We start from the raw sequence: 57,671 nt of genomic DNA, 5'->3' as shown, positions 1-57,671 counted from the left end.
CACAGCCGCGGCCACCAACAAGCAATTCATTGATACTTATGGTGGTACTTATGCTTTGTTCCCCGACATTAACGCATTCTGGTGGGAGAAAAACGAGTATAACTCCGAGGTGATCTGGGACCGCCAGGTAGTAGCCGTGATCATGGGCTCCAACTACGAACAGTACGGTGGCCCGGTGTGGATCGACGGCGTATATTACACCTGGGGTAACTACTGTCCGACGCAGGAGCTTGTAGACCAGTTTGCGATGGCGAATGGCAAACCCATTGCTGACCCGACTTCCGGCTATGATCCGCAAAACCCGTATAAAAACCGGGAAAAGCGCTTTTACGACTTCATTGTTTACGACGGCGCGCCTTATAAGCAGGACTGGATGGCCAAAACCGATACCATCTACACCCGTATTGATAAGGTAAGGCCTTCCAAAAATCAGATCGATTTCGGTACCGACGACGTGGGTAATACCGGTTATTATTTCAAAAAGAAAATCAATCCATTGAAGCCACGCGGAGGCGCCGCCAGCGGGCAAAACTATGTGTATTACCGCTATGCAGAGGTTTTGTTGAACTACGCCGAAGCTCAAAACGAGGCTGCCGGCCCGGATGCTTCGGTATACTCGGCCATCAACGCGATCCGCAAACGTTCGAATCTGCCTGAATTACCTGCCGGTCTGACGAAGGAGACAATGCGCCAGGCAATCCGCCGCGAGCGCCGGGTGGAGCTGTGTTTTGAAGCCAAAAGGTTCTATGACATTGTCCGCTGGGTAATTGCCGAAGACGTCATGAACAAGGATTTTCACGGCATGAAAATTACGAACACCTCGCCCAATGATAACAAAGGCAAATGGGTGTACGAAGTCGTCGGCCTGAACCACCCGCACGTTTTCACGAAGAAAATGTACATGAACCCGGTGCCGCAACCGGTGGTGGACCAGAACAAAAAGATCGTTCAAAATCCCGGATATTAAAGTTTCAATTCAGCCCCGGCAGCCTTATCGCGCCGGGGCTTTTTACTGATCGCTTGCCTTCATCAATGCCGTTCACTAGGTGATTTCATCAAAACTCATTAGACAACCTAGGTACGATACTTTTTAACCCTGTCCGGTCTCCGGACATGATTTCATTGTAGTTTGAGTAAAGAGAGGGGCGGCATGTTCCTCTTTTTCTTTTTAACCTAATATTTCCGCTGCTTCCGGTGTTGGACTACCTGCTTGGCTATCCGTCCAAACTGCCGCTCGGTCCGCTTGCGTTCGATCGAATCGGTCTGATAATGTGCCTGTTCGCGACTGATTTTTAGATAACTATCATAAACCTCCTGCGGGAGCTCGCCTTTACGCACAGCCGCAACCACCGCACATCCGGGCTCATGCTGGTGCGTGCAATCGTGAAACCGGCATTCTGCCGAAAGCGAGGCCAGTAATGGGTGGTAGTTCAGGCTGTGATCGTCCGTTTCGAGCGTGACACCAAACTCGCGCATGCCCGGCGAATCGATCAGCATCGCGCCGGACGGCAGTAGTACCAGGTTCCGTGAAACAGTAGTATGCTTTCCTTTTTGGTTAAAATCGCTGACTGCGCCTTCTTCCTGCAAACGAAATCCCAGCAGCGCGTTGACGAGCGTGCTTTTACCCACACCCGAAGAACCGACCAGGACATAGGTATGGCCGGGCCGCAAATGTTCCGCAGCCCATTCTTGCAAGCCTTCCTGCCCGGTGGCGTTCAGCAACAGCACCGGGCAGTTGTAGCCCAATGCCATCACTTCGTCGCGGTAACGCTCCGGATGATCGACCAGGTCTTGTTTGTTCAGCAGCACCACGGGCCGGATATTGCACTGCATGATTTGAACGATGTACCGCTGCAAGCGCATCGGGTTAAAATCGCGATCAAGGCCCTGCACGATGAACGCCGTATCGATATTGGTCGCGATTACCTGTTTTTCGATGCTTCGCCCTGGCAATTTGCGGCTGAGCTCATTCACCCGCGGCAGCACGGCAATGATAATGCCCTCCTGGTCGTAGGCTTTGAAAGCCACCCAGTCGCCGACTTTGGGCAGGTCCCAATTGTCGGCGCCGTTCATCAAAGCGCCCGAAAGTGTAGCGTCGACGGGCCCGGTTTCGGTCGCTAATTTATGCCGGAAGCCTTCGATCGCCGTCACGCGTGCGGCTTCGAGTCCTTGTGCCTGGTAAGTATGGAAATATTGTTCAAAATGGGTATTCCACCCGAATGAAGTCAAAGATGTCATGGTTGTAAAAGTCTGAGCTATGGGCAGCACATCGCCTGTCCGCGCGCATAGCGTGGCGCGCATAGCGTGGAAAAATGTGATCAAAGCAGGGGAATTTCGCGGGTCCGGAAGTGAAAGTAATTCAGAGGACCAGCGTCAGGCTGCAATGTCAGCAGATGGGCGATATGTAGTTTCAGACCTTGACATATTGGGCACAAAGATAATGAAAAATCCGAACATCCGCCCCGCCGGAGCGCGGCTCGCTGTTTAGGGGAATCGCGCTCCGGTATTATACCAAATGCGCTCCGCCCCCCATTGTGGCCACAGCGCGGCCCCCTGTTTGTAGGACGTGGTATTTGGAAGACGATCAATGGCTCCGTAGGTGCCTCCTTGCATGAACAGGCGGCACCTACGGAGCCTGGATGCCAATTACATCATTTTTTTGCTACAAACAGGAGGCCCCGCCGGGGCCGGGATGTCGGTTACATCATTTTGCTACAAACAGGCGGCCCCGCCGGGGCCTAAATACCGGTGGAGCGTGGATAGGAGGAAGAGGGCCGGAAACGACGTTATACCAATACGCTCCGTTTCTCTCATTGTGGCCGCAGCGCGGCCCCCTGTTTGTAGGAGGTGGGCTCCGTAGGTGCCTCCTTGCATGAACAGGCGGCACCTACGGAGCCTGGATGCCAATTGCATCATTTTTTTGCTACAAACAGGAGGCCCCGCTGGGGCCGGGATGTCGGTTACATCATTTTGCTACAAACAGGCGGCCCCGCCGGGGCCGAAATACCGGTGGAGCGTGGATAGGAGGAAGAGGGCCGGAAACGACGTTATACCAATACGCTCCGTTTCTCTCATTGTGGCCGCAGCGCGGCCCCCTGTTTGTAGGACGTGGTATTTGGAAAACGATCGATGGCTCCGTAGGTGCCGCTTAGCATGAACAGGCGGCACCTACGGAGCCTGGATGCCAGTTGCATCATTCTTTTTTGCTACAAACAGAAGGCCCCGCCGGGGCCTAAATATCAGGGAAGCGTGGATAGGAGGAAGAGGATCGGAAACGGCTGAATTATCCTAAAAATTCCCAGCAAACTCTTTCCCCGTTTTTAAATCCCGCATTTGCACCGACCGCACGGTACCGATGCCCGCGAACATAATGTCCAGCCCGTAAATGTGCCGCAGCGGCTTATGGTAGGCGCCTGTAAATGCTTCCTTCCCATTGATCTGTAATGTCGCCCGGCGGTTCACGACTTTTATACGGATCGTGCCGCCGGTGGTGAGGTCTGCGCCCAGGAAGCTGAGGCCGTCCGAGCGGCCGTCTTTTTGTAAATTGGAAAATTGCAGTTTGCTCCAATGAATGCAGCCCGGCTTCATGATGTCGACCATGTGGCTGGAAGAGTCGCCGTATAGGGTTAGCCGTACCTGCGAACAGCGGACGCCCGGGCGTGGAAGAGAGGTTTTGACGTCGATCAACAGCTCAAAGTTATCGCCATCGATGCCGGTGGGATAGCTGTTTTTAAAATAAACAAAAAATGTACGGCTGGTATCGACGCCCGAGCGGGCTATTTCGCTGGAAGTAATGCTGTTATAACCATTTTTGAATAGTGACGGTGCGTCGATCGGGTATACCCGCGTGGTATCGTGCATCATGGTCGCGGTGGCGGTCCAGCCGTTGGTATGCAGGTACACGGGCACCGTGTCGAGGGTAATGCCGCGTCGCTGCAACGTGGCGTAATAGCGGCCCGGAATTTCGTAATAATGCGTGTAAACGCTGTCTTCATCGTTCAAATGCGCTTTGGATTCACCATCTCCGAAATCGAGTTCGTATCCGTCGGCAAGTTGTGCGGGATCGTCAAAGCCGCGGAGCACGAATATGGCGGAATGGGGATTATCACCTTCGGGATTTTTACAAAACAAGCTGATAACCGCCTTTTCACCTCGCCAATACACAACGCCCTGCCATGCCAGTAAGAGCGTGATCACCAATGCAAATGTGGCCGGAAGCACGCGGCGGAAACTATTTTTCCGCTGTGGCACCGCCGGACGTACCGCCGTTTCCGGTACTTCACGCACATCCGCGTGCACAGGCTGCGCGACCACCGGTTCCGGCCGGATCTGACCAAACGTATTCCAATCCACAAATCCCACATAACGCGCAAGTGCATCGCGCGTGGCCTTCTGCGGATAGTACCGTGCATCGGTTTTAATCTTCCCAAAAATCCTTTTCAGCGTATTCGGGCTGATCTGTACGTGCGTCTTTTTATAAAGGATGTTGCTAAGCCTGATGAAGTCGCCATTTGTCCATTCAGCACTGTCGGGTTTGCCGTAGGTGTCGGCAACCAGTTGGCAACAGCGATCGAGGAGGTCTAAAGAGCTCGCTTTGTCTTGTCCATTCTCCATGATATTCATGCAATAAGCTTCTGTATGTCAGCTTTTTAGGTTGTCCATAATTTTGGATAGCGAACTGGCTAAGCGTATTTGAAAATCACCGTAATGTCCAATTTTATATTTGCTAACTCAAATTTTAAACTGTGCCACTCAGGGCCCTGAACAGCACGAAACCCTAAATATTGGAAAAATATGCGACAAAAAATTCTACTTGGCTGCGTTCTGCTTTTTGGCTCGCTTGGCCCGTTGGCAGCGCAGGTACGCCAGCTCACGGGAAAGGTGACCGGAGAGGGCGCGAGTGAACTGCCGGGCGTCAGTATCGTGGTCAAAGGCACCCAGCGCGGGACGGTAACGGACGCGAATGGCGACTACTCAATTCCCTTGCCGGCTGGCGAAACCGTCACACTCACCTTTTCTTTTCTCGGTTATCAAAGCCAGGATATTGTACCAGGAGCGCAAACCAGGCTTGACGTTTCGCTCAAACTGAGCGATAACGCACTTTCCGAAGTGGTGGTAGTGGGCTACGGTACCCAGCGCAAAAAGGACCTCACCGGCGCCATTTCGTCCATAGGCGCACGGGATGTGGGCGGGCGGCAGACCTTACAGGTGTCCGACGCATTACAGGGCAGTGTGGCAGGCGTATCGGTAACCCGCAGCAGCGGCGCGCCGGGCTCGGGTTCCAGCATTCTCATCCGGGGCATTACCACCATCGGTACCAATAGTCCGTTGGTCATTGTCGACGGCGTGCCCGTGGCGAGCATTGATAATGTGAATCCGGGCGATGTGGAGAACATTACGGTGCTCAAAGACGCGGCCTCTGCGGCGATCTATGGCTCGCGCGGGGCGGCAGGCGTAATCCTGGTGACTACTAAACGCGCCAAAAGCGGGCAGGGGAGCCTTGAATATACCTACGAACACGGCGTGCAGCGCGCCACAGCCACACCGAAATATGTGGGCGTACAGGATTATATGCGGTATTTCAACGAGCAGGCTGTCAACGACGGTGCCACCGCCGGGCCATTTGCCGATGCGTACGTCGCTTCTTATCTCGATAGCAACCGGGTAAATCCCGACCGTTTCCCGAACACCGACTGGCAGAAAGCGATCCTCACCCGCAAGAGTGCCCCGCGCCAGCGCCACGACCTGGTTTTCACGATCGGAACGGGCAAGATCAAAACAAAGGCCTCGCTGGGCTACGCGAGTTCCGGTGCATTCTATGATAACCGTTCGTACGATCGCTACCTGTTCCGGGTGAATAACGATATGCAGGTGAACGACAAGATCAGCGTAAACCTCGATGTTTTTTACAAACGCACCGCCAACAAAGGCAGTGCCAACGAGCTTCCCAACAGCACGTACAACCCCATTTACGAAGCGCGGATCATGCCGTCGATTTATGATGATGTGTATGAAAACGGCAAGCTCGCAGTGGGTAAGGATGGCCGTAACCCGCTGGCGCAGCTTCGCGAGGGCGGCTTTACGAGACAGCTTTACAACCAGCTCGGCGGTAGGATGCAATTCAACTACAAACCCGTAAACGGCCTCACGCTCACGGCATTGGTAGCGCCGGTGTTTGATCTGGACAAAACCAAATACTTCTCCAAACAGATCCGCTTTACCAATCCCGACGGCACCGTGGGCACGGTCGTGAACCAGGCGCGGACGGTTCTCAACGAGGGCCGCTCGGAAGGTATGACGATCAATGGACAGTTTCTGGCCAATTACGCGCGGGAATTTAACTCCATGCATACTATTGATATTCTGGCGGGTTTTGAGGAAAACTACCGCTCACAGGAATCACTCGGCGCATCGCGCAGCGGGTTTGCATTGACGGGATTTCCCTACCTCAATTCGGGTTCGACGGAGCTGCGTGACAACTCCGGCAGTGCGAACGAATCGGGCCTGCATTCGTTTTTCGGCCGGTTGCAGTACAATTTTAAGAGCAAATATTTTATCCAGGGAAACCTGCGATCTGACCTTTCTTCGCGGTTCGCAGCTCAGTATAGGAAGGCTGTTTACCCGTCAGTCTCCGCAGGTTGGACGATTTCCGAAGAGCGGTTTCTCAAAAATAACCACTGGTTATCGTTCCTGAAACTCCGCGGTTCGTGGGGCGAGGCGGGCAATGAGCGCCTGCTCGATAAGGATGGTAACCCGGCCTATTATCCCTACATGGCCACCATCGATTTCTCAACGGCATTATTTTACCAAAATGGGGGCGTTGTACCGCTCACCGGCGGCGCGCAGCAGGTGTACGCGGTGGAGAATATCAGCTGGGAAACCAGCCGGACAGCCGACATTGGCCTCGACGCTTCGTTCCTGAACGACCGGCTCACGTTGGCAGCGGATTATTACAAAAAGACGACCACGAATATCCTCCTGCCGCTCGACATCCCGCTCTACCTCGGTTATGACAAACCCAACCAGAACGCCGGAACGCTTAATGTGAAGGGCTGGGAGCTGGAACTGGCCTGGCGCGACCGCATTAACAAGCTGAACTACTCCGTTTCGGCCAACCTGTCCGATGCCAAATCGACCGTTGGCGATTTGAAAGGGACCGAATTCCGCGGCGATCAGATCGTGCGCAACGGCAGCGAGTATAATGAGTGGTTTGGGTATGTTTCAAATGGGTTATTCCAAACGGTGGACGAAATCAAAGGAGCGCCGGTGCTGAATGTGACTACAAAACCGGGAGATGTGCGCTATGTGGATATCAGTCAGGACGGCAAGATCACGACTGACGATAAGGTGCTGCTTGGAGGCGCATTGCCGCGCTATCTCTACGGTGGCAATTTACGTGCTGATTATGAGGGGCTTGATGTGGTTATTACTTTCCAGGGCGTTGCCAAAAAGTTGGCGCGGCTCAGCTCGGAAGTGACACAGCCTTTTGCAGAAGCATTCGGTAATATGCCCGCCGAAATGGTCGGGAAATTTTGGAGTAACAACAATACGGCCGATCAGAACCTGAAAGCGGCCTATCCGAGGCTTTCCCGCACCTCGAATGCTGCCAATTATGCGCTCTCGGATTACTGGCTGCTGAGCGGGGCTTATTTCCGTTTGAAAAACATCACTTTGGGATACACCCTGAAACAGGATGCGCTGAAAAAGACGGGTGTACAGTCGCTGCGGCTGTACCTGTCGGCCAACGATGTATTCTCGCTCAGCAAGTTCCCCAAGTATCTCGACCCGGAATCGGGAAGCTATTCGTACCCGATCGTAGCCACCTTAATGGCCGGTGCCACCATCCGGTTTTAGAAACCCTTTTTTGACCGATAACACATGAAAAAGACCCTATTTATATTGATCCTGGCGGGCGCGACCAGCTGCCATACCCTCGATCTGAACCCGCTTTCCGAAGCCTCGACCGGCACATTTTATTCCAATCAGACCGAGCTCGAACTGGCTGTGAACGACCTGTACCGGCTCGCATTCTGGGGCAACGATAATGAGCTGTTCAGCGATAACGAATGGCACCGCGGGCAGCTTACCAACGCCGTGATAGGCGGCACGATGAACGCCGACGACGCCAACGTGCAAACCTTTTGGCTTAATTCCTACAAAGCTATAGCGCGCGTCAACTCGTTTCTGGCCAACAAGGAACGCGCCGCTGCCAATACCCCGGCAGCCGTTATGTTGCGCCTGGAAGCGGAAATGCGGCTGATCCGCGCCTACCAGTATTCGCGGCTGATCACGCATTTCGGCGACGTCCCGCTGCTTACCGAGCCCATTGCACTCGAAGAATCCTACGACGTGGCCCGTAAAAACCAGGCCGAGGTCCTGCAATTCGTCTTCGACGAACTCGATTTTGCCGCTGCTAACCTGCCCGTTTCTTACGGCGCTTCGGAAACAAAACGGCTGACGAAAGGTGCGGCGCTGGCGATCAAAGCCCGCACAGCCTTGTACACGGGCAAATGGGCGCTCGCCCGCGACGCTTCCAAAGCGGTGATGGATTTGGGCGTCTATGCATTGCACGCAAGCTATCCGCAACTATTTCTGAAAGCCGGGGAAACCAGTAAGGAAATTATCATTAGCGTGCCCAGGGATGAAAAGCAGCAGGTTTTCAATGGCGCGGGTTATGTGCAGGACAACATCTCGCGTAATGCGGGCGGGTTCGGTGCGCAGCTGCCCACGCGTGACATGATGGACGCCTACGAATGCACGGACGGGAAGCCGATCGACGAATCGGCATTGTATGATCCCAAAACGCCTTTCAAAAACCGTGACCCGCGGCTGACCGCGACGATTGTGGAGTTCAACACGCAATGGCTCGGCTATAATTACATGCCGCACCCGGATTCCCTAACGGTGTTCAGCTCGAAAGAAAATCGCCGTGTTCCCAACAAAGACACCCGCGCCGTGGCCGCATTTGCCAGCTTCACAGGCCTGCTTTGGAAAAAAGGGATCGACCAGACCTGGCCCGAACGCCTCGTGGAGGACAACGACGCCATTGTCATCCGTTACGCAGAAATGCTCATGACGTACGCAGAGGCCAAAATGGAGCTTGGGGAGATCGACGGAAGCGTTTTGAACGCTGTTAACCAGATCAGGGCGAGGGCGTATGGCTTGAGTGCTGAGCAAACGAATGCGTATCCGGCCATTACCACTACCAACGCCGCTGCATTCCGCAAAGCATTGCGCCGGGAGCGCCGCGTGGAGTTCCCGCGTGAGGGGTTGCGCTATATGGACCTCATTCGCTGGAAACTCGCCGAGAAAGTTTTATCGACACCGGTGATAGGCCTGCCAGACCCCGCCGCGCAAAACCGCGCAAAATGGCCCTTTCCCGGTGTGACGCCGCTGGATGAGGACGGGGTGGCAGATTACTCCGGGTTCGGCACCGATGTGAAAGTGCTTTCCCAGCGTAATTTCGACAAATCCCGGCAATATCTCTGGCCCATCCCGGCAGTGGAGCGGCGTGTGAACCCAAACATTACCCAGAATGCCGGATATTAATTTTCACTTTCCCGTGAGGCAGTTAATAATGCGGGATATAATCCTTTTGATTTTCAGAACAATGACTTTTTCGATGAACAAAAATCGTGTGTGGGCATTACTGGCCGCATCGGTGATGGGACTACACCAACCGAGTGCCGCCCAAAAGCCTAATTATCGTTCATATAGCGGCGTTTACCCGCATTTGGCCATGTATAACAATGAGGGGGAATGCGGTACCGGCGTGGTGGTGCCCTGGGCGGGGAAGCTCTGGGCGGTAACCTACGGCCCGCATTTGCCCTTCGGATCTTCGGATAAGCTGTATGAGGTTAGCGCCGACCTGAAACAGACCGTCCGCCCGGAAAGCATTGGCGGTACACCTGCCAACCGAATGGTCCACCGGGAAAGTAACCAGCTTTTTATCGGGCCATACGCGATCGATAGCGAAGGCAAGGTGCGCACGATTCCTTACAAAGCAATGCCGGGAAGGCATACAGGCAATGCGCGCCACTTGACCGATCCCGCCGGGAGAATCCTTTACGGTACCATGGAAGAGGGCTTTTATGAAGTGGACGTAAAAACGCTCGTCCCCAAAATGCTTTACGAAGATGGTAACGTCGACCACAACAAGGAGGCCAATAAGGCTATCTACCAGACGAAAGGGCTATTGCCGGGCACGCATGGAAAGGGCTTTTATTCGGGCCAGGGCGTGGCGGTGTATTCCAACAATGGAGAGCCGGGCCAGCAGGCCGAAAAACAGTTCGATATCGAGTCGGGTTCACTGTCCGAATGGGACGGGAAGAACTGGAAGGTTATCCGCCGCAACCAGTTTGTGGAGGTTACCGGGCCGGGCGGGATTTACGGCAACAAAAATCCGGCTACCGACCCGATCTGGGCTACCGGCTGGGATCACAAATCAGTTTTACTCGGCGTGCGCGACCATGGAAAATGGACTTTTTACCGCCTGCCCAAGACCAGCCACGCCTACGACGGTGCCCACGGCTGGAATACCGAATGGCCACGCATTCGTGACGTTGGTACGCCACAACAGGCCGATTACCTGATGACCATGCACGGCATGTTCTGGAAATTTCCGGGGCAGTTCAATTCGCAGAACAGTGCCGGACTCCGCCCGCGCTCGGCTTACCTGAAAGTGATCGGCGATTTTACCCGGTGGAACGAGCGCCTCGTTTTCGGCTGCGACGATTCGGCCCAGCGTGAGTTTTTGAACAAACGCAAAGCCAAGGGTGGGATAGAAGGTCCCGGACAATCCAATTCCAATCTTTGGTTTACACCCCTTAACCAGCCCGACCAGCTTGGCCCGAACTCCGCAGAAGGCTCCGTCTGGCTTAATGAGACCCTGAAAGCCGGTGAAAATTCGGAACCGTTCCTGTTCGCAGGTTGGGCATATCGCGCCGCGTGGGTATGCAATGAGGGAAACAGTGAAACGGGTTTTGTTTTTGAGGTAGATAAAAAAGGTGACGGCAAATGGGCAGTGCTGAAAACGGTGAAAGTAGGGGCAAATTCCTCGGAGAACGTGGCTTTTGGGGCCGCCGAATTGGGAGAATGGGTCCGCGTCCGCCCCGAAAAGGCTACCCGTGCTACGGTTCACTTTGCCTATGCTTCCGACGACAAACGGGAGAACGCCCCGAACGCGATTTTTAAAGGACTCAGCAATGCCCATGCGCCCGAGAGCCACGGCGGGCTGCTGTATGGCCTGGGCGAAAACCGGCGGGTGCTAGGCATTGCGGCGACGGATTTCAGCGGCGTAACACCCGCCGACCGGGGCTACTACGAGCTGGATGGTAATATGAAGCTCACCCGCCGCGACGACGCTAAAATGCACGCTTTCATTCAAAAGAAATTTGCCATACCCAGGCAGGTGGTGACCATAGAAGCCTCCTCCGTGCTCGTGGTCGACGATAAGGGCCGCCGCTGGCGCTTACCGTTGGGTAATGAAGCTTTCACCGGGCTCACCAACCAGGCGGCATTACGCATATGCCGCGAGGTGGCGACCGAGCGCGATCTTTTCAATTGCCACGGCACATTTTACGAGCTTCCCGCCGAGAATGCCGATGGTTATGCCAAAATCCGGCCTGTTTCGTCGCACAACCTGCGCATTCACGACTACGCCTCCTATCGCGGACTGCTGGTCATGACGGGTATCGACGCCCGATCGATGGTCAACAGCGACCACATCATTGTTTCCGACGATAAAAAGGCGGCAGTATGGGCCGGGGCGATCGATGACCTGTGGAAACTCGGCAAACCAACCGGCCATGGCGGCCCGTGGAAAGATACCCGGGCGAATGCAGGCGAAAGCTCGGACCCTTACCTGATTGGTTTTTACGACAAAAAGAACCTGAAATTGTCGCACGACGCCAAAGAGGCCGTAACCTTTACGCTCGAGGCGGATCCCGTCGGCAACGGACCCTGGATGACCTACAAAACGTTCACCGTCAGCCCGGGACAGACCGTTTCATTTGCATTCCCAACCGGGTTTTCAGCCCGCTGGATCAGGTTTAAAACCGATAAATCATGCAAAGCTACCACCTGGCTCGACTACCAATGACCTGGAATTTCGTGTAAACATTTATATTTCAGGATTGAAAAACATTCCCAATGGACGCCCGGCAAATCCTGAAAGACCATATTGGTAAAACCGTCGAACTGACCGATGCGCAGTTCGACGGTTTTTATGCTTGTTTTAAACCCGAAACCTTCCGGAAAGGTCAGGTACTGATCCGCGAAGGCGAGTTGGTGACACGGGAATATTTCGTCGTGAGCGGTTGTCTCAAAACCTATTTCCTGAATGACGAGCTGAAAATGACGATCCTGCAATTTGCGATGCCTACCTGGTGGGCGTCGGACTATGACGCATTGTATAATGGGCGCCGGGCGGTTGTAACGGTGGATTGCGTGGCCAATGCGGAGGTTCTGTCGCTGTCGGCTGAGGATAGGGAGCGAATGTGCCACGAAATTGAAGCGATAGGGCACTTTTTCCGCTGGCGGACCAACCGGGGCTACGTGGCCTCGCAACGACGACTTCTGTCGATCATGACCAACGATGCCAGAAAACGGTATGAAGATCTGCTCGCCCAATATCCGACGCTGTTTCAGCTCGTGCCCAAGCATCTCATTGCCTCGTACCTGGGCGTATCACGCGAGACTTTGAGCCGGCTTTACCACGGGTCGAGATGATGCAAAATGTGATGTAGGTCACGCAATGTCGAACAAATTCTCTGCTTAATTTGCGCAGCGGGTTTCACTTACCGCCCGCGACCTGGATTATGTGGAACCAAACCAATGTTTCCCGCACGCTGGGAATCGAATATCCGATACTGCAAGGCCCTTTTGGAGGTAATTTATCGTCTGTTAAGCTCGTTTCGACCGTTTCCAACCTGGGCGGAATGGGCGGCTACGGCGCATACATGCTCACGCCGGAGGAAATTATTACATTAGACAAAGAGCTGAAACAAGCTACCGACAAACCCTACAATATCAACCTCTGGATCAACGACAGCGACTTTTCGTCAGGAGAAATTTCCGATGAAGCATTCGACAAGGCTGCTGTGCTCGTCAAACCGTTTTTCGATGAACTGGGCGCCCCGCTACCGGCCAGGCCCAAAGCCTACCCTTCGCGCTTCGAAAACCAGGTAGAGGCACTACTGACCGCCAAACCGCCGGTTTTCAGCTTTATTTTTGGCGTGCCTTCCCAAACAATCCTGGAAGATTTCAGGAAAAAGGGCATTAAACTCATCGGCAATGCAACGACGCTCGACGAGGCGATCGCATTGGACAATGCTGGTGTGGACGTCATCATCGCCTCCGGTTTTGAAGCCGGCGGCCACCGGCCCTCGTTCCTCGAATCGCCGGAAGCATCGCTGACGGGTACATTCGTACTGGTGCAGCAAATCCGCGACAAGGTGAAAACCCCCGTGGTAGCAGCCGGTGGCATTGCCGATGCCCGCGGTGTGGCGGCCGCATTCACCCTCGGCGCGGAAGGCGTGCAGATCGGCACGGCGTTCCTGGCCACCGAAGAATCCGGCGCAACCGAATACCACCGTAACCTCCTGCATTCCGACGCTGCCCGCTACACGACGCTCACCAAAGTATCGACGGGCCGGCTCGGCCGAGGCATCCGCAGCCGCTATACCGAAACGCTGGCAGGCCATAACGATGAGCTGCTGCCATTTCCGTTGCAGAACCAGTTCATTGTACCGCTCCGGAAAGCAGCCACCGAAAAACAGCAATGGGAACTGATCATGTTCTGGGGCGGGCAGATCGCGCCGGTATTGAAGCATACCAGCGCGAAAAAGCTGTTTGAAACCATTGTAGAGGAAGTCCCCGGCCTACTCGCTCCACGGTGAATGTAAAATGCAGTCGCAGAAGTTCTTGCGCTCGAAATTGGGGATCATATAGGCGCATACATCGGCTTTGATATTGCCGAATGTAGTGTCGGTTTTGTGCGAAAAGCCTCCGAAGAATGTCGGTATGATCCCGTTTTTGAAATTGTTACGCGGGAATGCGGACACGATGGCCTCGCGGTCGGGCGTGCTGAGGTGCTCGTAGCCCTCGCCCATCACATCGAGCCCCACACCTGAATACAGCAATGCAACCTCCGCCTCCTTGTACTCGGCCACGCCGATTGTCGTGTGCAATGCAATGGCGTCCCACACGAGTTGCATCGACTCTTTGGGCAGGCCGTTGCTTCGCAGGAAATCGCGGGCGGCATTGGCGCCATCCACTTCGAAGCGTTTGTCGGGGCTACTGTAATGCGGTACCAGGCCCAGGTCGTGAAAAACGGCGCTGATGTACAGCAGCTCGGGGTCATACACCCGTTTTTCCCGGTTGCCGTTGAGCGAGGCGAAGAGAAAAACGCGCAATGAATGGTTATAAATGAACTCGGTACCGTGTTCGAGAAGCAGGTCGGTGGCGTCGTTGGCCAGCTTGCTATCGGGTATGCGGATGCCCGCAATGGTTTGCAATGCGTTGACAGACATAGTTTTGTGTTTTTTGTTTTTACAAAATTAAGCCTGCGTCCAGCGCTGGGGAATGTCAGATTCTGCGGATCACCTGCCAAAATTGACGAAGCGGACCCGGTAATCCTGGGGCGACATCATCGCATTCTTTTTGAAAAAATGGCTGAACTGCTCGGGCGTGCTGAAATGCAGCTGGTAAGCAATTTCCTTCACCGGCTGCGACGAGAACTGCAATGAACGTTTCGCTTCGGCGACGATTTGCCCGTTGATGATCTCCTTCGCGCCTTTGCCCGCGCACCGTTTGCAAATATCCGAAAGTCGCCTCGCCGGGATATTCAGTTCTTGCGCATATTCGGAAACCTCGTGCATTTCGCGGTATCTTCGGCTGACCAGCTCGATAAAGCGCCGGTAAAGCTGTTTTTCATGGTTATCAAAGCCCGCGCCTGCCTCCGCATTGATATTCGCGATCTTGATCATGATGATTTTCAGGTAGGCGGCCAGCGCATCGAGTTTGTTTACATAATCCTTTGCCTCAAACTCATTGAGTAATGATTGAAGCAAAAAAGTAAGCTCAGATATAGCCGCATTATTCAAAGAAAGTCGCTGGTTTTCAGATGCATTGTTGAAGAGTACGGCCTTGCAGTTACTAGCGCTATCCGGCGTTTTCTCCCAGAAACAATCCCCGAAACTCAGCTCATAGCCGGTGATTGTACTATTTCCCCGGTAACGGCAAAGCTGGCCTTTCGAGAGCAGGAAAAGTGTGTTTCCGGTCAGGTCAAACCTTACATCATCAATTTCGATCACACCGGAACCTTCCTGTACAAAGAGAATCCGGTGATAGGCCAGTCGCTGATAAGCCGGTTGTTGGGAGACGGGCGGCATGTTTTCGCTTCCTGTAAAATGGCTTACACGAAACGAGTCTTTAATGTCTTGTTCAAAAATGAGGTCCATGGGAATGCCGGGTACTAATAAAAGAGAAAGAAGAATACACTTTCCAAAGTTCCGTCAGGTCTCACTTTAATACCACTACATTATTGTGATCGCTCATATCAAGCATGCAGGATAATGGATCGAGCATCACCGTCACCGGACCGCACGGTACCACTACGCTGATTACCGACCGGCTTTTCGAAAAATGGTGCCTTTGCAGGTAAATCGGCCCGGCAGTGGCCTCGGCAGCTATTTCCCGATTGAAAACAGCGATATCGATATCGTCGTCGGGTTTCAGCGGCACTGGTTTACCTGATGTTTCATCCATTTTGCGGATATTGATTTCCAGGGTGAGCAGTTGTTGGTTGTTGGGTAATGATTTGTTTGACAGTATTTTAATGTCATTATCAAATACAATCACTTTCTTGAAAAGCTCGTCGATGAGCCGCATTTGCGTCGCATTCGCTCCGCGTTTTAACGTCTCGATAAGGTCAGAGGTGTTTGGTTTTTGCAAAGGGTAACCGTGGTGCCTAACCAGCTCACCCAACGCGCGGGCCAGATGCGCTTCGCCCAAAACTTCTTTCAAACGAAATAAGGCGAGCCCACCTTTCTGGTAGTGCACGAAGGGCTGTTCCGCAGTTTTCCAAAGCGGTATTTCTTTCTCGCCCATGGCGCTGCGGTAGGAGAAATAGAGCTGCGTATCCATCAAATGGTAGGGTCTCAGGTACATTTTGCCAAACCGCTTTTCGGTCACCATCGCCTCGGTGTACTTAGCCAGCGATTCGGTCAGCAGCGCGTAGCCGGGCCCTGCCGGGGCAGCCAGACGACCTGCCCACCACTGATGCGCCGTCTCATGGGCAGTGGTGGCATAGGTAAAGTTGAAACCGGTACCGAGATTACTCCTGAAATTGGTTCGCTCCTGACTGAATATGAGACCCGGATAGGCCGTCGCGGCGCCGGGGTAGTGCGGGATTTCAGCCAGCGTGAGCTCGCCGTGCTGATAGGGACCAAAATTGGTATTACCGTAATCCACGGCGTCTTTCATCGCCTGCATCATGGCCGGAACGTTTTGTGAATGTCCCGCGTGGTGATAGATCCGGAAAGTTGTTCCCTTGTGCCGCTCCGTTTTCACCGCGTAGTCGGCTGCACTCATGGCGAACATGTAAGGAATCGGTTCCCGGGATTGGTAGTGAAAATAGCTTCGGCCTGCATTCTCCCAGCTTTTTATCAATGTGCCGACGGTAACCGCCTGTTGTCCGGTTTCGGTAGAGATAATGTTTTGAAAGTGAATGAAATGGTAGTCGTGATCGATGGACAGGGTGGTCTTGCGGAGCGGCAGCCCATTTTGCCGTCGCTCTTCCGGATCTTCGATTTCGTAAGCGGGCCGATATCCGAAATGAGGCAGGTATTTTTCCAACTCGATGTAAGACCCGTTTCCGGCAAGCGCATGCTCGCTATTGAAAGTTTTAAACGCCGACCGGTCGGCGCGGATCTTGAAATGGATAGTCATTTCCTGGCCGGCGGCAAGTGGTCGGTTGGGGCGGTACCAATGCTGCCCGAAAGTTTTATCCGATGAAGCCGGTGAAGCGCCTTCGGGATGCAATTCTATTAGCTCCATGTCCGGGTCAATGCCGATCCATAAGTGGGTAATGGGTTTCGTCGATTTGTTTTTAACCTTTAAATAGCCCTTTACCGTGTAGTATTGCCTGGATGGATAAAGGTCGGTCCGGAGATTAACAGCAGTAATGACCGGCTGGGGAGTGTTTTCGAGCGGTTTGTATTTCCTTTCGTACCTCGCCTGCCATTCCATATCGGTCGCCCCGGTGCGGTTGAGAGCGGAATGCCCGGTTTTAAACTGAATATAAAATCCTGTACCCGTGGCCAAAAGGATGCAGAGCGATACAAATGCGGCTGTGCGGCCATAGGATATTACGCCCTTACGTATGCGCCCGGGCCGTTGCTCCCGTGCATTGCCCGGCCACATGCGCGCCGCGCTGGCCGCGAGTGCAAGCGCGATGAACGCCCAATAGAGCACATGCCAGTGAAACGACAGGCCACTGTGCCCGAATCCGTGAAAGTCCGAGTAATGCAGGCGTGGTGCGGTGGCGAAACGTACAAGATAGCTTTCAAGACCCAGTTTTCGGCCAAAAATGAAAACCCCGATCACCAGTCCGCTGACGAGCATTCCCAGGTATTTGTTGGCTGTGAGCGTTTGAATGAATAGGATCAGGATTGCATAGAGCACGAGGGGCAGGCCCGCATAATAGTAGAGCGAAAAGTAGGTGCCCCATTCAAAAACCTCAAATCCTGAAAACCGCTGGACTGCCACACCTATCGCGATGTGAACCGTAACGAGGGTTAGTATCCACCCGATCAATGTGAGGGATTTGGCGGTAGCGAACACCCGTGCCGAAACCGGCGTAGTAAAAATCAGCGGCTGGATTCCCGTTGCTTTTTCCCGGTGGATCAATTCAGAAGCATAAAAAATGATCAGCAGCAACGCCGGACGGACTGCTACGAGTTGCTCGGCAAGTATTCCAGTGGTGGCGTAACTCCGTACGCCATAGGGGCCGTTGGAAAGGTTTTCAAAGAGCTCGATGGCATTGAAAAACACCCATAGTGCAAAGATTAACGCGTTGAACACGGGGTTAAAAAGCGTCTTTGTTTCCAGAAAGAATATGCGTAGAAAGGTTTGCCAGTGATAATTGCGCTTTTTGATGTGTGCATTGATCGGACGGTAGGGCACCGAGACCAGCGGAAGAGCTTCATAGTCCGTCTTCTGATCTTTTTCAGATAAAACCCTGAATTTGAAACGGCCATAAGCCAATCCCAGGAGTCCCAGCGAAATGACAGTCCAGAAGAGGCGGTTAGCCATGAAAACCGGCGTCAGGGGGAACAGTTCGCCGTTGCGCCGCCAGGCGGGCCAGTTTATGGTTTCTCCAAAAAATGCAGTAAAACCGAATGGATCTATCAAAATAGAAAACCAGCCCGGGCCGCCGGGAGCGGGTACGGAGCCCGCCATCACCGGTGAATTACCCAGGATGGAAGCGGTGAAATAAACGATAAAAATCAAAACGCCCGCCGCATACACGAACCGCACATTTCGTGTCAACAATGCCGTTGCAAATACGATGCTGCAACAAAACACGACGCCCGGAAGGCCAAATGTCAACAATGGGACGAGGTAGTGGGAGAAATGAAATGGGCCGAGGCGGTCGGGTGGGGCAATGAAGCTTGCTACCGCCGTGCCCGTCGCGGCAAGGGATATGACCAGAAAGACGGCGCCGAGCAATCCGAAAAACCGGGCAAAGAAGTAGGACGGGCGTCGGATGCCGGTGGTGAAGATTAGCGGCTCCATGCCATGATGGGAGTCGCGCAGGACCACCGCGGCGCAAGCGAGCGTGCTCACGAAAATGGTAAACAACGTGAGCAGGCAAATGATGAAATTGATCACATACGGGGCGTTCCGGTGTATTTCCTCACCACCAAAGGTGCCAAATGGCATCAGAATGCCCAGGACGAGGAAAAGCAATGCGGCAATGCGAAAGGTAATCTGCCGGAAATGATCACCCATTTCAAAACGAAGCACGGCGGCTAGCATGAGGCCACCTCCCTTCTGCCGGATAGTGTGGCAAAGTAAACGTCTTCCAGCCCCGCGTCGAAAGCCTCGAAACCGGGGCCAGGCCGCTCTCCCGCGAGTACATGCACCTGAATGCGCCCCGCGACCCTGCGCGTGGCGATGACATGAACCACGTCTTGCAGTTCGGCGAGCTCCTCCGGCGTTACCGTCTTGCGCCATAGCTGTCCCCGCAGCGAGTGCGTCAACGTTTCCGGTTTACCTTCCAGTACGACCCTTCCGGCAACCAGTATGGCCATTTGCGGGCAGAGATCGTGCACATCTTCCACGATGTGGGTTGAGAGTATCACGACAATCTGTTCGCTGATTTCGCTCAGCAGATCATGAAACCGGTGCCGTTCGGCGGGATCAAGACCGGCAGTGGGTTCGTCGACGATCACCAGCTGCGGATTGCCCAGCAAAGCCTGTGCAATGCCGAAGCGTTGTCGCATTCCGCCCGAAAAAGTACTTACGGCTTGTCTGCGGTACTGGTAAAGGTTTGTTCGCTGTAATAGGGCGTTCACCTGTTCGCGTCGGTCGGGTTTGGAGGTCAAACCCTTCAACACAGCCAGATGGTCCAACAGCCGTTCCGCCGAAACGCCGGGATACACCCCAAAATCCTGCGGCAGATAACCGAGCCTGCTTCTTAGCCAGGTGGTTTCGCGCGTGATATCGTATCCTTCGAAGGTAAGCCGTCCGCTGTCGGGCTGGGCGAGGGTGGCCAGGATACGCATAAAAGTCGATTTGCCTGCGCCATTGGGCCCCAGTAAACCGAACATCCCGATCGGTATTTCGAGTGAAACGTTGTCCAGGGCGCGGGTACCGTTCGGATAGGTTTTGGAGAGTCCCTCAATTTTCAATCTTTGCATGACATGGCTTTTGAAGTTAGTCCTCAAAGATGAATGCGGTTCTGCGGGTATTCAATTAATAATGAGGAAGGTGGAGTGGTTAGTGACGAATGCGCTTACCGGCCGGTTTTCATGTTCGTTTTACCAATATCACCAAAATCGCGACGGTTGTCATTAATTTTTGAGGGCAAGCGTGCATTCCGGTTTATTTGCAGGATGGTGATACTGGACAAAATAGCTGAGGCACTGAGCCGGCGAAGAGATACCGGACTTTTTGCGGGCCTGTTCTGCTGGATTTCGATCGGATTTACGATCGGGCGGGACGATCCCTGGGGAACGTATTTTCAGGCATTACTGGCTTTGGCATTGTTGTGGTCGCCCGTGCTGGCGGTTACGTGGGTGCGCGAGCGGAACGGGCGTTTTGCGGGACGCAATCGCCGGATTTGGCTAGGCTGCTTTTTGGGATATTTGCCGGTGCTACTATTGCTGTCGGGGAGTCTGATGCAGGCGGACGGTCTGCTCTGGCCGGTGGTGTTCACCGGCGGCCTCTGCATTGCGGTACTGGAATGTGTGCTGGTGATCGAGAGCATGTATATCAGCCGGTTGCGTAAGGTGAAATGGGTGCGGAAGCTGAGCCTGGAAAAGGCGGTATTGATCAGCATTACGGGTCTTGCGCTGCTGCTTGGGGCGATGGCGGTGTCGAGCGTCGGCAATCCGTTGTATCATTCCGACAAACAGCTGCTGATCGGTTTTGAAATACATCTTTTTAAGATAGCGGCCCGGTTTCCACTCTTTGTCAGCTATTCCCTGCAATTACTTACGATGTACCTGGCCGGATATTTTTTCTTTTATATCAATAGCCAGTGGTTTGTTCCGCGCATTTTGAAGGAACGAGGGATATTGCATTACCTCCTTTGTTCCGCGGCGCTCATCGGTGTTTTTTATCCTTTCTGGGGCCAGTTGCTTGCCAGTTTGCCGCTAAGCAAAGCCCTGGGAGGCGTGTTTTCTGCAAATCCTTTTGTTGCGGAGAATGCATTTGGAGCGGTGCTGATATTTGCGATAAGCCTGCCGGTATTGCTCGCGATCCAGTGGACGAAGCAGAACAGCATGATCACAGCCCTTCTGCATGAAAAATCCCTTGCCGAACTCGATCTTTTAAAGCAACAGCTTAATCCGCACTTTTTCTTCAATACACTCAATAACCTGTATGCGTTGAGCCTGCAACGCTCCGAGCAGACTCCCGAAAGTATTTTGCAGCTTTCGGAGCTGATGCGGTATGTCATTTACAAGGCCAGGGAGCCGTTTGTTGGTATTCAGGACGAAGTCAAATACCTGAACGACTACCTGCAATTGCAGAAGATCCGGCTTAAAAGGAGCCTCGACCTGCAATTTGAGAAGGAGATCGCTGATTCTACGATTCAGGTTGCGCCGCTGCTGCTGATTGTTTTTGTCGAGAATGCATTCAAACACGGGGTTGAAAGTGCCGAGAATCCGGCCTTTCTGCATATCACCCTTCAAGCAGACCGGCGATCGGTGCGTTTTGTATGCAAAAATTCCTTCGAACCGGCAACGGATGCGCATACAGGCATCGGATTGACTAATTTGCGGAAACGGCTGGCATTGCTTTACCCGGGAAAGCACCGGCTGATTGCCGAAGCAGAGAATGGCGTGTTTGTCGCCAGCCTGGAAATTGATTTGCTATGAAATTACGCTGCCTGATTGTAGACGACGAACCCCTGGCCCATGATGTGATCCTGAGGTACCTGTACGATGTTCCGTTTCTCGAAAAGGCCGGGCAATGCTACCTGGCGACCGAGGCATTTTCTTTTCTTAATCATCATGCCGTCGACCTTATTTTCCTGGATATCCGCATGCCGAAGCTCAGTGGGCTCGACTTTCTGCGTACGCTCAATCAGCGGCCGCTGGTTGTCATAACGTCGGCCTATGAGGAGCATGCGCTGGAAAGTTTCGAACTCGAAGTGGTCGATTACCTGCTGAAACCTTTCCGTTTCGACCGTTTCCTGAAAGCCGCGAACCGTGCGTTGGAACAACATACTTTGCGTAAGCAGGTGGCGATAGTACCCGCTCCGGCCACGGCGCAGCACGAACAGGAGCCGCTGTATATTAAATCCGACAAGAAGCTGATCCAAATGCAGCTTGACGATGTGTATTACCTTGAAAGCCTGGGTAATTACGTGAAAGTCTGGGGACGGGATCACTTTCTGCTCACGCAGCGCACGCTGGCAAGTTTCGAAGCACAATTACCGGGCGATACGTTCATCAGGGTACATAAGTCGTTTGTCCTGAACAAAAAAATCGTGCACTATTTTGAAGGCAACATGATCCGCCTGCTCAACGGAAAGGTCCTGCCGCTTGGTAAAACGTTTAAGCACGTAATCAAACTGTTTCCGGGCTGATCCTTGAAATTTAGCCGTTGGCTGGATATATTTGTTTATACACGAATTGAAAGACACCACCCACGCACGATCATGAATTCACTCGATTACTTACGCGACCAGATCAAAACCTATTTCCCCGAATCGAAGGAATTACAACTTTCGGCGGCATTTGACGGTCAGCGCCGCTTTAATTTTTACTTTGAAATAGCCCCGGGCCAACGCCATCTGCTTTATCTCAACTGGGACGGTGATATCGATGGTTTTACTTTGAAATGCCTTGAATTTCAGGACGCCGCTTTGTTGGAAGAGCTTATCGGCGCCTATACCGAAAAAGGGTCCAAGATGTTTAATGTCGGCCAGCCGGTGGCAACGCTTTCATTTGTCTATCAGGGTAATGACAATCTCAGGGTACGCAACTACAAAGGCAAGACGCACATCGATTCCCACGAGATATCGGCGAGAAATCTGATGTACGCCGTCAATCCGTTTGAATGAAGGGCCGGACATCGATGTATCTGGACGTTCACACCCATTACCCGGCCAACGAGCCCGGCGTACTGGCCATTGAAAACCGGCATAGCGGGTTCGGGTCAGCTACCGCTTCCCGGCATGTGAGTGCGGGCCTGCACCCCTGGTATATCCGTTCGGAAACGCTTTCCGCTAATTTTGAACAATTGCGACAATATGCGGCGCAACCGCAGGTACTTGCCATAGGAGAATGCGGCCTCGACAAGCTCACCGTTACGGACTGGGACACCCAATACCGAGCATTCGAAGAGCAGATTGCACTGGCGGAAGAGTTGCAAAAGCCGCTGATAATCCATTGTGTGAAAGCATTTCAGGAATGTCTGGCACTTTTGAAACGTACCCGTGTATCCGTGATTTTTCATGGAATCAACAATCGCCTTTCGGTGCTCCGCCCGGTGATCGACGCGGGCTATTACCTGTCGTTCGGAAAATCATTGCTGCATCCCAACCCGGCCGTCGTTGAGGCGTTCAGGGCCGTTCCGATAGAGCAGATTTTGCTCGAAACCGACGATACCCGTGCCGACATCCGTGAAGTCTACAAAACCGCCGCCCGGCTGCGGAATATTCCGGAAAAAGAGATTGTTTTGCAGCTTGAACGGAATTTTGGTAAAGTATTTAAACAATGATGGAGGATTTTTCCTGGCTTTCCAGGACGGAATTACTGATCGGCAGGGAAAACCTGGTAAAGCTCAGCCAGGCGCATGTGCTCGTGATCGGACTGGGTGGAGTAGGCTCATTTGCCGCCGAATTTATATGCCGCGGCGGGGTAGGCACGATGACCATCGTCGATGGCGATGTGGTCGACCCGACCAACCGTAACCGGCAATTGCCGGCATTGGCAACGAACCATGGCCAGAGCAAGGCCGATATCATGGCCGAGCGCCTCAAAGCCATTAATCCGGAGCTTAATCTGAATGTAGTCAAGAGCTTTGTAACGCCGGATGCCGTGGAGCAAATCCTCTCAATCACCAACTACGATTACATTGTTGACGCGATCGACAGCGTCACCCCGAAGCTGACCTTCCTCACGCAGGCGTACAAGCGTGATATACGCATTGTAAGCTCTATGGGAGCGGGCGGGAAAATGGATCCTACAAAACTGAAAGTGGTCGATATTTCGAAGACCTACAATTGCCCTTTTGCGCAGCAGGTTAGGAAAAATCTTAAAAAGGCGGGTATTTACAAAGGGATCAAGGCAGTTTTCTCAACCGAAGAACAGATCCGCGAATCGCTCATCCTCACCGACGGCAGTAACTATAAGAAGTCGGCCTACGGAACAATGCCCTACCTCCCCGCCACCTTTGGCGCGACCTGCGCATCGGTAGTGCTGCGTGATCTGTGCGGTGCGGGTAGTTAGTGTGCGGTTTTTACAGCAGCGTCTTTCCTGGAAGATAGTTTCCGTGATTTGAGAAAGGCGCTGAATTCTTTTTCTTCCTTGTCGGTCAGCTTTCTGTCGATGAGCACAAGATCTTTTTCGTCTATTTTTTTGAAATCCGTCATGGGGCAGATTGCTTAAATGGTTTGTGTTAGATAGTGTTTTGCCAGCATCATTGCTTCCCGGGTATCGATAAACATCCGGTTTGGCCCGAACAGCTTGGCGCCAAAAGTTTTCTGGTAATGCTCAACGAGTTGCGTCTTGGGAACGAAGGAAACCACACCGTCATATTTCAGGTCAAAAGACAACTTGCAGGCAGCTGCGAACAGGTTCCCTGCCACACCACAATATAGCTTATTTTTTCCTTTATTCCAGCTTACATTCTCAATTAAATGCGCATAAATATGGTTGCCTTTGTCCGCAAGGCTGATCAGCCCCTGGATCGTCGAGGGTTCATGCAATAGCTCGATTTTGAGCACCTGCCTGTCCTTTCGGCACAACTCGGAATGCCAATCAAATAACCAGTCAGCGGCTCTGACTTGTGAGCGTTTGGTACTTTCGGCACAACTAATGGACGTCGCGAACACCTCGCCGGTGAGAGAATGCTGAACAGTGCCGGTAAAATTGAGCGAATTACAGGCAATGCGATGCTGTTGGCTTGAATGCATTGCCGAATTTATTCGGCAGGTAAAAGCGTAACGAATCCGATGTGCAAGCAACACCGGCGGATGATCAAATGGTGGTAAGCCTGTTTTATTAACTCACAATTTCCGAAGTGATTGTTAACATTTGTTAAGGACCGGGCGGGCGGTCTTTAACAGGGTGTCATTCGGGGAATTCCATCTCGGTTTCGGAGAAGTGGCAGAGGCCGTCGAGCAGCTCGCTGAGCTTGGAACCGGTTTCGGACAGCGTGTATTCGACACGGCTCGGCACTTCGCGGAAATTGTCGTTGCGTATGATCAGCTTATGCTGTTCGAGCAGTTTCAGGCGATCGGCTAAGATGTTGTCGCTAATGTGTTTAAGGTCCTCTTTCAGGGTCGAAAACCGGTTGTTGCCTTCTTCAATGCTGAACATCACCTCTGTCAGCCACCGTTTGCTAAGCAGGTTGATCAGTTCGTTCAATGTACATTTCTCTTCCAGGAACGTCTGGTTGTAGTAATTCGTCGAGGTCAGTTTTCTCATAGGATCGGCTCATTTTTATAGGAGCTACTCACAATTTACGCAGATATTAATGGCTTGTCAACACGAGAGTGCCAACCCGCGATAAGTGTTTTGAAATACATTCTGTATTATTTTAATAAAAAAGATAAAATAGTGGGGTATAAATGCGCAAAATGAGTCTCATCTGGAAAAAGTGACAGCTACCACGAGGTGAGACCACGCAGCCGGGTATGACGCAGGTCCTGTTTGACGGCGTGGAAGTGCCTTATGTGGCCCAGCAGCATCAGATTACGGACTTATTGTCGGCTAACCTATACCGACGCCGAATTGAATGTGAACCACGACAATACCCGGAAGGCGATCACCGTGCAAGGTCCTGACCTGCTCGAAACCCGGGTGTGGCGGGACAAAAAAAGCATTGTATCAACCGATTTTTGAATGAAAAACCTGAAAAAAAGACTGCAAAACGGGGAAACCCTGCATGGCTGCTGGCTCAACACGGGCAGCTCCCTAACGGCTGAGATTGTCGGAATGGCCGGTTTCGATTGGGTGCTCATAGACCTGGAACATGGCGCAGGGTTCGAAAAGGACGTGCTCTATCAGTTGCAGGCGCTCGAACATACCGCCACCGCCGCGATCGTGCGCGTGGAAAGTTCGGAAAGCCAGCGCATTCACCGGGTGCTCGACATGGGTGCGGAGGGTGTCATGTGTCCCAAGATCCTGAATGCGGAAGGGGCGCAAAAACTCGTGCAGGGCTTGCATTATCCACCGTTTGGGAGCAGGGGCGTGGCCAAAATGGTGCGTGCAACGGGCTTCGGGCAGCATTTTCAGGAGTATTATGACAACAGCCGCGACAATATCCTCGGTATCGCGCAGATCGAAACGGTGGAAGTGCTCAACCACCTCGACGCGGTTGCCGGTACCGACGAGGTAGACGTCCTTTTTATCGGCCCGGCCGACCTTTCGATGGAGCTCGGCATATTCGGACAGTTCGATCATCCCAGGTTCCGCGAAGCCGTACGGGAAACATGCGAAGCCGCCCGAAAAGCCGGAAAAGCGGTCGGTATCCTGTTTTTTAACACCAATGAATACGCGGCCTACCACGAGTTGGGCATCCGGTTTATCGCCTGCGGCTCCGACGCCACTTTTGTAGCCGAAGGCGCCCGTGTGATGGCCAAAAAACTGAACGATCTCCGCCCATCTCAAACCTGATTTTTCATGACTTTGACGACGGTTCTTTTCAGCGACCCGCTTTTTATCCTTCTTATAGGCGTGATCATCGTGGTTGGAGGCATTATTTTCCTGCAATTGCATCCGTTTCTGGCACTTATTCTGGCCGCGTTTGTCGTAGCATTACTTACACCAACGTCATCCGTCGAGGCATTTGCCATCGCGAAAGGGTCGTCGCCGGAAGCGGCAGCCGCATTATCGAAGAAGAGCATAGGCGAGCGAATTGCCACGGAATTTGGCAGCACGTGTGGCAAAATAGGCATCCTGATCGCGATGGCCGCAATTATTGGTAAAGCCATGCTCGAAAGTGGTGCAGCCGAGCGGATCGTACGGTCGATGCTCGCTGTGACGGGCGTGAACAACGCGCCGATCGCATTCCTGGTGAGCAGCTTCTTCCTGGGTGTGCCGGTGTTTTTTGACATTGTAATCTTCCTCATGATCCCGCTGGCGAAGGCGGTGAGCATGCGTATCGGCAAGAACTATCTGTTGCTGGTACTGGCCATTACGGGTGGAGCGGCTATGGCCAATTCGTTTGTGCCGCCTGCGCCCGGGCCTTTGTTCCTGATCGGTGAAATGAATATTCCGATCGGTATGATGATGGCCGGTGGCACATTGCTCGGTCTGGTGACGATCACGGCCGGTTTCCTTTTTGCCAAATGGGCCAATGCCAAATGGCCGGTAGAACTCCGCGATTCGCTCGACGCCCGGCTGGAAGATATTCGCTCACTGGCCGGGCAGACGGATAAGGAGCTGCCGCCACTGTGGTTTTCGCTGCTGCCGGTCACCTTTCCGTTGGTATTTATTTGCCTGGATAATATTTTGAAATCAACGATCAAATCGGGCGCATTTGTGCCGGAATCCTCGCTGTCGCATTTCCTCGTGGATTTTGTCGCATTGGTCGGGGATAAAAACATTGCCCTGGTTGCCGGCGGACTGATTGCCCTGGTGCTGTTGGCCGTCCGAAAAAAGGGTAGCAAGGAAGGTATTTCGTCATTTGTGCAAGCGGCATTGATGAGCGGGGGAGGCATTATCCTTATCACGGCTGCGGGTGGTGCATTCGGCGGGGTGTTACAGCAAACGGGCATTAGTTCTCGCATTGCCGCACTCACCGCCGACTACCAGATGACGCTCATTCCGCTCGCATTCGTCATCAGCGCGATTGTGCGCACGGCGCAGGGCTCAGCTACGGTGGCTTTGATCACAGCTTCGGGTATTTTGTCAGGAATGGCTACCAGCGCCCATTTGGAATATCATCCACTGTACCTCGGTCTCGCGATCGGTTGCGGCTCTAAACTTGTGCCATGGATGAACGACGCTGGTTTCTGGATCATTGTCAAGATCAGCAATCTCACCGAAAAAGAGGCATTGAAAACTTTTTCGCCCATGCTGGTAGTGATGGGCTGCGTGGGCCTGATCGTACTGATGATCGCAGCGCGCATCTTCCCGTTGGTTTAATTATTTCAAAAACAGATAGTTAATAAAGAATGGAGAAAATTGGTTTTATAGGACTCGGCATCATGGGCAAACCAATGGCGCTCAATCTTTTGAAGGCTGGCTACCCGGTGGGCGTGCTGGCAGATAGCCAGGCATCGGGCATACTAAAAGATGCGGGCGCTGGCCTATGGCTCGACGCGACTGCTCTGGCAGCGGGAAGCGATATTGTTATCACCATGCTGCCCGATTCACCGCAGGTCGAGCAGGTGGTCAATGGCGGAGTCCTGGCAGGTATTCGGGAGGGAAGTCTATTCATTGATATGTCCACGATAGCGCCGCTCGTTGCCCGGAAGCTCTACGAAACCATGGGGGAAAAGGGCGTTCAGGTACTGGATGCACCGGTTTCGGGCGGACAAGTAGGCGCAGAGGCAGCCACGCTGTCAATTATGGTCGGTGGCGACGAAGCGGCATTTTCGCGGGCGTTACCGGTTTTTCAGGCAATGGGCAAGAACATTGTGCATATCGGCGAGCCGGGTGCGGGGCAAACGACCAAGGCTTGTAACCAAATGATCGTCGGACAGACGATCCAGGCGGTTGCGGAGGCATTTACATTGGCCGAAAAGGCAGGTGTAGACCTTACCAAAATGCGGGAAGTGCTGCTCGGAGGGTTCGCCCAGAGCCGTATTCTCGACCTGCACGGCCAGCGGATGATCGACCAGAATTTCAAGCCCGGGTTTAAAATCAAACTGCATCAAAAAGACATCAATATTGCCCTCAAAACCGGCGAAGAGCTCGATCTCACGCTTCCGGGCACGGAAACTGTCGCCCGGCAAATGGAAGCTGCCATGCAGCAGGGCAATGGAGAGCTCGATCACAGCGCACTGTTTCTTGCATTGGAAAGTTAACAGATTTTGATAGTTCCACCTTAACCGATGATCATGAAAAGACATCAGTTTGTGAAGATGCTTGCCACCGGCTCGGTAGGAGGTGTGAATGTGTGAATTTTCAATCATTCAATCATTCAGTCATTCATCATTCCCAATGTCCCACATCCAGGAAATCCACATTACACCCATTGCCATTATTGACCCGCCGTTGTTGAATGCGGCTGGTTTGCATGCGCCTTATGCGCTTCGTACGGTTGTTGAAATCGTTACGGATGACCGTATTTCGGGCATTAGCGAGATACCGGGCAACAGCGATATCGACGCTGCATTGGAAGAGGCCAAGGCATTGCTGATCGGCCGCGACCCGTTCAATCTGAATGTGATCCGGCAGGTGCTGACGGACCATTTCGGCACCGAATCGGCGGCTGCGCGTGGGGATGCACCCTGGGACCAGCGGAAGCTTGTCCATATTTTTAGCTCGGTCGAGGTAGCTTGTCTGGATATTATCGGCAAGATCACCGGCCGGCCGGTCGTAGATTTGCTGGGTGGTAAAATGCGGGACCGTGTGCCGTTTTCGGCCTACTTGTTTTATAAATACGAAGGCGCAGGCGGACCGCTGGAATTCGGTACCGATCCGGGCGCCACTGGCTGGGCCGCTGCACGTCAGGCCGCCGCGCTCGACCCCGAAAGCATCGTGGAGCAAGCGCGGGAGATGTGCAAAGAATTTGGCTTTCAGTTCATTAAGTTGAAAGGAGGCGTTTTTGAACCGCGAGTCGAAGTCGATTCGATGCTGGCGTTGCGCAAGGCGTTCGGTCCGAATATACCCCTGCGCGTCGATCCAAATGCGATCTGGGAAGTAGAAACGGCGATCCGCTACGGGCGTGAGCTGAAAGGCATTCTCGAATACCTGGAAGATCCCGTGCGTGGGCAGGAGAACATGGCGAAGGTGAGGAAGGAGCTAGGCATTCCCCTGGCTACCAACATGTGTACCACTTCCTTTGCTGACATTCCGGGAAGCATCAAGCTCGGATCCGAAGATATTATCCTCAGCGACCATCATTTTTGGGGTGGATTACGTGCTTCGATGACACTTTCGGGCATTTGCGAGACCTTCGGCCGCGGCTTGTCGATGCATTCCAACAGTCACCTGGGCATTTCGCTGGCAGCTATGGTGCACCTCGGCGCTGCTTTACCCGAGGTTCCCTATGCGCTGGACACACATTATCCCTGGCAAAGCGACGAGGTGATCGTCGGCGGGCGTATTCAGTTTGAAGAAGGCAGCGTGCGGGTGCCCACCGGCCCGGGTCTGGGCGTGGAGCTCGACCGCGAGGCATTGAAAAAACTGCATCAGAACTACATCGATTGCGGTCTTAAAAAGCGCGACGATGAAATTGAGATGCAGAAAAAAGTGCCCGGTTGGAAGTTTAAAGCCGTTCGCTGGTAGCTAGTATTTGGCCATCATTTTGTCGAAAACCTGGCGCTGTTCACTCAGCGCCTTGATTTTGTCGTCCGGGTTGGTGTGGCATTCCAGTAATACCCAGCCCTTGTAATCCATTTTGGCAAGATTATCGATCAGTTCGGGATAGGGATAATCGGTGCGGTCGAGTTCGCGGACATGGCACGTATCGCCGAAATACTTTTTAACCAGGTCAAAATTGTATTGAAAGCCTTGTCCGTCCAGGTCCTGCTTGTTGCAGTTCCAGCATATTTTGGCATTGCGGTGGTCGGCGTAATCCATGATCTTGCGGATATTAGGCAGTTCCTGGGTCTCTTCGCCGTGTACTTCCAGTCGCAATTGCTGGCCGAAGTCGGCGGCATAACCTGCTAATCCACGTAGTGCGAGCCCGATTTGCTCCAATGTCTTTTCGGTGGAAACTTCCTTGTGCAATGCATTGGGTTTCACCTTCACACCCGTGCCGCCCACGTCCGCGCTCAGGCGGATGAACTCTTTGGTGCGTTCAATCGACGCTTTTAATTTGTCCTGATCGGGAAAGTCATATTGTTGGTTCGTGCCAAGGCCCACAATTTTTACCGGGCTATCGGCAAATTGCTTCTTTACCTCTTTCCGCTGTTCCGGTGTGAGGTCGGGCATTACCTTGTGTGCATGCTCCACGCGCAGCTCGACGCCGGTAATGTGGGTGTCCGAAAGGTTTTTGATCAAAGTAGGGACGTCCCAGTCTTTGCCCCAGAGGTAAGTCACAAACCCGAGTTGCATTTTAGGTTTTTTCCAAACCAGCGGGCCGGCCTGGCCGAAATCGGGCAGAAGTGTTGCTGTGGCAGCCAGGGAGAGGTTTTGAAGGAATGTCTTTCGGTCAATGCGCATAGGAAGCCGGTTTGGTTTGACTGGTTACAATCGCTCTAAGCCGACTTTCTGTTAATTCTACCGTTTGGAAGCTTGCTCGATAAGGAAATCCAGCGCGGGTTGTTCGGTCAAAGGCCCGGCTTTGATTTCGTCGCCCAACAATATCATTTGTGGAGCATTGGGATTAAATGCAGGCCATACCGGCAATCCGGCGCCATTAGGGTTGCCGGTTTTAATAAAATTTACCCAATAGGCGGACATCACATTGGCAATCTGATCGTCTGTGGCATTCAATGGGCGCAATGTACGGTCGATAAAACGAAGGTTGTCATACGCGTAAGCAACCTCGCCGGTATGAAAGGCACCATATTGTGCGTAAACGCTCGTGGCGGGCAACTTGCGTGTAAACCGGTACAGGTATGCGCCCTTGCCCTGCCGCGCTTGTGCTTGCGCCCAGGAGTAGTTTTGAACACCATAACTGATGTCGCGGGCCAATTCATTCTGGGAATGAGCAGCTTCCGCGTCGGTTTGCGCCGGGTAGTATTGAAAGAATGTCTGGGCGATAGGACCGTATTGCTGGTTGTATTGAGCCTGAAAATCGGTAGCATTTTTCGGCTGGGCGACCGCATTTTCATTCTGGTTCCAGCCAGTAAGGAGTGTGACCGGATTCTGTTTTCCCGCCTGGTAAATCGCAGACACCGATTCCGAGAGTACCAACCCGTCGGTAATGGGTCCGCGGTATGCGGTAACATTCTTTAAAATTTCTTCTGCAGGGACTTTTCGTAATGCTGCCAATGTAGTGGCATTCAATTTTTCGCCTGCTTTCAGACCTGCCTCCTCGGCTTGTTTCAGTGACGGATAATTTCTACCGAAGCCCGCACCGCTTTCAGCAATTGCTTTATTGAAAAGACCCTTTGCCTGGGGGCTCACCACCAGGCAATTCACGCTCATCGAACCTGCCGATTGGCCCGCTATTGTGACATTTTCAGGATCGCCACCAAACTGGGCGATGTTCTTTTTAACCCATTTCAAAGCCGCGATCTGGTCCATCAGGGCATAATTCCCCGACGCATTCTTTCCTGATTCCTTCGTCAGTTCGGGATGCGCGAAAAAGCCGAATGCGCCTACACGGTAATTAATACTTACAAAAACAACACCTTTTCGGGCTGTCGCCTCGCCATCGTAAATGGGGCACCCCGCACCGCCGCTGACGAACCCGCCACCGTAAATCCAGACGAGCACCGGCTTTTTGGTTGACGTGTTCCCTTGTTTGTCCGTCCAGACATTCAGATAAAGGCAATCTTCGCTAATGGGTGTTTTAGGGATCAGAAATTCAGCGCTCCACATGCTGAACGGTACCGGTTCATTTTGCACAGGACTCGGGCCAAATGCGTCGCATGCGCGTACGCCGCTCCATTTTTTCACTGGTTGAGGAGCCTTCCAACGCAAATCTCCCACAGGTGGGGCGGCAAACGGGATGCCTTTGTAAATGCTGATCCGACCGTCGGGACTCGAGGTGCCGGAAATCTTCCCGCCTTCGATGCGAAGCGTATCGGAAGCCTGCGCCGCAAAATGAAAGCTCGTCAGAACGCAGACCAGTAGCAGGTCGTGAAGTAAAAATGCGCGTAAATTCATTCGGAATAACAAAAATCGTTTAAAGCGCAAGTTCGATTTTATTTTTGACATGCCTGCTTTCCTGCTCACGAATTGCGGTGTCCTGCATCAGTTCCGCTTCCTTTGACTTTTGCAATAATCTAAACCACCAGGAGGCAGGAATTAAACCATTTGAATGCAGTTCCAGCCGGATCAGGAACTCCTTCGGCGGGGTACGGTGGCCATTCAGGTATTGACTGAGCACATAAGGCTTCACATCCACATCCGCCGCAAATTCTTTGTCTTTTTTGTCCTGGGCGCGGATGTATTCGTTGAGAAAGTACTGGAAGTTCCAGTGCTCTTGAGATTCTGTATCGTCTATGTAGTTAAGAATCTGATATTTGACCTGAAGAGACCTGGCTTCTCTCCATTGCTCCGGTGTCCGGTTGGAAATTTCCTGCTGGCGCATCGCACGGAATTTTTGCATGCCCTTTTCTTCCTCTTCCGGGGCCAGCCGCTCGCGCGGAATCATGAACGCATCTGCAATTTCTTCGATCGTAAATTCCTTAAACAGCCTCTCTATTGTCTGTCGGTCTTTCTTAGTTATCTGCCTCATGATATTGGTCGATTAATTTTCCGGAATTATAGGTATCTGAAAAAAGACAATTGCTTGCGTCGCTAAAACCATACTTTTGACGGTAGTGGCGTATAATTGAGGTTTTAGGTTTAAGGTAAACATAGCCGTCGAACTTCAAATCGAAAGATCTTTTGCAGACAAACGCGATCAAACATCCGGCTATTCTGTCATATCTCTTATTTGAACCGATATGCTCCCTCGCATTCGCGATCAGTTTGATTTCAATAGCTAAGTTTTTCGGCTGACATTCCAGCGAAACCAGGCCGATGACCTGCCCCGGGCATTCCAGGAAAAGCCCGTATATTTCAAATTGAAGCTGCCGCTTCCATTCAAAATCAAATCTCTTGCTATTGTCAAGCAGTACGATTTCTTCTGTCGAAAGCCTGCTGATGGTGGCCGGCAGTCGCTCGCCGGTCAATATGTCCTCCAAATAATATCCCATGAAGATACAGAAAAGTTTACGGATTTGGTAAACATTTTACCAATTTTTATCTCCATTTAGACGCTGTTTCAGCAGTTTGGTAACTGCAATGCGAGCATCGATTCGTAAACGGTAAGTTACGGCGGACGAATGGGGCCTGGCTCCCGATTCGGGGGATTACGCACTGGAGGTATTTGGGCCGAACGGCTACTTCCTAAGCTTTCCGGGGAACAGTACCAGGAAAGAGTATGCTGGTAGAAAAGCCGCGAGGGAATGAGCTTGTGATAGCAAGGGAAACTGGTATGACCTGACCATTCAATTTGGATCGAAAGGTAAATCTCAGCGCTGTTTTGCCGGCAGGATCGCAACCGGTAAACACGGCATTAGCGATCCGGCGATGGCCGCCGAAATTTAAAATGCTCTTCGCAAATCTTTTAATGTAAAAAATAGCTCTTTTTCGCAACGTAACTGCCCGCCCGGAGTGTCTTATTTGAAAAGCTATTCAAATAGTTCTTTGAATACGAAAAGCGCTTTTCGTATAAATAATATCGTCACTGCCTGACGCCCCGTTTGTCTCGTTCGGATAACCCGCTGCTTCTATTTTTATTGACCGGCTACCTGGGTTGAACCCTGTCTTCAATCCGGAAGGAATTTCTGTGCCATTTAATTATCAGATCCTATGAAAACCCTCCCATTTGCCAATGCGGAAAAAGTCCTTGTACTTTCTTTTGTTGGCACAATCGAACCTGGAAGCCACAAACGGAAAACATTCTCCGAAGACCGCGATGACTATTCAAATCCGAGACCTGTTTTGCTCAATTGGATTGTCCTTATTTCTTTTTGTTACTTGATTCTTCCGGTGATGATTTTTATTTCCGGATTTGTCAGAGTCGAAATTTCCAGTGTGCTTTTCGGGTTGACTACTTTCGTGTGCTATCGATCCTTTCGTCATGTGATGACTTCCAGGGAACTCAAAATGCAAATCAAAAACGTGTTGCCGGAATGGCGCTTGTGGCGCTGGCACTTACTTCTGATGGTTGTTTTGGCATTGGGCTGGTTGTCGTTTTCCAGCATCGGCGGAATTGGCTATCGTAATTTTGATTCCGGCATACGAAGTTCTCTGTTATGGCACCTCGTTACCAGCTCTTGGCCATTGTATTTCCCCGCCGGGTATTTCGGGGATTCATTTGGCCTAGTTTCGGATAAGGCTTATGTCTACTACTTCGCCTATTACCTTCCCGCGGCAGTTGTAGGTAAGCTATTGGGTTGGAAAGCGGCGAATCTCGCGCTTTTTGCCTACTCCTGGCTCGGGGTTTGGCTTGCGCTCGTGCTCGTACGCGTATATATGCAGCGCCAGGGGAGCGTGGTAACACTGACGGTGTTTGCCGGCATTTGCCTGTTTGGTGGTTTGGATTATGTATTCAACTGGTTGCTGGCATTTACTGCCGATCGTTCAGAAATGTGGTTAAGCCCATTTCACTACTTTTCGCACACAAGGAATTTATTCTGGGCTCCTCAACATTGTTTGCCATCCTGGCTCATGATATGTATTATATTGAACCGGCGACAAATCAGCCCATTGCTTATGCACATTTTTCCGCTTGTAATAGTCTCGCTGCTGTTATGGTCTCCACTTTGCCTCATTGGAATTGTTCCCTTTATTTTTCCAGTATTGAAATGCTATTGGAAGGAATGGCTTCGGCTAAATCCGTTGAGTATTTTAACCAGCCTTCTATTTATTTTACTGACGGCATTTATTATTTCAAATGACTTTTCATTCGAAATACTGTTCGCGCCGTATTATGTCGATAATTTTTGGAGGAATTATAGCCTTTTTGTATTAGCCGAGTTTGCAATTTTGTCAGCTGTATTATTTTGGTTCCCATTCAGAAAAATGGATTTTGACATTTTGTCCATTGCGCTCCCAATGCTTTTTATCATTCCATTTTTTACGCTGGGTACCTGGAATGATTGGACTATTAAGCTGTCGATGCCGTCGCTTTTTGTTGTGTCTGTAATGGTCATCAAACAAATTATCCGTTTGATGGAAAATAAAAGAAAATCGGCATCGATTACTGTTTTGCTTTTCGCTGCCTGTGCATTCACTCCGCTGGAAGAGTTAGTTTATAGTGCAAGGCATTATCGTATTTCATTTGAAAGCCCACCAGAAATCAGGGAGTTTGGGCCAACGTATATTGTATGGCAGCAACTGGGCGATCCTGGCAGTTTTTTCTTCCGAATGATTGCCCGGCAGTGAATACAAAAGAGGCTACCCAACGGGCAGCCTCTTTGCAGCGTGTGTTATTGTCAGGATTTAGGAATAGTAGCGTTATGCGTCGAAAAGCAGTGGGAAAAACTGCCCGTCTAATTTTTGTCCCTTCGGAACGACAGGCACGCCGTCGAGCAGCGTGTCATTAGTGTCCGACATGGTGCCGTCGGCAAATACATTGAGCACGAATGCACGCCGCGAGCGCTCTGAGCGGTTCTCATACGAGCCGTGGACCGTCAGCGGGTGGTGGAACGTTCCATAACCACGCTTCATTTCTATGGGGACCGGTTTGAATTCCGCTTTTTGCTCGTCGGTCAGGTATTGCATGAGCCCTTCCATGTCGCCGGCCAGTTCAGGCTTATCGAGGAGCCCCCAGCGGTGGCTTTTAGGAACATAGTAGAGGCATCCATTTTCGATGAGCGAGTCGTCGAGGCCGGTCCAGCAGGTCAGGTGTTGCATGGGAATAGAGCGGGTCCAGTAGGAATAGTCCTGGTGCCACGCCACCACGCCCCCGTGCCGTGCCGGCTTGCAGAAAAGCTGATCGTGCCAGAACCGCACGGCCTTATTACCGAGCAGCTGGCTTGCGGCCATCACGAAAGCCGGATTCCAGAGCACATCATGGAAGCCTTCAGTCACCCGCCACGCACCGAGCGCGTGCAAAAGCACCGCGTTAGGATCGGCCGATTCATTCGAATGGAATTCGTAGTATAAATGATGGCTGGGGTTGGATGGGTCGGTAGCGGCGACCAGCTCCTCGTTCAGCGCATCTACCTGCCAGTCTTCCAGCAGCTTAATATTGGATAGGTATCCGTTTTCATGAAAAAAAGCCACCTGCTCGTCGCTGAGGCGATATTTTTCCCACTCGTCCGGACTGGCGGGCTGTTTGAACAGATCAGCCACCAGTTCATGGTACCTGGAAAGATCTCCTGTCGCAACTTCCATAATTTCTTGTTTCGGATTTAGTTTTAGTGTTGCAAATATGAGCGATGTCATAGTTTAACCGGATTGCTGATTTTGATCAATAACTAACTTATTTTGTATTACTTTTGAAGTCAAGGTTTGTAATAGTTGCTAAATAGGGTATAAAATGCCACTTTTAGGGCCATGAAAGCACAATTCGAAGCGTTTCAGCCACTACCTGAATCCTCTTTCCGCATATTCGGGTATGAGGTAGCAGAGTTTGACGCTCCATGGCATTACCATCCGGAATATGAATTGACGGTCATTTTGCAAAGCGAAGGAATCCGCTATGTGGGCAATAGTATGGAGAGCTTTGAGGCGGGTGATCTCGTATTGCTCGGGCCGAACCTGCCGCACTGCTGGAAAAACACGCCGGACAGTCCTGGTCCGGCAAGTTCTATCGTGGTGCAATGGCCGGCGGGATTTATAGGTGATGGCTGGCAGGATGCGGAGGAATTCAAATCGGTGAAACGGCTGCTGCAACTCGCCGGGCAGGGTATCCGTTTCGACCAGGAAATGTCGGCGCGCGTAAAACCTATGTTAGCCGAAATGCTGGAAATGCAGCCCTTTCCCCGGCTGATCAAGTTTCTTGAAGTACTTGAAATGCTGGCAGCCGTCAAAAATTTCCATTTCCTCTGTGAACAGGGATTTGCTTACCCGCTTAATTATGAGGACAACCAGCGCATTAATACCGTTTACAATTACATCCGGGCGCATTACGCCGAACGTATCACGCTGGCGACGCTCTCTGGGCTCGTGTGTATGAGCGAGGAGGCCTTTTCCCGGTTTTTCAGCCGGATTATGCAAAAGCCGCTCTTCACCTTTCTCAACGAATACCGCATTAATATGGCCTCTAAAATGCTCATCGAAACCGATATGCAGGTGGCTGAGATCAGTTTTGCCTGCGGTTACGAGAGTCCGCCCTTCTTCTTCAGGCAGTTCCGCAAATTCGGCGGCATCACGCCTGCTGCTTATCGTAAGCAATTCCGCAGTACCGAAGCCGCAGGATAAAAGACGATTCTTTTTTGGTCTGAAGAATTTCAAAGCCGGGAAGTTAGCAATATTTTCGTGTGGTTCATCACTCAAAACTCACACTTCAATATGGAAATAGCTAATTTTCTTTCGAGCGCAATCCTTGTCGTTACCGCTGCCTGGATCGTTTTCAAATTGGGCCGTTTTTTATTTTATTCGGTTCGCTTTCTTTACAATTCACTTTACGGGGATTTTGTCCTTACCAACCCTAAAACAGGTAGATCGGTCACTTTGGGGCGTCATCACCGGGATGGTCTCGCCGAGGAAATCCTTGCCGTCCTTGAATAGTGGCGGGGCGTGTCAAGCCTCAGGTAACATATCCGAAAAGTAAGGCCATTGCAGCAATCACCACGACGTTAAGCGCAATTATCTCAGAACTTTCCGATGGGCGATTGAGAGAGATACTGCTGGTGCTTGTTGGATTAATGGCATATTTCGCATACCACAGCTTTGTTATCATCAAAAGTTTGATTTTGCAGGAAGGAACACGTTGGGTATCGCTGGCACTTACCGAGTGGAAGGTTAAGAAATACCTCCGTGAATTGGAAACGGAATTCCAATGCCCTGAAACGGGTTCAGAAAGGCTTGCAGAAATACAGTTTCAAATGAAGCGTTACCGTGACATGCTCGTGGATAAAAGACTGGAAAGCTTGGATTGACCGTCACTACCTGGCTTTGGCAAACGTCTTCACCAATTTCGCGTCAAATGTCACATCCACTACCGGGCCGCCGGAAGCTGACTGGTCGAATTTCAATGTGCCGGCTAAATGGTCGGCGGTATCGGCGGTTAAGGTCAGGAACTCGTTCTGCGCCGTGCCTGAGTATTGCACCAGCTGGTTGTTCAGACTGATCCAATAAAGCAGCCTTGGCGCGGCGTCCAGATCTACCTGCAAGCCTTCAATGTATTGATCTACACAATTCATGACGCTGCACGACTTGATTTTATCATCGAGTACGCTCGTGTTGAAAATCAGGCGGCGAATTTTTTTGCCGCTGTCGAAACCGTCCGGCCCGGTGATGAAATAGGCCGATTTGATATTCATATCGAAAGATTTGCTGCCGGATTTGTAAACCAGTTTGCCTTTGCCAACGTCGGAACGGGTGATAAAAGAGAGCGAAAGCAGTGTGCATGCTGTCAGCAGCAAGCCGAGATGAGCGGCACGGAAGCGGAAATGTGTTTTCATAGGAAGGGGTGGTTAAGTTTTGTAAAAGTTAGGAAAAAACGGTGGTCTTTTGTCTTGTCTGTACGGGGTGAATAGTGGGTTTAGGGCCATAATTGGAATATTCAGAGTAAATACTTGAAAAAAAATACTTAGGCGAGTAGTAAACTTAGGTGAAGTACCTGTAATCTGTATATCCATTTCCTAAATCAAAAAATCACGTACATGGAAAAAAAGAATACCGTTCAAGAACAGCCTTCTTCTTCGCGGAGGGATTTCATTAAAGCGGCCGCAGGTACCGCCGCAGGCCTGATGATCGTTCCACGCCACGTGTTGGGCAAAGGATATGTGGCTCCCAGCGATAAGCTGACTGTGGCAGGAGTAGGTGTCGGCGGAAAAGGTACGTCCGACATTGCCAATTTCTTCAAAAGCGGTAAAGCCAATATCGGCTACCTGTGCGATGTGGACGACAGACGTGCAGCCACCTCCGTTAAGAACTTCCCGCAAGCCAAGTATTATAAGGACTGGCGGGAAATGTTTGAAAAAGAATCCAAAAATTTCGATGCCGTTTCGGTGTCCACGCCTGACCACACGCATGCTGTTGTAGCCATGGCGGCCATGCAGCTGGGCAAGCACGTGTACGTACAAAAGCCCATGACGCACGATATTTACGAAGCCCGGATGCTCACCGAGGCCGCCGCCAAATACAAGGTGGTGACTCAAATGGGCAACCAGGGATCGTCGGGCGATGGCGTGCGACAGCTGCACGAGTGGCACGATGCAGGCATTATCGGTCATGTGCACACCGTTTATATCTGGACTAACCGGCCGATCTGGCCGCAGGGTATTCCCTGGCCGACCGACAAACCGGCAGTTCCGAAAGAGCTCGACTGGAATTTGTGGCTCGGTACGGCACCTTATAAGGACTATGTCGACAACCTGATCCCCGGAAGCTGGCGCGGGTGGTGGGATTACGGTACCGGTGCATTGGGGGACCTCGGTTGCCACCTGATGGAAGCGCCGTTCCGCATTCTGGACCTGAAATATGCGCTGGATATGCAAGCCAGCGTGGGCAGCGTATTCACCGCATTCGGCAAGCGGGGTATATTCCCGGATAGCTGTCCGCCATCGAGCCACGCAACCCTTACTTTCCCGAAAACGTCAAAGACCAAAGGAAAGGTAACGATGCACTGGATGGACGGCGGTATCAAACCGGAGCGTCCGGAAGAGCTCGGGCCTAACGAATTGTTCGGCGATGGCAACAGCGGAATTCTTTTTGTAGGTACCAAAGGCAAGATGATGGCCAGCGAATATGCGGCCAATCCGCGTCTGTTGCCGCTTTCGCGCATGGAGGAAGTGAAGGTAAAACAGAAGTTCGCCCGCGTGCCCGGTTCGGCAGAGGGCCACTACGCACAATGGGTGGAGGGCTGTATCGCCGGCTACGGTAAAATGGAGATGAGCTCGCCATTCGAAAAGGCGGGTCCATTAACAGAGGCGATCCTGATGGCGAACCTGGCGATCCGTGGAGCGGATATGCCCAAACCGCGTGCAACCGGAAACGGTTTCGACTACCCGGGATCAAACCTGAAAATGCTTTGGGATTATCAAAATATGAAAGTGACGAACTTCGACGAGGTCAACCAGTGGGTTAGACGGAACTACCGCGAAGGTTGGAGCCTTGGTGTTTAGTGTATATCAAATTGACAGAAAAGGCCCTTTTGTGAAAGCAAAAGGGCCTTTTAGTTATATTCTGAACAGCTTTTTGGCATTATCATACAGGATTTTTCTTTCAACGGTTTTAGACGGCGACAGTTTTCGAATCTCGGCGATGGTTTGCGCACCCTGGCACTTTTCACCGGAACCGATATGGTCGTCGCAATCGCTGCCGTAGAATAGCTTGTCCTGATGGCGTTTCAGAAAGTCGCGGGCGTGGTCTTCGTCACGGGTCATGGACAATAGGCCTGATCCGGCGGACATATCGCCGAACATATTCGGGTAATCGGCTAGTAACCGGTCGGTCAGGCCACCTTGTGTCACTTTTGTTTTGGGATAAAGAATGCTTTGATCCGTGTGACCCTTGTCGATATTCGCCCACCAGGTCTGCGCGTGACCGATAAAATTCACTTTCGGGTATTTTTCAAGCATTTTAGGGAAACGCTCGAAATTATAATTGAACATCTGGAACTGCCAATGCATGAGCACCGGAACATTATATGCTTCTGCTAACTGGTAAATGCGCTGCATTTCCTTCGAATCGCAATCCACACCAAACTTCAATTCGCCGATCACACGTCCGCCTAATTTAAGGTACTTTGCAATTTCCTGAATGGCGTCGGGCAGGTCGGGAACTTCGTTGGAGCCGAATGTGAACTCGCCCGGATATTTCTGCGAAATTTGATAACAGGCTTCATTACCAGCGCATTGCGCCTGTAAGCCATTTGTTTTGCCGCCGTGGGTGGAAGTACCGAACGCCGGTGTACCGGCAGGCAGCAAAATCGTGTGCGTAATGCCCATTGCACGCTGATGCGCTACCAGCACGTCGTCCGGTCGCGCGGCGTAATGTACGTGCTGGTGAATATCGATGATCGGTTCGGGGGCCGATACACCGGCTGGCCGCGCACCAAGCGCATTACCGAGCAGCAATGCCCCGGTACCAGCCAGAAATTCCCTTCTCGATAAATTGTATGGGGTACACATTGTTTGCTTTTCTATTTAGATACCAATGAAGGTCGGTTATGCTCAGGTAACCTTTCGAGGCAAGGTTTGATCACCTGCATCGCATTTTCGGCCAGTATTTTCTTTTTTACTTCCAGGGACAATGTCGAAAAAACGAGCCACCCGAGTTGCTGGCGCGGGTCACGCATCGGCAGGTCGGAACCGTAGAGAATGCGGTTTTCGCCTGCACCGGCGACGAGGTATTCGATTACCCCTAGCGGCACGGGTGTCAGGGTGATCTCCGCAAATACATTCGGGTACTTTTTCATAACGGCAATCGCCATATCGGCCATTTTGTAGCTGCCGCCCGCGTGCGCAATGATCCACCGGACGTCGGGGTATTTCCTGGCAAGAGTCTCTACTTCCAGTAAATCGGAACGGGAGTTGTGGATCAGGCCATAGAATTTGTTTTGATTGCCATATTCCCACCAAACATCATACACCGGATCATGGTACTCGAAGCCATAAAACTGATAGGGTTTCATACCGATAAACCGCTTGTCGGCATACACCTGTGCGATCATTTTGCGCAGTTCTTCCTGGCTGTAATGGCTCGGATCGAAGGTTGCCAATCCCCAGTAACCTTTGGGCGCAGCATCCAGCGCCTCGGCTGTACAAGGGTTACCGGCAATGGCGTTCTGGCTTACAACACCATTCCAGCTCATAATGCCGCCGCCCTGATAGCCGAGTCGTTTGGCCATGGCGAAAATGCCTTTTGGGCCGCCATTTTCCATACGATAAGTCCAGCCGCCGCCATTTAACCCCTCGTGTAGCATATGCATGTGCATGTCTATAACGGGTACGGGCAGGGGCGAGCCCGCGCGCACCGCCTGCATGAGGATATCCTCGCTTTTATTTTCCCTTAATGCCGGTTTAGAAGCCAATTTCAACAGCCGCATGAGATTACCGCCCGCTATTTTGGCCCGGTCGGGTTCGGGAATGGCCGCATAGTCAATGTAAGTGCGGTGGGCGCCGGCCGACATTGTGGGGCTGTTCGAAGCAAAAATCAGCTGGTCAACGCAACCGGTGCGGTGCAGGTATTCAAGGCCTTCGTTGATCTGGAAATTGTCAAAACTGATGTGCAGGTTTTTGTACTGCTGCACCAGCGGGAGCACATACCGCTGCTCGTTCCAGACGGCGCCCGTCAGCAGTAAGGGGAGAGTAGGGTAGCGGTTCAGGAACTCTTCCACATCCTCCCATGCGCCCAGTTCGCTGGCGGTAGTGATGGTTAGTATTTTATTTTTACTTAAATGTGCAAACAGAGGTGTGCAATGCCGCGCTTTCCAATCCCATGCATTGGTTTTCGGATGAATGGTGACGGCCCGCACATTGTTTTCCGCCATAAGCCTCGCCATTTCTGCGGGCTCCGGAAATTCACCGGTCTGATGCGGCATTACATTCCAGATCGGAAACAGGTGCGGATAAGGCTTGATCATCCGGCTCAATTCCAGGTTGGAATACATCAGATCATAATTGACAGACTGCGTGTAAGCCACCAGCGCCGCTGAGATCGAGCATTGGTCCATATCTTTTAACAAATCATCCAGCCTCCATTTCTCGGCCAAATGCTTGTACTTCCGAGGTCCGATACGCGTAAATCCATCGAAGTAAAGCCGGGACCCGACCGCTTTTTCAGCCAAAAACAATTCCTGACCACTCCTGACCACTTCCTGATCATCCACGACGAACCCCGGCAAAACCGCCGCCCCAACCCCCAAAACGGCGTTGGTTTTCAGAAATTCCCGACGGTTAAACGGCTTATGCAGCATATGATATGTGTTTTAAACCTGTGGAGCCCAATAAGTACAATGTCCTTCGGGGTTTACCGGCCCTGTAAAAAGCAGGCAGCCGCCGCATTCTTTACCTTCCTTTGCCGGAACCCACAGCTTGCAATTGTCGCACTGGCTGTCGGGCAGCGGCGATTTGTTGGTGTAGCCCAGGGATTTGCGTTTCTGGACGTCGGTCGGATCCACACCGGTGAGGTCGCTGCACGGATCGGCCTGGGCAGTCTGTGCTTGGACGGGTTGCGGTTTTTTGGACGATGCGCAATGGGTGAACGCCAGGCCACCGCCGGTGAGAGCGGCGGCGGAAAGGCAACTTCGCAAAAAGGCCCGTCGGTTTGAAATGGAATGCATACAGTGATGGTGGTCTGTGAATAAGCGGGTTAGACGGGAAGGCTTGCCTAGTTTATATTTAGCACTTTCCGGAGTTGCGCAGCGCTCCTCTTAATGTTTTCGGAAGACCTGTTTTCCAGTTTTTCCAATTGCTTCACCACCGCTTTCTCCGGTTCGCCTTTGTTTCCCGCTTTCCGGGCGCCCTTGTAAAGGCCCGAAAGCGCCGCGACGGCCCATTCATCGGCGGTGATTGTGGTATTGAGTAGTTCCAGTAAGGCGGCAACTTCGTTTTTGCCGTTCCGGGTGATAGTAATGTAGGCGAAATCGTCCAGGAATTGCAATTTTCCGGGAGAATGCGCGCTGAAAAAGTCCTTTCTGTCGATCAGCAGCCGGAGGAATTCGGGCGATGCTCCCGTACTGGAACTGAGCACGGCGAGGCGCCAGGCGGCATTATCGGGATTTTTTTCTGCGCAGGTGGCCAATGCTGCCAGCGACTCTTTTCCTGAAAACTGTCCTGCGCTTAGGCACGCCTGATACGCTACTTGTGGAGAACTGTCGCCGGTGAGACGGATGATGTCAGCAAGAAATGCGGGATACTTTTCTGCCAACATTACCGCGTGCTCACGGACGCCCGCATGTGGATCGTTGAGCGCGCCTTTTACCGGTGCTTCGTCCAATGCGTTCAGTGCTTCAAGTGTGTACATGGCGTGGAGACGGGCACGGGGGTCGGCGTGTATGGTCATTTTTTTCAGCGCTGCTACCGCCGATTTGTCCTGTTTTTCGACGAGGATGCGCTGTGCATTCAGCCGCCACCATTGATTGGGATGCGCCAGCAATGCAACCAGTTCAGCCGTTGTTTGTTTGCGTAAATCGGGCAAAGCGACCGGCCGTTTTTCACCTTCTTTCGGGAATATCCGCCAAATGCGGCCATACTGCTCGCCGTTCGCAAAATCCATATCCGTTTTGAGATCTTCCGGAATAGAAACCGGCGTTTCAATGTGCTGGCGGTACATATCGACAATGTACAGGTAGCCATCCGGGCCAGTGGTCAGGTTGGCAGGGCGGAACCACGGATCGGTGGAAGCGAGAAACTCACGGTCTTTTTCAGCCGCATCGCGACTGGCGGTATATGTAGGAGAACCGCCGGAAGTATTGATAATGTCCCGGTGCACGAGGTTTCCGGCCACTTCCCCCGTAAAAACTGAACCCTGGAATGCCTTCGGGAAGCCATCTCCGCCATAGAAAGTGCCGCCCGATGCCCCGGTGAAATGGTCGCGGGCGTATTCCTTGAAACCGGTTTTAAGCGAGTCATATTTGGCTTGGCGGCGGTCGGAGCGCTGCTGACGCCAGTAAGGCGTAGCCGATTTCTGGAACATTTCCAGCTCGTGGTCCGAGATATTGACATCGCTTCGGAACGACGGCAGGTAGTTGTGCCGGTGCAGATACCGCCACGCGATCGGCGATTGTTGTATGTGCAATGTGTTTTGTGTATAAAACCGGTGGCCCCATTCGTCCATGGCCAGACCAAACTGCCCGTTGCCCGATTCAACCTCGAATAATTTTTTATCCAGCCTGAACCTGAAATTGCCGCCTGCGACATTTAATGGAGGTGCGTCGGGCCGGAGCGGAGAAGTGATCATTCCCGCTTGTCCGCTGTTATTGGCGTAGATCCAGTTGTCGACTCCGTAGCGAAGGCTCGTGATCTGGGCTTCGGAATTTTTGGCGAAAAAACCGGTAAAAAGTACCTCGCGGGTGTCGGCCTTAAAATCGCCGTTGGTATCGCGCAAGAGCAGGATATCAGGCGCGGCGCACACAATAAGCCCATCTTTGTAAGGCAAAACGCTCGTAGCACTTGGCAGGCCATCTGCAAAAACGAATGACTTGTCGATCCTGCCGTCACCGTCGGTATCCTTCAGAAGACGGATACGTCCTTTAAAACGTCCCGGCTGGGCATCATAAGGATAGTCGCCCATCTCGATGACAAATGCATTTCCCGCAGCATCGAACACAAAGTCCACAGGAGATAATACATCGGGTTCGGTAACGAACGGCTCGATGCTGAATTCCTCCCGGAGTTGGAACGTCCTGGCGGATTCGGCGGGAGATAGTGCTTCGGAATACCGTTTCTGCGCCAGGGTATGAGCGGAAAACAATACCATGACAAATACTCCGAATGATTTCAGCTGCATCATTGCATTAAGTGTTTAGGATTTCGCGTGTACGTGCCCGATTTTAGATCAAGATAGAAATCGCGCGGTCGCCAAGCAAATCTATCAAATTAGAGTTTGGGAAAAGAATATTTTGGCATAAAAAAGTTTACAAAAATAAAATATTTTGGTTTACAAAAAATTATTAGAAAATTGAAATGCTTCTGTGGTATAACGGGCTATCGATTGTATTTTATGAATAGAAGCTTGACCTACGTGCTCACAATGGAGAATGAGGGTGTTTTCTTTAAATTGTTATGTCAACAAAAATGATTGTCGTGATTCGTCTTCTTGAAACGGTTCTCCGGATTACTACTTTGGGTGCTATTGTGTTGATTGCGGCGGTCCCGCACCGGACCGCCGGGCAGCCGACTGCAAACGCCCAACGTGACAGCCTGGTAATCCCGCCATTTAAACCCGTCGCGGAACGTTTGCCGCATTTTCCATTGAAAACGGCGCGAATGATCTACCGGGAGGCGGATATTATGAAGGCCCGGATGAACCTTGTACATTATGAAGGGGCACGCGAGGTGCGTGACAAGATTTTGAAAGCAGCCGACTCATGGCTCGTCAGGCCCGATTCGGCCATCATCGCCCTCATGCCCGACGCCCGCGTCCCCCGCGCTTTCGACCTCAATCCCAAGGGCAGCCCCGTTCACGGCGATACGGTTTTCAAAGTGGGTGGTTTCTACCCGTGGATCGTCGATCCCGATCATCCGTTGCAGGTGAAATCGCCGATCGACGGTCAGGTTTTTCCGTCGAACGATTACCTGGCCTATTACAAAAGCGGGTTTAAGGATAAAAAAGGCCTCGACCGCAAATTTGCCGATGATGGCTGGGGCTGGATTGCGCCGGACGGCGAGCGGTACTGGTTTGTGGCCTATGCCAACCAGTGGATGTGGAAGGGGCATATCGAACCCGCCTTCGCTGACCTCGCGCACGCCTACCTGCTCACGGGCGATAGGCGCTACGCGCACAAGGCGGCGGTAATGCTTTACCGGCTGGGGGAGGTGTATCCTTCGATGGACCATGCCAACCAGTCGCGGTACGGGCTGATGGAGAAAATGAAAGGCCACACCTATAATGGCAAAATCCTGAACCTGATCTGGGAAACGAGCCTTATCCAAAACGCGGCCGAGGCGTACGACGCCGTGTGGGACAGCATTGACGACGACATGGGTTTGCAAAAAGCCACTGGGAAAACCGGCGGGCAAATACGCGCTTTCATAGAGGCCAATGTGCTGGAAGACGCCGTGGACGCCTACATGCAGCGAAAAATACAGGGTAACTACGGCATGCACCAGATCGCATTGCTGCACGTTCTGCTTGCCCGGCAGCATATGGGAACCGAAAAATACCTTCGCATGCTTGTGGAAGAGCCCGGCGAGAGCCGTGTGCAATCAGGTTTACGGTATGCATTGTATAATATGATCTTTCGCGACGGGCAGCCACTTGAAGCGCCGGATTACAATCTGCTGACCGTCCAGAAAATCACCCGGTTCGCGGATATGCTCCGTATGGGCGGTACCGATCTTTTTGGCGAGCCACGGCTCAGGGCATTGATCGACAGTCCGTTGGCAATGGTGGCGACGGGGAAAGTTACGCCGGGGATCGGAGACAGCGGATCTGTCCTCGCGACTTTGGTGGGGCAAGATCCGGACGTGTACCAGGTCGGTTACCGGGCCTATCGCGATCCGCGCTATCTGACTTGGCTTGCCTCCGTGGGCAGAGTGGGGCCGCATTCGTTCTCGACGTTCGAATCGCTTTTCCGCGATGTGTTGCCGGATGTAAAACCACTTGCCAACGGCCGCGCTCTGCCCGCGCGTCCGTCGCATCTGCTGGCTGGTTATGGAATGGGTATACTCAACAATCGCTCCGACGCCATCGCATTGACGTTCAATTACGGTTTCAAAGGCACGCATTACCATTGGGATTTCCTGAATTTCGAACTGTTTGCGAACGGCCTGAAAATGATCCCCGACCTGGGCTATCCCGATGCGATGAATGAGTATGTGAAGGAAGTTTACACCTGGTCGTTCAATTCGGTTGCGCATAATACGGTTGTCGTAGATGCCCAAAGGCAGGTGAGTAACGTCCCCGGCGTGCTGCACGATTTTGCCGACGGGAAGTTCGCCCGGTCAATGGATGCATCCTCTGCCACCTATCCCCAAACGACTGCCTACCGCCGGAACCTGGTGATGGTCGATGTAGACAGTACCCGCAGCTACGTGGTCGATTTTTTCAGGGTAGCGGGCGGCAAGCAGCACGATTATGCATTACACGGTCCGCCGGGCAGTGTGTCGACCGAAGGGAAATGGGGGGAGAAACAACCTGGAACGCTAGCCGGTTCAGCGGTGGCATTCGGTGCAGTTTATGATGATCCCAAAATGGGAGCCACGGGATACCAGGGCAGCTATTGGAATTATAAGGGCTCTGGTTATCAATACCTTTTCAATGTTCAGAAATTGAATGGAGATAGAACTGCGTTGACGTACAGCCACGTGTCGGATGAGAATGCGAAAGTGAGGATCCATATTATGCCGCAGTCCGGGCAAGAAATCCTGATGGCTGACGCCTGGAACAAGCCGCGGGCGAAGAACCACCTTCTGAAATACATGATCGTAAGACGTAAATCGGCTGCCAATAAGGTTTTGAAAAGTACTTTTATTGGGGTAATGGAGCCGTTTTCGGGGAGTAATCCTTTGATCAACGCATTGAGGAAACTGCCGGTGACGCACGGGGAAGCCGTGGAGGTGGTCAGGGAGAATGCGACAGACGTGGTCATCAGCGATACCAGCAATATCCGGAAAGCCATCGCCCGCTATCAGATTGAGACGGACGCCCAGGCTGCAGTCGTGCGTTTTGATCGAACCGGGAAAGCGGTGGGCGTGTTTTTTAGCGATGGGAGTTATTTGAAAGTCAAAAACCGGATGTTCCGGGCGATGGCTGCCTCGGGCATTGTAACGAATGTAGATGTGCAGAATCGTCGGATATCGATCGCCATGGAAGGCAAGGCGGTTAAAGATATCGAACCGGGCCTAATCGCGCATTTTACGAACGCACTTCGCAAAACCGAGCACCCCGTTAAATCAGCGACTATTGCCGGAAATGTCCTTACGCTCGAAACAGAAGACGACCTGCTCATCGGAAAGGTGCATACGGTGCGGAATGCGGCCGACTCTTTGGTTACCGACACCAATCTGCCTTTCGCACCCTTGTACAAAGGTGCAACCGTGCTTAACGACCGGTTTGAGCCGTTGGGAACGTTGAGAATGGTTTCGGATAATGTATTGAAGCCGGTGGGTAAAATAGATAAAATCCCGGCCGATGGCGCGGATGTCTGGATATCGAACATCGGTCTCGGCGATCGTGTCAGGATCGGGGCGCGGTTTTCCTGGGAGCCCTGAGGGCAGATTACAGCGGGACAATCCGGGCTATTGGAGGCCGGGGATGACATTAATGCTTTTTTGGGTAGTATTTCAATTCAAAAAAACAGTATATCATGGTGACATTCCAACTTCGTCCTCACCCGGTTCCTCCCGGTTTTCTTTATGTATTTTAAAAACAGTATTTCAAAAGTCATTTCATGCGGTACATTGGCCTTATGGTCGCTGACTGTCTCCGCGCAGAATGCGGAACGCTATGCACCTACAGTATCACCCGACCGCATTGTGCTGAACGTTACGGCCGACCCGTCGACTTCGATGGCGGTCAACTGGCGGACTTCCGACGCGGTGCCTGCGAGTTTCGCCGAAATCGCGGTGGCGGAGGCCGATCCGCGTTTCGTGTCGAAGGCCAGAAAGTACAAAGCCCAAACGCAAAAACTCGTTTGGGAGGATACGCCGACGGCCAATTACCATTCCATCATTTTCGAAAACCTGCTACCCGGCACTAAATATGCGTACCGGGTAGGCGGGGAGCAGGGGTGGAGCGAATGGATCCATTTCACAACAGCCGGCACGCGCGATCAGAAGCTTTCGTTTATCTACTATGGTGATGTTCAGGTGAATATTGCTTCGCTATGGTCGCGCGTGGCGCGTGAGGCATATGCGAAGGCGCCCGACGCACGTCTGGCCATTTACGCGGGCGACCTGATCAACAAAGCGAACCGTGACGTCGAATGGGGCGACTGGTTTCGTGGGGGCGGCTTCATCCACGCCATGATCCCCGCATTTCCCACACCCGGTAACCACGACCATTTCGATACGCCGGAAGGCATTAATACGACGTCGGTATTCTGGCGGCCGCAGTTTACCCTACCCGAGAATGGCCCGAAAGGACTGGAAGAAACCTGCTATTATGCAGACGTACAGGGTGTAAGATTCATTTCATTAAACTCCGACCAGGTAGATGTTTCCGAAAAATGGACGCAGGTTCAGAAAGATTGGCTGGAAGGTATTTTGAAAAACAATCCCAATAAATGGACGGTTATCACCTTCCACCACCCGATTTTTTCGCCTAAAACTACCCGTGATAACAAGCGCATGCGCGAGACTTTCAAGCCGTTGTTTGATCAATACAAAGTGGATCTCGTACTGCAAGGCCACGACCATACCTACGCCCGGGGCATGGCCAATATCCCCATGGCGGAAAGGGGCGCTCAGTCGGGGACGATGTACGTGGTTTCCGTAAGCGGGCCGAAAATGACGGATTCGAATGTCGACAAGGCCGCTTGGATGGACCGTTCGGCCATTTACACCCAGCTTTTTCATGTGGTAAACATCGAAGGCGAAAAGCTATCATTTGATACCTATACCGCGACGGGCGAGTTGTACGATGCATTTGATCTGGTTAAGCAAAAAGGAAAAAACAACCGCATTGTAGAGCGCACACCAGCTAACGTAACCGATGAATTCCCCGCTGAAATCGTCAGGTTCAAGCCCTATGCCGGCAATCCGCTCTTCAAAGGGACCGGCGATCCGAAAACCTGGGACGAGAAGATCCGCGAACGCGGGTACATCCTGCGCGAGGGCAACAAATACTACATGTGGTACACCGGCTATACCAAAGCCACCGGCGACAGTATGAAGTACCTCGGCATGGCCACTTCCGACGACGGGCTGAAATGGAACCGCTACGCGAAAAACCCCATTCATAGCACATTGTGGGTGGAGGATATGTGTGTGTTAAAAGAAGGGAGCACCTATTATATGTTTGCCGAGAGCAAAGACGACATTGCGCATTTGCTGACATCCACCGACCGCATTCACTGGAAAGACCGGGGCGCCATCGACATCCGACTTAAGAACGGCTCGCCCCTTAGCAAAGGACCTTACGGAACCCCAACGATCTGGAAGGAAAAAGGCATTTGGTACCTCTTCTACGAGCGCAACGACGCCGCTGTGTGGCTGGCAACGAGCAAGGACCTCAAAATCTGGACGAACGTTCAGGACGAACCGGTACTGAATGCAGGTCCTGAAAACTACGATGCATTTGCCGTCGCATTCAACAAGATCATCCAGCACAAAGGCCTTTATTACGCATACTACCACGCTTCCGCGTTCAAAGACTGGCGCGAATGGACGATGAATGTGGCCGTGTCAAAAGACCTTATCCACTGGAAGAAATATGAAGGAAACCCGATTGTGGGGAACGATTCGTCGAGCGGATTTCCCGTGTTCGACGGCAAGCAATGGCGGTTTTACACCATGCACCCCGACGTACGGGTTTACTTTCCTGAAAAATAGAAAGCCTTTCGATGACTATTAAGCATTGTGACAGCCGTTGCAATGCTTTTTTGTTGAAATCCGAAAAAAAACGGCAATAATCGCCACGCTTGAAATAGCCATTCGTGTCTCTATTACTGGAATGCGAAAACGCTGCATTCACACGTCAATCAGGCACCGGTTATGAAGAGATATTTATCCATAGGTTGTTTCTTGCTGCTGGCGGCATGGCAGTTCGGTTGTTCGAAAAACAACCCGAAACCCGCACCTGAACCGGAGCCTATCCGCCTTGACCGCGATACAGTTTCCTCGTGGCTCGCAAGGAGCTCGTTTTACATTACCGACGCCTGGCGGTTTGCCGGTAAGGATTCGGTGGATATGTTCAAGGCGGATACGCTGCTGAAACTTTATGCCAATGCCGCATTCCTGAACTTCTACATCAGCAAAGGAGACGGACAGATCATGTTCCACGGTGGCGGAAGCCCGATCCCTAACACGGAAATACCTGGCAATGCTTTGACATTCAGTCTGAATATCCGGATATTCCTGCCTACGGAAATGAATTTGAAATGGAATGAGGAAATGGGCACGCTTGGCGTCGAGACGGCGAGAACGACCTCGTATTTCCCGATGATCGTCCCGGGTAAAAAAGGCTACCTCGAACCGGGCAGTTTCAATGTGAAAATGTCGATGGAACAGGCGAAAGCTGCGGTCGTCAAGCCTAGTCTGCGTTTTATTTACGAAGATGACGATCCGAAACTCGGTAAAGTGACCTACAAAATAACCATGAAACCAATGTACCAATACTACCGCGAACCCGGCCAGCAGGTGAGCGCAAAGTACGTGGTGTTTCCTTAAATAATTGATAATAAGTAAAATAGTATATGAAGATTTGGCTTGCCTGCGCCGTTGTAACGGTGATGTTGTTGGGATGTAAAAAGAAGGATGATCCGGGAGAGATAGTACCGCCTGAACCTGAGCTCAAAAAGGAAGATGTCATGACGAATCTGAGCTGGAATCCCTACCAAATAGCTGAATGGTACGCGGTGAGCGGGAAGGATACGACGTTTATGAAGAACGATCCTTACTATGGGGCTGTCATGAGATCCGTGTTTCTGATTTTTGTGGACGACAAGTGGGTGGATTATTATTTCGGTGAAAGCTTTCCCAACAAGGATTTTCTTGGAAAAGCCGAGACATTCAATTTAAGTATTGCCTGGTTCCGACCATTGCATATGAATTACGGTTGGGACGAGAAGGAAGGGACGATGTTTATGAAAGGTTTTGCACAGCCGGATGGCTTGCCGTATCTGTTTCCGGAAGGCGTTGAAATAAAGTTGGATAAAAAGGGGTACAATCGCTTGAAAACATTCGAGGAAGCGAAAGCCACGCGGACAACGGGAAATATGCGCTTTCACTACGAATATGACGGGAAAACCTACACGCTGTTATTGAAGCAAATGTGGGCCTATGCAGCAAGCGAGCCCAAGCGCCAATATTACGTTGTTTTTTAATTGATTGACAATTAGTGGTTATTTTATGAAATGTTGGCTTGCCTGCGCCGTGCTATCGTCGATGTAACTTGCTTCTGCCGTGGCAAAATGCTCCTAAACAGAACCTCTATGTCGCTTTTTGAAATTTAAAACTATGAAACCCCTCGCTCTGATAATAGTTTTGGCCGTGGTGCTTTCAGGTTGCAACGACCTGAACGACCTTCGTCCGCCCGATCCGAACCCGGAGATTCCCGAGGCTACCGTGAAAACGGTAAAGGACAAATTTCCCAAAGCCGAGGAACTTGTTTTCAAGCCAATTCTGGCAGACAAGATCTGGGAAGTGAAATTGAAATCGGATGCTGACCGCTATACTTCATTGGTGGATTATGGCAAAATGTGGGAGACATTCAAGGTATCGCCCGATGGCGCCCCCGCGGTATTGCAGGAATCATTGAAAAAAACGGCATTCGGTGACGGGATATTTACTAGCTATTCTACGGGGTATTTTGCTGCGGCCATTCCCAATAAGTTGATTTACAATTATAAAGGGGAGGATTATTCGTTTGAATGGACCGGAGTTAGTCCTGTCGGGGCCAACAGCTCGGCGGCATTTGACCCAATCCTGTACCGGATAACTACCTATGAAATAAGCGACTTGCCCGCGTCGGTAAAAGATACGATTCAGGGCACGCCTAATATGACGTTCATCAGGGGACATACATGGGTGCGGCTGGATGATTCGAAATGGTACTATGTGATAACCACTCAGAAAGTCGGCGACCGAAGCGAGGGCGTGCACCTGCTTTTTGACGATAAAGGCAAGCTCAGGTGGAGCAGCACCGCATTCACGCAGCCCGGTTTACCCAATGTCCCATCCAATATCGAGACAGTTCCTGCGGAGATCAGGCAATATCTGGACAGTCGCCCGGAACTCGCAGGTTATCAATTTGAAAGGAAGCTGGTCAATAATGTGAATGGACTGACGAGCTATTACATCTCGGTAACTGTCGGTGGCGTCTCAAGATGCCTGCTGTATTTCGACAAGGACTTCAACCTCTTGAATAAAACTTATGTTGTAGTATTATATTAATGAATAGTAATTAACTAAGTTTATACTAGTTCCTGAGCCAACGTTCCCTTAATGAAATTCTTTCTCTCTAAAAAATACGACAGCGTAACAAGCCTCGTGAAAGCCTGCCAGAAGCAGGACCCGAGGGCGCAGACCGTATTTTACGAGCGGTACAAGGCCAGGATGACGGGTATATGCCGGCGTTACGCACGGACCGTGGCGGAAGCCGACGATATCTTTCAGGACGCTTTTGTGAAGATTTTTAACAGTATCAGTGACCTGAAAGACCCCGAAGCCGTGGACGGCTGGGTGAAAGTGACGGTGATCCGGACGGCGATCAACTATTACAACCGGACGACCCGGCGCGAAGAGCTCCACAGCTCGCTCGACGGTGTGGAATGGCAGGTGGAATCGGACGATTACGTTCGGATGATCGACCAGATGAATGTTCGGGACCTGGTAGATCTTATCAATGAGTTGCCGGATAAATACCGGACTGTGATTAACCTGCACCTGATCGACGGCTATACACACACCGAAATTGGAGATATGCTATCCATGTCGGACGCGACGGCCCGGTCGCAGTTCATGCGAGGACGTAACCTGCTGATGAAAAAATTAGAACTTAAAGGAATAGTACATCATGAAAACTTCTGAGGACAAATTTAACGAAGCGCTGCGCGACGTCCTCAAACGCAAGTTTGATGACTATGAAGAGCAACCTAACCCAACTGCGCTGGATCGCATACGCGCCCGCGTAAAGCCTGCACGTACGGGAAAATATTGGTGGCTTACCGGTGCGTTAGTACTGATTTCGGTCTCCGGGATCTTGCTGAGCCGTTATGCGCGTGAAATCAGTGCACCGTTCGGTACTCCGGGCAAAGTACACGCGGATGTTGCGCATGAACCTGCTTCGGTGGAATCAGGCAAGGCAGGCAGGGCCGGAACGCTGGCGAAGTCTGTTGCCGAAGCGCCGGCTCGCACATCGGAGCAGGGGAAACTGGCAGTGAAAAAGCCGGATTTGCAGTTGGAACGAATGGTGAAAAGTGTTTTTGTGAATGACCCGGAAAGCAAACCGGCAGCGAATGTACATCATCCGCATTCCGGTAACACTCCGGGCGCCACTGTAAGCAGGGGTGAAAGGTTACCGGTTGCTTATACTGGTCAGGTAACGGCGGAAGAAACCGGATCCGGAACGGACGAAATGCATGCTGCAATGGCCGAGGAGATGCCTGCAATAGCAGACTCAGCGATGAATGTGGCGCCTTTGGAGGAACTGGCGTCGATACCGTTAAAAGATGTGCTGGTCCCGCTGCATTTGCGCGGAGTGGTCGCACCCGCTTACAAGCCCGCGAAGGTCATTGTGACAAACCCTGCACGGATTGCATGGCTTTTCAATGCGTCGGCGCTGCATTCATATCAGATATTGACCGTGCCGTCTTCGGCAGCGAAAGATTTTCAGAATTTCAATTTCCCGTTGCTGTTTACGGCGAGGTCGATGGGCTATAAGCTCAGCGGCGGCGTGGAACGGAAAGGTATTCAGTTGCAGCTGCATTTCAGCAGTTTCCGGCAAACCTACTCCTATGAGGTCGCCAACAACAACTACCTCGTGAAGCCCGACGATAAGGGCCAGTATCATACCGTGCGCCAGGGCGACCTCATCGAAGAAAATCGGAAATTTTCGATGCTCGGCGTTGGCATTGCGCGGCAGTTACGCTGGGGGCATTCACCGGTTAGCCGGTTCTTTGCCGCTTTCGGAGCGGAGTACTCACATGATTTGAACAGCAGCCAAAGCCTTGGCTGGGTCAGCCTGGGACTAGGAAAGCAATTTGCCGTGAGCCGAAATACTGCATTCAGCATTGGGCCCTATGCCGAGTTTAGTCCGGTGAAGGTTAAAGGTATCGAAAACCCGTTCTACTATCAGCCGTACCGTGTGGGGATTTCGGCGGGGCTTCGCTTCGTGAGGCCCTGAGTCGCTCACTGGTAAAGTCCCGGCAGCACACAGCCGGGACTTTTTTTATGCCCGATTTTTTTCTCTGGCCTTTTCATTTCGATCTGATTAAAAAATACTTACATTTACGGGCACGTGCCCGTAAATCATTTTCATACACGATTCCTACCCATGACCCCATCACTGACAACAAGAAGAGATTTCATCGCAACCGGCCTCGCCGCAATGGCAGGAGCCGGGTTTTCGACTGCCTTTTCACCCGCATTAGGGAAAGCGGTTGCACCTGTCGACAAGATTCGCCTGGGAGTCATCGGGACCGGTTCCCGCGGTGCCGGGCTGGCGACGCTCATCCGTGAAATGCCCGATTTTGAACTGATTGCCTGCTGCGATATTATTTCCGAGAACCTGCAAAAAGGAATGAGCCTCGCCGCCAAAAACGCAAAAGCCTACACTGATTACCGACAGCTGCTCGACGACAAATCGATCGACGCCGTGGTAATTGCCACACCGCTTTACCTGCATTACCCGATGGCCATTGCAGCATTGCAAGCTGGAAAGCACATTTATCTCGAAAAATCGATGACTTACGACATTCCGCAGGCCATTGATCTGGTGAAGAAAGTGAAGGCATCGGGCCTGGTTTTTCAAATCGGCTACCAATACCGGTATTATGGCTTGTACCATCGGGTGAAGGAGATCATGAAGGAAAACTGGTTGGGCAAGATCACCCATTTCGAGTGCCAGTATAACCGCAATTCGAACTGGCGGTTTCCGGTAAAAGACCCGAAAATGGAACGCGCGATCAACTGGCGCATGTACCGCGAATATTGCGGCGGCCCGCTTTCGGAGCTTTGCGCACATGAGATCGACGTCGTCAATTATCTGACGGACAGTCGCCCCGTTAAAGTGGTTGGCCTGGGCGGAATCAATTACTGGAAGGACGGTCGGGATACCTACGACAACATCCGCACCGTTTACGACTATCCCAATGGCGTAAAAGCGAGTGTGACCTCGGTGCTTTCCAATGCGTATAATGGTTATAGCATCCGCATTTTGGGCGACAAGGCAACAGTCGAGGTCCTCCGCGACAAGGCATTGATTTATCCCGAAATTACCAACAATGCCAAAGGCGTCGTAGATGGTGTCACCGGCGCTACCATTGCC

General features: G+C 52.0%; 47 protein-coding genes (2 of these 47 cut by a window edge). 28 read left to right on the top strand and 19 right to left on the bottom strand.

What is annotated here, in order from left to right:
• On the top strand, nucleotides 1-967 hold part of the coding region annotated (locus tag AAHB90_RS26970) for a RagB/SusD family nutrient uptake outer membrane protein (RefSeq protein ID WP_342088346.1) (this coding region is incomplete at its 5' end). The annotated region extends 826 nt beyond the left edge of the window; 967 of 1,793 annotated nt are visible.
• 206 nt (nucleotides 968-1,173) lie between these two features.
• Here AAHB90_RS26970 and rsgA read toward each other — a convergent pair.
• Nucleotides 1,174-2,322 carry a ribosome small subunit-dependent GTPase A gene (gene rsgA, locus AAHB90_RS26965; RefSeq protein WP_342088345.1) on the bottom strand — a complete coding sequence of 383 codons (1,149 nt, stop codon included), beginning with the start codon at nucleotides 2,320-2,322 and terminating at the stop codon, nucleotides 1,174-1,176.
• 966 nt (nucleotides 2,323-3,288) lie between these two features.
• On the bottom strand, nucleotides 3,289-4,614 hold the full coding sequence (locus tag AAHB90_RS26960) for a hypothetical protein (protein WP_342088344.1): 1,326 nt from the start codon (nucleotides 4,612-4,614) through the stop codon (nucleotides 3,289-3,291).
• A gap of 180 nt (nucleotides 4,615-4,794) precedes the next feature.
• Here AAHB90_RS26960 and AAHB90_RS26955 point away from each other — a divergent pair, with 180 nt between their 5' ends.
• The 5 genes from AAHB90_RS26955 (at nucleotide 4,795) to AAHB90_RS26935 (ending at nucleotide 13,898) form a co-directional block, all read left to right on the top strand.
• Nucleotides 4,795-7,854 (top strand): SusC/RagA family TonB-linked outer membrane protein, encoded by a 3,060-nt coding sequence (locus AAHB90_RS26955; RefSeq protein ID WP_342088342.1) that lies wholly within the window; start codon nucleotides 4,795-4,797, stop codon nucleotides 7,852-7,854.
• 24 nt (nucleotides 7,855-7,878) lie between these two features.
• On the top strand, nucleotides 7,879-9,549 hold the full coding sequence (locus AAHB90_RS26950) for a RagB/SusD family nutrient uptake outer membrane protein (protein WP_342088341.1): 1,671 nt from the start codon (nucleotides 7,879-7,881) through the stop codon (nucleotides 9,547-9,549).
• A gap of 73 nt (nucleotides 9,550-9,622) precedes the next feature.
• On the top strand, nucleotides 9,623-12,100 hold the full coding sequence (locus tag AAHB90_RS26945; RefSeq protein ID WP_446717934.1) for a hypothetical protein: 2,478 nt from the start codon (nucleotides 9,623-9,625) through the stop codon (nucleotides 12,098-12,100).
• Nucleotides 12,101-12,150: 50 nt separating this feature from the next.
• Nucleotides 12,151-12,729, top strand: a complete 579-nt coding sequence (locus tag AAHB90_RS26940) for a Crp/Fnr family transcriptional regulator (RefSeq protein ID WP_342088340.1) — start codon at nucleotides 12,151-12,153, stop codon at nucleotides 12,727-12,729.
• A gap of 89 nt (nucleotides 12,730-12,818) precedes the next feature.
• Entirely contained in the window at nucleotides 12,819-13,898 is a 1,080-nt protein-coding gene (locus tag AAHB90_RS26935) for an NAD(P)H-dependent flavin oxidoreductase (protein ID WP_342088339.1), read from the top strand.
• On the opposite strand, the gene AAHB90_RS26930 is transcribed toward AAHB90_RS26935, so the two are convergent.
• The 4 genes from AAHB90_RS26930 to AAHB90_RS26915 all read right to left on the bottom strand — a co-directional run bounded on the left by AAHB90_RS26930 (nucleotide 13,881) and on the right by AAHB90_RS26915 (nucleotide 19,925).
• Nucleotides 13,881-14,531 carry an HD domain-containing protein gene (locus AAHB90_RS26930; RefSeq protein ID WP_342088338.1) on the bottom strand — a complete coding sequence of 217 codons (651 nt, stop codon included), beginning with the start codon at nucleotides 14,529-14,531 and terminating at the stop codon, nucleotides 13,881-13,883. The genes AAHB90_RS26935 and AAHB90_RS26930 overlap by 18 nt on opposite strands.
• A gap of 69 nt (nucleotides 14,532-14,600) precedes the next feature.
• Nucleotides 14,601-15,461, bottom strand: coding sequence for an AraC family transcriptional regulator (locus tag AAHB90_RS26925; RefSeq protein ID WP_342088337.1), 861 nt, complete (start codon nucleotides 15,459-15,461; stop codon nucleotides 14,601-14,603).
• A 61-nt stretch (nucleotides 15,462-15,522) separates the two neighbouring features.
• On the bottom strand, nucleotides 15,523-19,041 hold the full coding sequence (locus AAHB90_RS26920) for an ABC transporter permease/M1 family aminopeptidase (RefSeq protein ID WP_342088335.1): 3,519 nt from the start codon (nucleotides 19,039-19,041) through the stop codon (nucleotides 15,523-15,525).
• Nucleotides 19,035-19,925 carry an ABC transporter ATP-binding protein gene (locus tag AAHB90_RS26915; RefSeq protein ID WP_342088334.1) on the bottom strand — a complete coding sequence of 297 codons (891 nt, stop codon included), beginning with the start codon at nucleotides 19,923-19,925 and terminating at the stop codon, nucleotides 19,035-19,037. Before AAHB90_RS26915 ends, AAHB90_RS26920 begins: the two co-directional genes overlap by 7 nt.
• A 147-nt stretch (nucleotides 19,926-20,072) precedes the next feature.
• Here AAHB90_RS26915 and AAHB90_RS26910 point away from each other — a divergent pair, with 147 nt between their 5' ends.
• The 5 genes from AAHB90_RS26910 (at nucleotide 20,073) to AAHB90_RS26890 (ending at nucleotide 24,188) form a co-directional block, all read left to right on the top strand.
• A complete protein-coding gene (locus tag AAHB90_RS26910) occupies nucleotides 20,073-21,608 on the top strand; it encodes a sensor histidine kinase (protein WP_342088333.1) in 1,536 nt (511 codons plus the stop codon).
• Nucleotides 21,605-22,321: a LytR/AlgR family response regulator transcription factor gene (locus tag AAHB90_RS26905; RefSeq protein WP_342088332.1), complete on the top strand. Its 717-nt coding sequence runs from the start codon at nucleotides 21,605-21,607 to the stop codon at nucleotides 22,319-22,321. Before AAHB90_RS26910 ends, AAHB90_RS26905 begins: the two co-directional genes overlap by 4 nt.
• Nucleotides 22,322-22,393: 72 nt before the next feature.
• A complete protein-coding gene (locus tag AAHB90_RS26900; protein ID WP_342088331.1) occupies nucleotides 22,394-22,798 on the top strand; it encodes a hypothetical protein in 405 nt (134 codons plus the stop codon).
• Nucleotides 22,795-23,457 (top strand): TatD family hydrolase, encoded by a 663-nt coding sequence (locus tag AAHB90_RS26895; protein ID WP_342088330.1) that lies wholly within the window; start codon nucleotides 22,795-22,797, stop codon nucleotides 23,455-23,457. Before AAHB90_RS26900 ends, AAHB90_RS26895 begins: the two co-directional genes overlap by 4 nt.
• A complete protein-coding gene (locus tag AAHB90_RS26890) occupies nucleotides 23,454-24,188 on the top strand; it encodes a tRNA threonylcarbamoyladenosine dehydratase (RefSeq protein ID WP_342088329.1) in 735 nt (244 codons plus the stop codon). Before AAHB90_RS26895 ends, AAHB90_RS26890 begins: the two co-directional genes overlap by 4 nt.
• Here the strand turns inward: AAHB90_RS26890 and AAHB90_RS26885 are convergent.
• The 3 genes from AAHB90_RS26885 to AAHB90_RS26875 form a co-directional block, all read right to left on the bottom strand.
• The gene (locus AAHB90_RS26885; protein WP_342088328.1) at nucleotides 24,185-24,331 is read right to left on the bottom strand and encodes a hypothetical protein; all 147 of its coding nucleotides are present in this window, start codon (nucleotides 24,329-24,331) and stop codon (nucleotides 24,185-24,187) included. The two genes, AAHB90_RS26890 and AAHB90_RS26885, sit on opposite strands and share 4 nt — an antisense overlap.
• Before the next feature lie 12 nt (nucleotides 24,332-24,343).
• Nucleotides 24,344-24,874 (bottom strand): hypothetical protein, encoded by a 531-nt coding sequence (locus AAHB90_RS26880; RefSeq protein WP_342088327.1) that lies wholly within the window; start codon nucleotides 24,872-24,874, stop codon nucleotides 24,344-24,346.
• Between the two features lie 157 nt (nucleotides 24,875-25,031).
• The gene (locus AAHB90_RS26875; protein ID WP_106598884.1) at nucleotides 25,032-25,388 is read right to left on the bottom strand and encodes a winged helix-turn-helix transcriptional regulator; all 357 of its coding nucleotides are present in this window, start codon (nucleotides 25,386-25,388) and stop codon (nucleotides 25,032-25,034) included.
• Nucleotides 25,389-25,805: 417 nt separating this feature from the next.
• On the opposite strand from AAHB90_RS26875, the gene AAHB90_RS26870 reads away from it, so the two are divergent.
• The 4 genes from AAHB90_RS26870 (at nucleotide 25,806) to AAHB90_RS26855 (ending at nucleotide 30,362) form a co-directional block, all read left to right on the top strand.
• A complete protein-coding gene (locus AAHB90_RS26870) occupies nucleotides 25,806-26,579 on the top strand; it encodes an HpcH/HpaI aldolase family protein (RefSeq protein WP_342088325.1) in 774 nt (257 codons plus the stop codon).
• A 6-nt stretch (nucleotides 26,580-26,585) separates the two neighbouring features.
• Nucleotides 26,586-28,052: a GntP family permease gene (locus tag AAHB90_RS26865; protein ID WP_342088324.1), complete on the top strand. Its 1,467-nt coding sequence runs from the start codon at nucleotides 26,586-26,588 to the stop codon at nucleotides 28,050-28,052.
• 29 nt (nucleotides 28,053-28,081) lie between these two features.
• Nucleotides 28,082-28,936, top strand: coding sequence for an NAD(P)-dependent oxidoreductase (locus AAHB90_RS26860; RefSeq protein WP_342088323.1), 855 nt, complete (start codon nucleotides 28,082-28,084; stop codon nucleotides 28,934-28,936).
• A 136-nt stretch (nucleotides 28,937-29,072) separates the two neighbouring features.
• Nucleotides 29,073-30,362 carry an enolase C-terminal domain-like protein gene (locus AAHB90_RS26855; protein WP_342088322.1) on the top strand — a complete coding sequence of 430 codons (1,290 nt, stop codon included), beginning with the start codon at nucleotides 29,073-29,075 and terminating at the stop codon, nucleotides 30,360-30,362.
• Here the strand turns inward: AAHB90_RS26855 and AAHB90_RS26850 are convergent, their stop codons facing one another.
• From AAHB90_RS26850 to AAHB90_RS26835, 4 genes are read right to left on the bottom strand one after another with little or no spacing between them, the layout of a single operon-like run.
• Nucleotides 30,363-31,241, bottom strand: a complete 879-nt coding sequence (locus AAHB90_RS26850) for a sugar phosphate isomerase/epimerase family protein (protein WP_342088321.1) — start codon at nucleotides 31,239-31,241, stop codon at nucleotides 30,363-30,365.
• 57 nt (nucleotides 31,242-31,298) lie between these two features.
• Nucleotides 31,299-32,855 carry a carboxylesterase/lipase family protein gene (locus AAHB90_RS26845; protein ID WP_342088320.1) on the bottom strand — a complete coding sequence of 519 codons (1,557 nt, stop codon included), beginning with the start codon at nucleotides 32,853-32,855 and terminating at the stop codon, nucleotides 31,299-31,301.
• A gap of 19 nt (nucleotides 32,856-32,874) precedes the next feature.
• Nucleotides 32,875-33,429, bottom strand: coding sequence for a hypothetical protein (locus AAHB90_RS26840; RefSeq protein WP_342088319.1), 555 nt, complete (start codon nucleotides 33,427-33,429; stop codon nucleotides 32,875-32,877).
• Nucleotides 33,413-33,892: a hypothetical protein gene (locus AAHB90_RS26835; protein ID WP_342088318.1), complete on the bottom strand. Its 480-nt coding sequence runs from the start codon at nucleotides 33,890-33,892 to the stop codon at nucleotides 33,413-33,415. The genes AAHB90_RS26840 and AAHB90_RS26835 overlap by 17 nt, the downstream gene beginning before the upstream one ends.
• A 658-nt stretch (nucleotides 33,893-34,550) precedes the next feature.
• On the opposite strand from AAHB90_RS26835, the gene AAHB90_RS26830 reads away from it, so the two are divergent.
• The gene (locus AAHB90_RS26830) at nucleotides 34,551-36,128 is read left to right on the top strand and encodes a hypothetical protein (RefSeq protein ID WP_342088317.1); all 1,578 of its coding nucleotides are present in this window, start codon (nucleotides 34,551-34,553) and stop codon (nucleotides 36,126-36,128) included.
• 72 nt (nucleotides 36,129-36,200) lie between these two features.
• Here AAHB90_RS26830 and AAHB90_RS26825 read toward each other — a convergent pair whose 3' ends face one another.
• A complete protein-coding gene (locus AAHB90_RS26825) occupies nucleotides 36,201-37,082 on the bottom strand; it encodes a phytanoyl-CoA dioxygenase family protein (RefSeq protein ID WP_342088316.1) in 882 nt (293 codons plus the stop codon).
• Nucleotides 37,083-37,244: 162 nt separating this feature from the next.
• Between AAHB90_RS26825 and AAHB90_RS26820 the strand changes: the two genes are divergently transcribed.
• The 3 genes from AAHB90_RS26820 (at nucleotide 37,245) to AAHB90_RS26810 (ending at nucleotide 38,791) form a co-directional block, all read left to right on the top strand.
• Entirely contained in the window at nucleotides 37,245-38,111 is an 867-nt protein-coding gene (locus AAHB90_RS26820) for an AraC family transcriptional regulator (protein ID WP_342088315.1), read from the top strand.
• Between the two features lie 90 nt (nucleotides 38,112-38,201).
• Entirely contained in the window at nucleotides 38,202-38,420 is a 219-nt protein-coding gene (locus AAHB90_RS26815) for a hypothetical protein (RefSeq protein ID WP_342088314.1), read from the top strand.
• A 104-nt stretch (nucleotides 38,421-38,524) separates the two neighbouring features.
• On the top strand, nucleotides 38,525-38,791 hold the full coding sequence (locus AAHB90_RS26810) for a hypothetical protein (RefSeq protein ID WP_342088313.1): 267 nt from the start codon (nucleotides 38,525-38,527) through the stop codon (nucleotides 38,789-38,791).
• 6 nt (nucleotides 38,792-38,797) lie between these two features.
• Here the strand turns inward: AAHB90_RS26810 and AAHB90_RS26805 are convergent, their stop codons facing one another.
• Nucleotides 38,798-39,316, bottom strand: a complete 519-nt coding sequence (locus AAHB90_RS26805; RefSeq protein ID WP_342088312.1) for a hypothetical protein — start codon at nucleotides 39,314-39,316, stop codon at nucleotides 38,798-38,800.
• A 201-nt stretch (nucleotides 39,317-39,517) separates the two neighbouring features.
• On the opposite strand from AAHB90_RS26805, the gene AAHB90_RS26800 reads away from it, so the two are divergent.
• Nucleotides 39,518-40,981, top strand: coding sequence for a Gfo/Idh/MocA family protein (locus AAHB90_RS26800; protein ID WP_342088311.1), 1,464 nt, complete (start codon nucleotides 39,518-39,520; stop codon nucleotides 40,979-40,981).
• A gap of 54 nt (nucleotides 40,982-41,035) precedes the next feature.
• On the opposite strand, the gene AAHB90_RS26795 is transcribed toward AAHB90_RS26800, so the two are convergent.
• From AAHB90_RS26795 to AAHB90_RS26780, 4 genes are all read right to left on the bottom strand, one after another.
• Nucleotides 41,036-41,989, bottom strand: coding sequence for an amidohydrolase family protein (locus AAHB90_RS26795; protein ID WP_342088310.1), 954 nt, complete (start codon nucleotides 41,987-41,989; stop codon nucleotides 41,036-41,038).
• An 11-nt stretch (nucleotides 41,990-42,000) separates the two neighbouring features.
• Nucleotides 42,001-43,776 carry an amidohydrolase family protein gene (locus AAHB90_RS26790; RefSeq protein ID WP_342088309.1) on the bottom strand — a complete coding sequence of 592 codons (1,776 nt, stop codon included), beginning with the start codon at nucleotides 43,774-43,776 and terminating at the stop codon, nucleotides 42,001-42,003.
• 12 nt (nucleotides 43,777-43,788) lie between these two features.
• Nucleotides 43,789-44,112, bottom strand: coding sequence for a high-potential iron-sulfur protein (locus tag AAHB90_RS26785; protein ID WP_342088308.1), 324 nt, complete (start codon nucleotides 44,110-44,112; stop codon nucleotides 43,789-43,791).
• Between the two features lie 77 nt (nucleotides 44,113-44,189).
• Entirely contained in the window at nucleotides 44,190-46,313 is a 2,124-nt protein-coding gene (locus AAHB90_RS26780; RefSeq protein ID WP_342088307.1) for a PVC-type heme-binding CxxCH protein, read from the bottom strand.
• Between the two features lie 293 nt (nucleotides 46,314-46,606).
• On the opposite strand from AAHB90_RS26780, the gene AAHB90_RS26775 reads away from it, so the two are divergent.
• The 8 genes from AAHB90_RS26775 to AAHB90_RS26740 all read left to right on the top strand — a co-directional run.
• A complete protein-coding gene (locus tag AAHB90_RS26775; protein WP_342088306.1) occupies nucleotides 46,607-49,735 on the top strand; it encodes a heparinase II/III domain-containing protein in 3,129 nt (1,042 codons plus the stop codon).
• A gap of 144 nt (nucleotides 49,736-49,879) precedes the next feature.
• Nucleotides 49,880-52,015 carry a fibronectin type III domain-containing protein gene (locus tag AAHB90_RS26770; protein WP_342088305.1) on the top strand — a complete coding sequence of 712 codons (2,136 nt, stop codon included), beginning with the start codon at nucleotides 49,880-49,882 and terminating at the stop codon, nucleotides 52,013-52,015.
• 162 nt (nucleotides 52,016-52,177) lie between these two features.
• The gene (locus AAHB90_RS26765) at nucleotides 52,178-52,852 is read left to right on the top strand and encodes a hypothetical protein (RefSeq protein WP_342088304.1); all 675 of its coding nucleotides are present in this window, start codon (nucleotides 52,178-52,180) and stop codon (nucleotides 52,850-52,852) included.
• 26 nt (nucleotides 52,853-52,878) lie between these two features.
• Nucleotides 52,879-53,508, top strand: a complete 630-nt coding sequence (locus tag AAHB90_RS26760) for a hypothetical protein (protein ID WP_342088303.1) — start codon at nucleotides 52,879-52,881, stop codon at nucleotides 53,506-53,508.
• A 133-nt stretch (nucleotides 53,509-53,641) separates the two neighbouring features.
• Nucleotides 53,642-54,577: a hypothetical protein gene (locus AAHB90_RS26755; RefSeq protein ID WP_342088302.1), complete on the top strand. Its 936-nt coding sequence runs from the start codon at nucleotides 53,642-53,644 to the stop codon at nucleotides 54,575-54,577.
• A gap of 51 nt (nucleotides 54,578-54,628) precedes the next feature.
• Nucleotides 54,629-55,213, top strand: coding sequence for an RNA polymerase sigma factor (locus AAHB90_RS26750; protein ID WP_342088301.1), 585 nt, complete (start codon nucleotides 54,629-54,631; stop codon nucleotides 55,211-55,213).
• Complete coding sequence (locus AAHB90_RS26745; RefSeq protein ID WP_342088300.1) at nucleotides 55,200-56,528, top strand: hypothetical protein; 1,329 nt, start codon at nucleotides 55,200-55,202, stop codon at nucleotides 56,526-56,528. The genes AAHB90_RS26750 and AAHB90_RS26745 overlap by 14 nt, the downstream gene beginning before the upstream one ends.
• Nucleotides 56,529-56,678: 150 nt before the next feature.
• Nucleotides 56,679-57,671, top strand: the 5' portion of a protein-coding gene (locus AAHB90_RS26740; protein ID WP_342088299.1) for a Gfo/Idh/MocA family protein. It continues 228 nt past the right edge of the window; the window shows 993 of its 1,221 coding nt (coding positions 1-993); the start codon lies at nucleotides 56,679-56,681; its stop codon lies off the right edge, out of view.

Source organism: Dyadobacter sp. OTU695, assembly GCF_038440355.1.
In the GTDB taxonomy this organism is placed as follows: domain Bacteria; phylum Bacteroidota; class Bacteroidia; order Cytophagales; family Spirosomataceae; genus Dyadobacter.
The sequence above is the reverse complement of the archived record's forward strand: the minus strand, read 5'-3'. Positions and strand labels throughout refer to the sequence as shown.

Excerpts from the sequence above, each read along its gene's own strand:
- AAHB90_RS26855 (WP_342088322.1), top strand. The coding sequence starts at position 29,073 with ATGTCCCACATCCAGGAAATCCACATTACACCCATTGCCATTATTGAC.
- AAHB90_RS26765 (WP_342088304.1), top strand. The coding sequence starts at position 52,178 with ATGAAGAGATATTTATCCATAGGTTGTTTCTTGCTGCTGGCGGCATGG.
- AAHB90_RS26865 (WP_342088324.1), top strand. The coding sequence starts at position 26,586 with ATGACTTTGACGACGGTTCTTTTCAGCGACCCGCTTTTTATCCTTCTT.
- AAHB90_RS26885 (WP_342088328.1), bottom strand. The coding sequence starts at position 24,331 with ATGACGGATTTCAAAAAAATAGACGAAAAAGATCTTGTGCTCATCGAC.
- AAHB90_RS26890 (WP_342088329.1), top strand. The coding sequence starts at position 23,454 with ATGATGGAGGATTTTTCCTGGCTTTCCAGGACGGAATTACTGATCGGC.
- AAHB90_RS26930 (WP_342088338.1), bottom strand. The coding sequence starts at position 14,531 with ATGTCTGTCAACGCATTGCAAACCATTGCGGGCATCCGCATACCCGAT.
- AAHB90_RS26940 (WP_342088340.1), top strand. The coding sequence starts at position 12,151 with ATGGACGCCCGGCAAATCCTGAAAGACCATATTGGTAAAACCGTCGAA.
- AAHB90_RS26835 (WP_342088318.1), bottom strand. The coding sequence starts at position 33,892 with ATGGGATATTATTTGGAGGACATATTGACCGGCGAGCGACTGCCGGCC.
- AAHB90_RS26870 (WP_342088325.1), top strand. The coding sequence starts at position 25,806 with ATGAAAAACCTGAAAAAAAGACTGCAAAACGGGGAAACCCTGCATGGC.
- AAHB90_RS26860 (WP_342088323.1), top strand. The coding sequence starts at position 28,082 with ATGGAGAAAATTGGTTTTATAGGACTCGGCATCATGGGCAAACCAATG.
- AAHB90_RS26800 (WP_342088311.1), top strand. The coding sequence starts at position 39,518 with ATGGAAAAAAAGAATACCGTTCAAGAACAGCCTTCTTCTTCGCGGAGG.
- AAHB90_RS26795 (WP_342088310.1), bottom strand. The coding sequence starts at position 41,989 with ATGTGTACCCCATACAATTTATCGAGAAGGGAATTTCTGGCTGGTACC.
- AAHB90_RS26880 (WP_342088327.1), bottom strand. The coding sequence starts at position 24,874 with ATGCATTCAAGCCAACAGCATCGCATTGCCTGTAATTCGCTCAATTTT.
- AAHB90_RS26755 (WP_342088302.1), top strand. The coding sequence starts at position 53,642 with ATGAAACCCCTCGCTCTGATAATAGTTTTGGCCGTGGTGCTTTCAGGT.
- AAHB90_RS26745 (WP_342088300.1), top strand. The coding sequence starts at position 55,200 with ATGAAAACTTCTGAGGACAAATTTAACGAAGCGCTGCGCGACGTCCTC.
- AAHB90_RS26905 (WP_342088332.1), top strand. The coding sequence starts at position 21,605 with ATGAAATTACGCTGCCTGATTGTAGACGACGAACCCCTGGCCCATGAT.
- AAHB90_RS26960 (WP_342088344.1), bottom strand. The coding sequence starts at position 4,614 with ATGGAGAATGGACAAGACAAAGCGAGCTCTTTAGACCTCCTCGATCGC.
- AAHB90_RS26820 (WP_342088315.1), top strand. The coding sequence starts at position 37,245 with ATGAAAGCACAATTCGAAGCGTTTCAGCCACTACCTGAATCCTCTTTC.
- AAHB90_RS26780 (WP_342088307.1), bottom strand. The coding sequence starts at position 46,313 with ATGATGCAGCTGAAATCATTCGGAGTATTTGTCATGGTATTGTTTTCC.
- AAHB90_RS26920 (WP_342088335.1), bottom strand. The coding sequence starts at position 19,041 with ATGCTAGCCGCCGTGCTTCGTTTTGAAATGGGTGATCATTTCCGGCAG.
- AAHB90_RS26915 (WP_342088334.1), bottom strand. The coding sequence starts at position 19,925 with ATGCAAAGATTGAAAATTGAGGGACTCTCCAAAACCTATCCGAACGGT.
- AAHB90_RS26850 (WP_342088321.1), bottom strand. The coding sequence starts at position 31,241 with ATGCGCATTGACCGAAAGACATTCCTTCAAAACCTCTCCCTGGCTGCC.
- AAHB90_RS26875 (WP_106598884.1), bottom strand. The coding sequence starts at position 25,388 with ATGAGAAAACTGACCTCGACGAATTACTACAACCAGACGTTCCTGGAA.
- AAHB90_RS26945 (WP_446717934.1), top strand. The coding sequence starts at position 9,623 with ATGAACAAAAATCGTGTGTGGGCATTACTGGCCGCATCGGTGATGGGA.
- AAHB90_RS26825 (WP_342088316.1), bottom strand. The coding sequence starts at position 37,082 with ATGGAAGTTGCGACAGGAGATCTTTCCAGGTACCATGAACTGGTGGCT.
- AAHB90_RS26845 (WP_342088320.1), bottom strand. The coding sequence starts at position 32,855 with ATGAATTTACGCGCATTTTTACTTCACGACCTGCTACTGGTCTGCGTT.
- AAHB90_RS26955 (WP_342088342.1), top strand. The coding sequence starts at position 4,795 with ATGCGACAAAAAATTCTACTTGGCTGCGTTCTGCTTTTTGGCTCGCTT.
- AAHB90_RS26830 (WP_342088317.1), top strand. The coding sequence starts at position 34,551 with ATGAAAACCCTCCCATTTGCCAATGCGGAAAAAGTCCTTGTACTTTCT.
- AAHB90_RS26750 (WP_342088301.1), top strand. The coding sequence starts at position 54,629 with ATGAAATTCTTTCTCTCTAAAAAATACGACAGCGTAACAAGCCTCGTG.
- AAHB90_RS26770 (WP_342088305.1), top strand. The coding sequence starts at position 49,880 with ATGTATTTTAAAAACAGTATTTCAAAAGTCATTTCATGCGGTACATTG.
- AAHB90_RS26925 (WP_342088337.1), bottom strand. The coding sequence starts at position 15,461 with ATGGACCTCATTTTTGAACAAGACATTAAAGACTCGTTTCGTGTAAGC.
- AAHB90_RS26815 (WP_342088314.1), top strand. The coding sequence starts at position 38,202 with ATGGAAATAGCTAATTTTCTTTCGAGCGCAATCCTTGTCGTTACCGCT.
- AAHB90_RS26900 (WP_342088331.1), top strand. The coding sequence starts at position 22,394 with ATGAATTCACTCGATTACTTACGCGACCAGATCAAAACCTATTTCCCC.
- AAHB90_RS26790 (WP_342088309.1), bottom strand. The coding sequence starts at position 43,776 with ATGCTGCATAAGCCGTTTAACCGTCGGGAATTTCTGAAAACCAACGCC.
- AAHB90_RS26935 (WP_342088339.1), top strand. The coding sequence starts at position 12,819 with ATGTGGAACCAAACCAATGTTTCCCGCACGCTGGGAATCGAATATCCG.
- AAHB90_RS26950 (WP_342088341.1), top strand. The coding sequence starts at position 7,879 with ATGAAAAAGACCCTATTTATATTGATCCTGGCGGGCGCGACCAGCTGC.
- AAHB90_RS26840 (WP_342088319.1), bottom strand. The coding sequence starts at position 33,429 with ATGAGGCAGATAACTAAGAAAGACCGACAGACAATAGAGAGGCTGTTT.
- AAHB90_RS26805 (WP_342088312.1), bottom strand. The coding sequence starts at position 39,316 with ATGAAAACACATTTCCGCTTCCGTGCCGCTCATCTCGGCTTGCTGCTG.
- AAHB90_RS26895 (WP_342088330.1), top strand. The coding sequence starts at position 22,795 with ATGAAGGGCCGGACATCGATGTATCTGGACGTTCACACCCATTACCCG.
- AAHB90_RS26760 (WP_342088303.1), top strand. The coding sequence starts at position 52,879 with ATGAAGATTTGGCTTGCCTGCGCCGTTGTAACGGTGATGTTGTTGGGA.